General features: G+C 63.1%; 53 protein-coding genes and 5 tRNA genes (2 of these 58 running past the window's edge). 31 read left to right on the forward strand and 27 right to left on the reverse strand.

The genetic code is table 11. The features are described 5' to 3' along the window. From AAHE99_RS15195 to AAHE99_RS15220, 6 genes are all read right to left on the reverse strand, one after another. Positions 1-1,533 carry the 5' portion of an ATP-dependent DNA helicase gene (locus AAHE99_RS15195; protein WP_342118194.1) on the reverse strand. The gene continues 735 nt to the left of window position 1, outside the view, so only the first 1,533 of its 2,268 coding nucleotides appear in the window; the start codon lies at positions 1,531-1,533; its stop codon lies off the left edge, out of view. Next, complete coding sequence (locus tag AAHE99_RS15200) at positions 1,530-3,170, reverse strand: VRR-NUC domain-containing protein (RefSeq protein WP_342118195.1); 1,641 nt, start codon at positions 3,168-3,170, stop codon at positions 1,530-1,532. The genes AAHE99_RS15195 and AAHE99_RS15200 overlap by 4 nt, the downstream gene beginning before the upstream one ends. Before the next feature lie 73 nt (positions 3,171-3,243). Further along, positions 3,244-3,777, reverse strand: a complete 534-nt coding sequence (locus AAHE99_RS15205; RefSeq protein ID WP_342118196.1) for a phasin family protein — start codon at positions 3,775-3,777, stop codon at positions 3,244-3,246. Between the two features lie 51 nt (positions 3,778-3,828). Continuing rightward, on the reverse strand, positions 3,829-4,029 hold the full coding sequence (locus AAHE99_RS15210; RefSeq protein ID WP_342118197.1) for a hypothetical protein: 201 nt from the start codon (positions 4,027-4,029) through the stop codon (positions 3,829-3,831). Continuing rightward, a complete protein-coding gene (locus tag AAHE99_RS15215) occupies positions 4,026-6,161 on the reverse strand; it encodes an ATP-binding protein (protein WP_342118198.1) in 2,136 nt (711 codons plus the stop codon). Before AAHE99_RS15215 ends, AAHE99_RS15210 begins: the two co-directional genes overlap by 4 nt. A 12-nt stretch (positions 6,162-6,173) precedes the next feature. After that, the gene (locus AAHE99_RS15220; protein WP_342118199.1) at positions 6,174-6,563 is read right to left on the reverse strand and encodes a winged helix-turn-helix transcriptional regulator; all 390 of its coding nucleotides are present in this window, start codon (positions 6,561-6,563) and stop codon (positions 6,174-6,176) included. 82 nt (positions 6,564-6,645) lie between these two features. On the opposite strand from AAHE99_RS15220, the gene AAHE99_RS15225 reads away from it, so the two are divergent. Then, positions 6,646-7,494 carry an SDR family oxidoreductase gene (locus AAHE99_RS15225; RefSeq protein ID WP_342118200.1) on the forward strand — a complete coding sequence of 283 codons (849 nt, stop codon included), beginning with the start codon at positions 6,646-6,648 and terminating at the stop codon, positions 7,492-7,494. 36 nt (positions 7,495-7,530) lie between these two features. Here the strand turns inward: AAHE99_RS15225 and AAHE99_RS15230 are convergent. The 5 genes from AAHE99_RS15230 to AAHE99_RS15250 form a co-directional block, all read right to left on the reverse strand. Then, positions 7,531-7,615, reverse strand: a tRNA-Leu gene (locus AAHE99_RS15230). Between the two features lie 33 nt (positions 7,616-7,648). Then, positions 7,649-7,733: transfer RNA gene (locus AAHE99_RS15235), tRNA-Leu, on the reverse strand. A gap of 187 nt (positions 7,734-7,920) precedes the next feature. Next, positions 7,921-8,005 (reverse strand) — tRNA-Leu (locus tag AAHE99_RS15240). A gap of 66 nt (positions 8,006-8,071) precedes the next feature. Further along, positions 8,072-9,142: an NF038122 family metalloprotease gene (locus AAHE99_RS15245; RefSeq protein ID WP_342118201.1), complete on the reverse strand. Its 1,071-nt coding sequence runs from the start codon at positions 9,140-9,142 to the stop codon at positions 8,072-8,074. 170 nt (positions 9,143-9,312) lie between these two features. Then, a tRNA-Leu gene (locus AAHE99_RS15250) sits at positions 9,313-9,397 on the reverse strand. 210 nt (positions 9,398-9,607) lie between these two features. Between AAHE99_RS15250 and rnr the strand changes: the two genes are divergently transcribed. The 7 genes from rnr (at position 9,608) to AAHE99_RS15285 (ending at position 19,078) form a co-directional block, all read left to right on the forward strand. Continuing rightward, complete coding sequence (gene rnr / locus AAHE99_RS15255) at positions 9,608-12,151, forward strand: ribonuclease R (protein ID WP_342118202.1); 2,544 nt, start codon at positions 9,608-9,610, stop codon at positions 12,149-12,151. Positions 12,152-12,211: 60 nt separating this feature from the next. Further along, the gene (gene rlmB, locus AAHE99_RS15260) at positions 12,212-12,943 is read left to right on the forward strand and encodes a 23S rRNA (guanosine(2251)-2'-O)-methyltransferase RlmB (RefSeq protein ID WP_342118257.1); all 732 of its coding nucleotides are present in this window, start codon (positions 12,212-12,214) and stop codon (positions 12,941-12,943) included. 83 nt (positions 12,944-13,026) lie between these two features. Then, positions 13,027-13,767: a serine O-acetyltransferase gene (gene cysE, locus AAHE99_RS15265; RefSeq protein ID WP_342118203.1), complete on the forward strand. Its 741-nt coding sequence runs from the start codon at positions 13,027-13,029 to the stop codon at positions 13,765-13,767. 9 nt (positions 13,768-13,776) lie between these two features. After that, positions 13,777-14,451, forward strand: coding sequence for a YceH family protein (locus AAHE99_RS15270; RefSeq protein ID WP_342118204.1), 675 nt, complete (start codon positions 13,777-13,779; stop codon positions 14,449-14,451). A 102-nt stretch (positions 14,452-14,553) separates the two neighbouring features. Further along, entirely contained in the window at positions 14,554-16,440 is a 1,887-nt protein-coding gene (locus AAHE99_RS15275; protein WP_342118205.1) for a methyl-accepting chemotaxis protein, read from the forward strand. A gap of 17 nt (positions 16,441-16,457) precedes the next feature. Next, complete coding sequence (locus AAHE99_RS15280) at positions 16,458-17,267, forward strand: outer envelope protein (RefSeq protein ID WP_342118206.1); 810 nt, start codon at positions 16,458-16,460, stop codon at positions 17,265-17,267. A gap of 104 nt (positions 17,268-17,371) precedes the next feature. Beyond that, entirely contained in the window at positions 17,372-19,078 is a 1,707-nt protein-coding gene (locus AAHE99_RS15285) for a M1 family metallopeptidase (protein ID WP_342118207.1), read from the forward strand. Between the two features lie 46 nt (positions 19,079-19,124). Here AAHE99_RS15285 and AAHE99_RS15290 read toward each other — a convergent pair whose 3' ends face one another. The 3 genes from AAHE99_RS15290 to AAHE99_RS15300 are packed head-to-tail and all read right to left on the reverse strand — an operon-like array spanning position 19,125 to position 21,309. Then, positions 19,125-20,090 (reverse strand): hypothetical protein, encoded by a 966-nt coding sequence (locus AAHE99_RS15290; protein WP_342118208.1) that lies wholly within the window; start codon positions 20,088-20,090, stop codon positions 19,125-19,127. Beyond that, complete coding sequence (locus AAHE99_RS15295; protein WP_342118209.1) at positions 20,087-20,944, reverse strand: ABC transporter ATP-binding protein; 858 nt, start codon at positions 20,942-20,944, stop codon at positions 20,087-20,089. Before AAHE99_RS15295 ends, AAHE99_RS15290 begins: the two co-directional genes overlap by 4 nt. After that, the gene (locus AAHE99_RS15300) at positions 20,941-21,309 is read right to left on the reverse strand and encodes a GntR family transcriptional regulator (protein ID WP_342118210.1); all 369 of its coding nucleotides are present in this window, start codon (positions 21,307-21,309) and stop codon (positions 20,941-20,943) included. The genes AAHE99_RS15295 and AAHE99_RS15300 overlap by 4 nt, the downstream gene beginning before the upstream one ends. A 167-nt stretch (positions 21,310-21,476) precedes the next feature. Here AAHE99_RS15300 and AAHE99_RS15305 point away from each other — a divergent pair, with 167 nt between their 5' ends. Continuing rightward, positions 21,477-21,905 carry a cupin domain-containing protein gene (locus tag AAHE99_RS15305; protein ID WP_342118258.1) on the forward strand — a complete coding sequence of 143 codons (429 nt, stop codon included), beginning with the start codon at positions 21,477-21,479 and terminating at the stop codon, positions 21,903-21,905. On the opposite strand, the gene AAHE99_RS15310 is transcribed toward AAHE99_RS15305, so the two are convergent. Further along, entirely contained in the window at positions 21,862-22,647 is a 786-nt protein-coding gene (locus AAHE99_RS15310) for a DUF72 domain-containing protein (protein ID WP_342118211.1), read from the reverse strand. The two genes, AAHE99_RS15305 and AAHE99_RS15310, sit on opposite strands and share 44 nt — an antisense overlap. Positions 22,648-22,694: 47 nt before the next feature. Here AAHE99_RS15310 and AAHE99_RS15315 point away from each other — a divergent pair, with 47 nt between their 5' ends. The 9 genes from AAHE99_RS15315 (at position 22,695) to AAHE99_RS15355 (ending at position 31,207) form a co-directional block, all read left to right on the forward strand. Then, positions 22,695-23,261 (forward strand): DUF1439 domain-containing protein, encoded by a 567-nt coding sequence (locus tag AAHE99_RS15315; RefSeq protein ID WP_342118212.1) that lies wholly within the window; start codon positions 22,695-22,697, stop codon positions 23,259-23,261. A 30-nt stretch (positions 23,262-23,291) separates the two neighbouring features. Continuing rightward, positions 23,292-23,675 (forward strand): hypothetical protein, encoded by a 384-nt coding sequence (locus AAHE99_RS15320; protein WP_342118213.1) that lies wholly within the window; start codon positions 23,292-23,294, stop codon positions 23,673-23,675. Next, complete coding sequence (locus AAHE99_RS15325) at positions 23,672-24,115, forward strand: NUDIX hydrolase (RefSeq protein ID WP_342118214.1); 444 nt, start codon at positions 23,672-23,674, stop codon at positions 24,113-24,115. The genes AAHE99_RS15320 and AAHE99_RS15325 overlap by 4 nt, the downstream gene beginning before the upstream one ends. Positions 24,116-24,189: 74 nt before the next feature. Next, positions 24,190-26,625 carry an adenosylcobalamin-dependent ribonucleoside-diphosphate reductase gene (locus AAHE99_RS15330; RefSeq protein ID WP_342118215.1) on the forward strand — a complete coding sequence of 812 codons (2,436 nt, stop codon included), beginning with the start codon at positions 24,190-24,192 and terminating at the stop codon, positions 26,623-26,625. An 80-nt stretch (positions 26,626-26,705) separates the two neighbouring features. Continuing rightward, entirely contained in the window at positions 26,706-26,951 is a 246-nt protein-coding gene (locus AAHE99_RS15335; RefSeq protein WP_342118216.1) for a hypothetical protein, read from the forward strand. 91 nt (positions 26,952-27,042) lie between these two features. After that, positions 27,043-29,313, forward strand: coding sequence for a nitric-oxide reductase large subunit (locus AAHE99_RS15340; protein ID WP_342118217.1), 2,271 nt, complete (start codon positions 27,043-27,045; stop codon positions 29,311-29,313). Position 29,314: 1 nt separating this feature from the next. Beyond that, positions 29,315-29,710 carry an RrF2 family transcriptional regulator gene (locus tag AAHE99_RS15345; protein ID WP_342118218.1) on the forward strand — a complete coding sequence of 132 codons (396 nt, stop codon included), beginning with the start codon at positions 29,315-29,317 and terminating at the stop codon, positions 29,708-29,710. A gap of 10 nt (positions 29,711-29,720) precedes the next feature. Then, a complete protein-coding gene (locus AAHE99_RS15350; RefSeq protein ID WP_342118219.1) occupies positions 29,721-29,948 on the forward strand; it encodes a DUF2249 domain-containing protein in 228 nt (75 codons plus the stop codon). Beyond that, positions 29,948-31,207, forward strand: coding sequence for a permease (locus AAHE99_RS15355; protein ID WP_342118220.1), 1,260 nt, complete (start codon positions 29,948-29,950; stop codon positions 31,205-31,207). The genes AAHE99_RS15350 and AAHE99_RS15355 overlap by 1 nt, the downstream gene beginning before the upstream one ends. Here AAHE99_RS15355 and AAHE99_RS15360 read toward each other — a convergent pair. From AAHE99_RS15360 to AAHE99_RS15380, 5 genes are all read right to left on the reverse strand, one after another. Further along, positions 31,164-31,844 carry a Crp/Fnr family transcriptional regulator gene (locus AAHE99_RS15360; protein ID WP_342118221.1) on the reverse strand — a complete coding sequence of 227 codons (681 nt, stop codon included), beginning with the start codon at positions 31,842-31,844 and terminating at the stop codon, positions 31,164-31,166. The genes AAHE99_RS15355 and AAHE99_RS15360 overlap by 44 nt on opposite strands. Positions 31,845-31,912: 68 nt before the next feature. Continuing rightward, positions 31,913-33,319, reverse strand: coding sequence for a copper-containing nitrite reductase (gene nirK / locus AAHE99_RS15365; RefSeq protein ID WP_342118222.1), 1,407 nt, complete (start codon positions 33,317-33,319; stop codon positions 31,913-31,915). Between the two features lie 134 nt (positions 33,320-33,453). Further along, complete coding sequence (gene blaOXA / locus AAHE99_RS15370; protein ID WP_342118223.1) at positions 33,454-34,191, reverse strand: class D beta-lactamase; 738 nt, start codon at positions 34,189-34,191, stop codon at positions 33,454-33,456. Between the two features lie 13 nt (positions 34,192-34,204). Then, on the reverse strand, positions 34,205-35,965 hold the full coding sequence (blaOXA, locus tag AAHE99_RS15375) for a class D beta-lactamase (protein ID WP_342118224.1): 1,761 nt from the start codon (positions 35,963-35,965) through the stop codon (positions 34,205-34,207). Beyond that, a complete protein-coding gene (locus AAHE99_RS15380; RefSeq protein WP_342118259.1) occupies positions 35,962-36,342 on the reverse strand; it encodes a BlaI/MecI/CopY family transcriptional regulator in 381 nt (126 codons plus the stop codon). The genes blaOXA (AAHE99_RS15375) and AAHE99_RS15380 overlap by 4 nt, the downstream gene beginning before the upstream one ends. A 108-nt stretch (positions 36,343-36,450) precedes the next feature. On the opposite strand from AAHE99_RS15380, the gene AAHE99_RS15385 reads away from it, so the two are divergent. Further along, on the forward strand, positions 36,451-37,404 hold the full coding sequence (locus AAHE99_RS15385; protein ID WP_342118225.1) for a bifunctional helix-turn-helix transcriptional regulator/GNAT family N-acetyltransferase: 954 nt from the start codon (positions 36,451-36,453) through the stop codon (positions 37,402-37,404). A 110-nt stretch (positions 37,405-37,514) separates the two neighbouring features. Here the strand turns inward: AAHE99_RS15385 and AAHE99_RS15390 are convergent, their stop codons facing one another. Genes AAHE99_RS15390 through AAHE99_RS15400 form a run of 3 tightly spaced genes read right to left on the reverse strand, consistent with a single transcriptional unit; the run spans position 37,515 to position 39,486 of the window. After that, positions 37,515-38,237, reverse strand: coding sequence for a UDP-2,3-diacylglucosamine diphosphatase (locus AAHE99_RS15390; RefSeq protein ID WP_342118226.1), 723 nt, complete (start codon positions 38,235-38,237; stop codon positions 37,515-37,517). After that, entirely contained in the window at positions 38,238-38,729 is a 492-nt protein-coding gene (locus tag AAHE99_RS15395; RefSeq protein WP_342118227.1) for a peptidylprolyl isomerase, read from the reverse strand. A gap of 31 nt (positions 38,730-38,760) precedes the next feature. Further along, positions 38,761-39,486 (reverse strand): peptidylprolyl isomerase, encoded by a 726-nt coding sequence (locus AAHE99_RS15400; protein ID WP_342118229.1) that lies wholly within the window; start codon positions 39,484-39,486, stop codon positions 38,761-38,763. 169 nt (positions 39,487-39,655) lie between these two features. Here AAHE99_RS15400 and cysS point away from each other — a divergent pair, with 169 nt between their 5' ends. The 6 genes from cysS to AAHE99_RS15430 all read left to right on the forward strand — a co-directional run bounded on the left by cysS (position 39,656) and on the right by AAHE99_RS15430 (position 45,685). After that, positions 39,656-41,053 carry a cysteine--tRNA ligase gene (cysS, locus tag AAHE99_RS15405; protein ID WP_342118230.1) on the forward strand — a complete coding sequence of 466 codons (1,398 nt, stop codon included), beginning with the start codon at positions 39,656-39,658 and terminating at the stop codon, positions 41,051-41,053. 71 nt (positions 41,054-41,124) lie between these two features. After that, positions 41,125-41,700, forward strand: a complete 576-nt coding sequence (locus AAHE99_RS15410; RefSeq protein WP_446728932.1) for a DNA-3-methyladenine glycosylase family protein — start codon at positions 41,125-41,127, stop codon at positions 41,698-41,700. Between the two features lie 66 nt (positions 41,701-41,766). Continuing rightward, positions 41,767-42,741: an acetyl-CoA carboxylase carboxyltransferase subunit alpha gene (locus tag AAHE99_RS15415; RefSeq protein ID WP_342118232.1), complete on the forward strand. Its 975-nt coding sequence runs from the start codon at positions 41,767-41,769 to the stop codon at positions 42,739-42,741. Further along, positions 42,741-44,117: a tRNA lysidine(34) synthetase TilS gene (gene tilS, locus AAHE99_RS15420; protein ID WP_342118233.1), complete on the forward strand. Its 1,377-nt coding sequence runs from the start codon at positions 42,741-42,743 to the stop codon at positions 44,115-44,117. The genes AAHE99_RS15415 and tilS overlap by 1 nt, the downstream gene beginning before the upstream one ends. Positions 44,118-44,253: 136 nt before the next feature. Continuing rightward, positions 44,254-45,501, forward strand: a complete 1,248-nt coding sequence (locus AAHE99_RS15425) for an aspartate kinase (protein WP_342118234.1) — start codon at positions 44,254-44,256, stop codon at positions 45,499-45,501. 91 nt (positions 45,502-45,592) lie between these two features. Next, positions 45,593-45,685: transfer RNA gene (locus tag AAHE99_RS15430), tRNA-Ser, on the forward strand. Positions 45,686-45,736: 51 nt separating this feature from the next. Here the strand turns inward: AAHE99_RS15430 and AAHE99_RS15435 are convergent. Further along, complete coding sequence (locus tag AAHE99_RS15435) at positions 45,737-46,081, reverse strand: hypothetical protein (protein WP_342118235.1); 345 nt, start codon at positions 46,079-46,081, stop codon at positions 45,737-45,739. A gap of 254 nt (positions 46,082-46,335) precedes the next feature. Here AAHE99_RS15435 and AAHE99_RS15440 point away from each other — a divergent pair, with 254 nt between their 5' ends. The 4 genes from AAHE99_RS15440 to AAHE99_RS15455 all read left to right on the forward strand — a co-directional run bounded on the left by AAHE99_RS15440 (position 46,336) and on the right by AAHE99_RS15455 (position 48,834). After that, a complete protein-coding gene (locus AAHE99_RS15440) occupies positions 46,336-47,139 on the forward strand; it encodes a hypothetical protein (protein ID WP_342118236.1) in 804 nt (267 codons plus the stop codon). 125 nt (positions 47,140-47,264) lie between these two features. Then, positions 47,265-47,756, forward strand: coding sequence for a hypothetical protein (locus AAHE99_RS15445; RefSeq protein WP_342118237.1), 492 nt, complete (start codon positions 47,265-47,267; stop codon positions 47,754-47,756). After that, positions 47,753-48,388: a GNAT family N-acetyltransferase gene (locus AAHE99_RS15450; RefSeq protein WP_342118238.1), complete on the forward strand. Its 636-nt coding sequence runs from the start codon at positions 47,753-47,755 to the stop codon at positions 48,386-48,388. The genes AAHE99_RS15445 and AAHE99_RS15450 overlap by 4 nt, the downstream gene beginning before the upstream one ends. An 80-nt stretch (positions 48,389-48,468) precedes the next feature. After that, positions 48,469-48,834 carry a hypothetical protein gene (locus tag AAHE99_RS15455; protein ID WP_342118239.1) on the forward strand — a complete coding sequence of 122 codons (366 nt, stop codon included), beginning with the start codon at positions 48,469-48,471 and terminating at the stop codon, positions 48,832-48,834. On the opposite strand, the gene AAHE99_RS15460 is transcribed toward AAHE99_RS15455, so the two are convergent. Continuing rightward, on the reverse strand, positions 48,780-49,415 hold the full coding sequence (locus tag AAHE99_RS15460) for a cysteine hydrolase family protein (RefSeq protein ID WP_342118240.1): 636 nt from the start codon (positions 49,413-49,415) through the stop codon (positions 48,780-48,782). The two genes, AAHE99_RS15455 and AAHE99_RS15460, sit on opposite strands and share 55 nt — an antisense overlap. Before the next feature lie 96 nt (positions 49,416-49,511). Here AAHE99_RS15460 and AAHE99_RS15465 point away from each other — a divergent pair, with 96 nt between their 5' ends. Further along, complete coding sequence (locus AAHE99_RS15465; protein WP_342118241.1) at positions 49,512-50,462, forward strand: GlxA family transcriptional regulator; 951 nt, start codon at positions 49,512-49,514, stop codon at positions 50,460-50,462. Positions 50,463-50,485: 23 nt separating this feature from the next. After that, on the forward strand, positions 50,486-52,717 hold the full coding sequence (locus AAHE99_RS15470) for a carbohydrate binding family 9 domain-containing protein (protein ID WP_342118242.1): 2,232 nt from the start codon (positions 50,486-50,488) through the stop codon (positions 52,715-52,717). Here AAHE99_RS15470 and AAHE99_RS15475 read toward each other — a convergent pair. Both AAHE99_RS15475 and AAHE99_RS15480 read right to left on the reverse strand, forming a co-directional pair. Next, positions 52,714-53,913, reverse strand: a complete 1,200-nt coding sequence (locus tag AAHE99_RS15475; protein WP_342118243.1) for a GGDEF domain-containing protein — start codon at positions 53,911-53,913, stop codon at positions 52,714-52,716. The genes AAHE99_RS15470 and AAHE99_RS15475 overlap by 4 nt on opposite strands. Positions 53,914-54,027: 114 nt before the next feature. Continuing rightward, positions 54,028-55,685, reverse strand: partial view of a TonB-dependent receptor gene (locus AAHE99_RS15480; RefSeq protein WP_342118244.1) — the 3' portion only. 454 nt of this gene lie beyond the right edge of the window; only the last 1,658 of its 2,112 coding nucleotides appear in the window; its start codon lies off the right edge, out of view; the stop codon is at positions 54,028-54,030.

A 55,685-nucleotide genomic window follows, 5' to 3' on the forward strand; every position in this document is an offset into this window, starting at 1 on the left:
CTGCTTCAGGAACGGCGCGGGCAGGATGTTGCGGATGCAGAGTACGGAGTTGACGCGCGCGCCGCTGGTCTTTTCGATATCGAACAGGGAATGCTCGCCGAAGCTCTCGGCCAGGCGGCCGAACAGCAGGGCATTGAAGTAGAAGTCCAGCACGTCCGCATCGAACCAGGCCGGATGCTCGGCCATGTAGTCGCCGATCTCGGTGCAGGCATTCTGCAGCGCAGCCATGAATTTCTCGGGCAGCTCGGCGTGGCTGGCGTAGTCGCCTTCCTGCTCTTTCTCCAGCGCGCTCCATTGGCGGTGCACGCGGTCCAAAGGCTTGCGCAAGGCCTCAGGCGCGGTCTTGCGCAGCACGCGCAGGCGCACGTGGTCCATTTCGGCGGAGTACATCTTGCGGGCGCGCGACACCATATTGTGCGCCTCGTCCGCCAGCACGCCGACCTTCCAGCCATTCAGCTGCGTCAGCGAATACAGCATGGCGCTGATGTCGAAGTAGTAGTTGTAGTCGCCCACCACCACATCGGCCCAGCGTACCAGTTCCGATTGCAGGTAGTAGGGGCAGACCTGGTGCGCCAGTGCCACCTCGCGCACCGAGGCGCGGTCCAGCATGGTCTGTTGCAGCGCGGCGGCGCGGGCCGCGGGCAGGCGGTCGTAGAGGCCTTGCGCCAGCGGGCAGGATTCGCCGTGGCAGGCCTTGTCCGGGTTCTCGCAGGCGGTAGTCTTGGCCGCCAGCTCCAGCGCGCGCAGCGGCAGCAGTGGGGCGCTGCGCTTGATGGTTTCCACCGCGCCGAGCGCCATGCTGCGGCCGCTGGTTTTGGCGGCGAGGAAGAATATCTTGTCCAGCCCATGTTCGGCGCTGGCTTTCAGCATCGGGAAAATGCTGCCGATGCTTTTGCCGATGCCGGTCGGCGCCTGCGCCAGCAGCGAGCAGCCGCGTGCGCTGGCTTTGAACATGGCTTCCGCCAGCTGGCGCTGGCCGGGACGGAAGTCGGCATGTGGGAAGCGCAGGGCGCGCAATTGTTCGTCGCGCGCGGTGCGGTGCGCCAGTTCCTGTTCGGCCCAGGCGACAAAGCGTCCGCATTGCTCTTCGAAGAAGGCGCGCAGCATGGCGGCGTCGGCCTCCTCGGTCAGCATGGTTTCCTTTTGCGTGCCGATGTCGAAATAGACCAGCGCCAGGCGCAGCGCCGTCAGTCCGCGCGACTCGCACAGGAGGTGGCCATAGACCTTGAGCTGGGCCCAGTGCAGGATGCGGTGGTTGGCAGGCTGGCGCGCCAGGTCGCCACGGTAGGTCTTGATTTCTTCCAGCTGGTTCTGGCGCGGGTCGTAGCCGTCGGCCCGGCCGCGCACATGCAGCGGGCCGAAGTCGCCGGACAGGCTGACTTCGCGCTCGTAGTCATCGCCACGGCGGCCGGTGACGATGGCGTGGCCCTCAATGCCTTCCTGCGCGGTGGGCGTGGGCGTGAAGCGCAGGTCGAGGTCGCCTTGCTTGGCGGTGAACTCGCACAGTGCGCGGACGGCGATCGTATAGCTCATTCCTGCCACGCCAGGTAACAGACGGAGACCGGCATGCCATGCTCGGCGCAGTAATCGATCCAGCGCAACTGGTTGTCCTGCAGGCGGTCGCCCGGACCCTTGACCTCCACCATGCGGTAGCGGCCTTCGGCGGGCCAGAACTGGATCAGGTCGGGGAAGCCGCTGCGGTTGGATTTGATGTCCAGCAGGATGCGCTCAAACCAGCGGCGCAGGTGGGCGGCCGGAATGCAGGCCAGCGCCAGTTCCAGTAGCTCACCGTCGATGGCGTCCCAATACACGAAGGGCGATTGCAGGCCGGCCTTGGCGGCGAAGTTGGCGCGGATGGTGTCGCGGTAGCTGCCATCGTCCAGGCGCGCCATGCAGGCCTCGAACAGCGCGGCACGGCGGCGCTGGAAGTCGGCGCTGTGCAGGTCGGCCGGGCCGTGGTGGAAGGGGTGGAAGAAGGCGCCCGGGATGGCGGCAAACACCGCTTCCCAGCACAGCAGGCCAAACAGCGAATTGGCCAGCGCGTTCTCGACGTAGAAGCAGGGCGCCTCGTCCTGCCACAAGTGGTCGCGCACCACGCCCTCGACCCACCATTCCGCGGCAGGCATGGGCAGCAGCAGGTCGATGCGCTCGACCGGTGTCGGCGTGTGGGCCGGCTCGCGCATATGGCCCAGTTTGCGGCGCAGGCGCGGCGCCATGCGCAGCAGTTGCTGGCGTTCGGCCTCGCTTTCTGGCGCGGCTTGCGCGCGTTGCAGCCATTCATAGGCCAGGCCGAGGCGCTCGTCTTTCTCCAGCACGCGGATGGCGCGCGCACGGGCGCCGGGGTAGGCGCATTGTTCGTACAGCCCGAAGGCGCCGGCCCAGTTGCCCAGCTTTTCCAGCTGCTGGCCGAACTGGAACAGCATTTTCTGGCGGCGGCTGTGCAGCCACTCGTTATCGTCGGCCAGCGGCGGCAGCTCGCGCGCCAGCAGCAGCGGGTCTTCGCCTTCGGCGAAACGTTCGCGGCAGGCGTGCAGGGCCAGGTAGTCGTCGATGTCGCGGCGCGAACGGAAACCGCGCGCGGCGGGCGAAAACTCGACCTTTTCGAAACGGTAGATGCCCAGGTTGGACAGCACGAATTCGGACCAGTCCTGGTGGAAGTTACCGAAGAAGATCAGGCGCAGGCGGTCGCACAGCGGCTTGGTCAGGATGTGATAAACCTGGTCGCCGGCATTGGCATACCAGGCGGTAAAGCGGTGGCTGCCTTCGTGGCGCTCGCGCAGGGCTTCCAGCTGGTCGGCCTTGCGCGCGCTGCGTTCGGCGCCGCTCAGGGCGAAGACGCGCGTGATTTCCGGCTTTTGCAGCAGGTCGAACAGCTCGTCCAGCGTCAGTTCCGGGTCCTGCACGACCCAGCCTTGCTCGACCAGGGGCGCAGCGGCGCTGATGGTGCAGCCGATCTCGGGATAACTGAGCTTGGAGGCGCGGAACAATTCGCCCTTGCGCATCACCATGCGGACGAACAGGGCGCGGGAAGGCTGGGGCAGGGTGGGGAAGCGGGCGAGGAATTCGGCTTCCTCGCCGGTCAGCAGGTCGCTATAGCGCTCGCCAATCCAATGCAGGACCTGATGGAAGTTATCCAGGTAGTAGAACGGATTTTCAAGGACTTGGTTCATGCAGGAGCAGCGGCGCGAAAACTGTATTTATATACAGTATAGCGCGCCGGCAGCTCCGCTGTCAGCCCCTGTTTCAGCCCTTCTTGCTGGCGGCGCTGGCTTTTTCGACCTGGGTTTCGAAGGCTTTGACCGCATCGCGCGTGGCCTGGGTCACCTGTTCGTAGCCTTTGAAGGCGTTGTCGATGGCAGTTTTGACAATTTCTACCGCATTGTCCGAACCGGGGCGCACGTTCTTGGTCACGTCGTAAATCAGGGCGCTCAGGTTGGATTTGGCTTCGGCCAGGTGGGCGTCGGCGGCCTTATGGAAATCGTTGGACATTTCCGACAGCAGGGCGCCCAGCTGCTGGTTATAGGCGTTGGTGGCGGCCATGCCGGGCTGCAGGCGGGCGTTGATCACGTCCATGGCTTCCTGCGGGGTGGCGGCGGCGCTGGCTTTGCGGCCGGCGTCGATCTGGTCGTCCAGGGCCTTTTTGGCGGTGGCGATGTTCAGGGCCACCGCCTGCTCCACGCCCTGCATGGCGCGGCTGGTCAGGGTATTGAAGGTCTCCAGCTGGAATTCAAACAGCGTCTTGGTGGCGTTGGCGAACTGCTCGGGATTTTGAAACATACGGTCTCCTTCGTTGTCGTTGGGATGGCGCTGCTTCTTGCTCTGGCTTCATTATTTAGTACGCACCAACTTTTCGCAATGGGCATCTTTAAACGGGCCGGCGATTTGCGTCCAGCCGGGGCCCAGCGGGGTTTGCGAGCAGCTGCGCTGGCCGTCGATACGGCTCTGGTACAGGTACCAGTAGGCAGGGCGTGCCAGGGCGGCGCCGGCTGCCGTGGCGGCCAAGAGGAGGAAGAACAGGCGGCGTTTCATCGTGGGGCTGTCATGGGCAAATGAAGGGTGAACGTGCTGCCGAAGCCCGGCGTGCTGGCGACGTCGATATGGCCCGCCAGTACCCCGGTCACAATATTATGCGTGATGTAGAGCCCCAGGCCCGATTGGCCGGCGCCCAGACGGGTGGTGAAGAAAGGGTCGAAGATGCGGCGGATATGGTCGGGCGCGATCCCGGCGCCATTGTCGGCCACCGCCAGCAGCACTTCGCTGCCCTCGGCGTGCGCGCTAATGGTGACCGTCGGTTCGGCGCCCGGCTGCGTGCCGAAAGCGTGGGTCATGCAGTTGTCGACCAGGTGGCCGAGCGCCTGGCTGAGCGGGCCGGGATAGCTGTCCATCGCCAGGCCGGGCGCAATGTCCATCACCAGGCGCGGACGCGGTTGCGGCAAGCTGGCCCACAGGGGCGTCAGCAGCTCAAACAGCAGCGGCTCGAGGTCGAAGCTGCGGCGCTGGGCGTCGGTGGTGTCGACGGCGATCTGCTTGAAGCTGGCCACCAGGCTGGCGGCGCGCTGCAGGTTGCGCTGCAGGATATCGCCGGCTTCGCGTGCCTGGCCGACATAGGTTTCCAGTTCGGAGCGGCGGATGCCCGCTTCCAGCTGCCGCGCCAGCACGGCGGTATGGTCGGCCAGCGTGCTGGCGGTTACCAGGCTATTGCCGATCGGCGTATTCAGTTCATGCGCCACGCCGGCCACCAGCGCGCCGAGGGCGGCCAGCTTATCGCGGCGCACCAGCTCTTCCTGCGTCATGCTGAGGTTTTCCAGCGCCGCCTGCAATTCCTCGTTGCTCAATTCCGCCTGCTGCATGGCGCGCGACAGTTCGGCGGTGCGGGCGTCGACCAGGTCTTCCAGGTGGGTGCGGTGGCGCAGCAGCTCCGCCTCGCGCCGGGCGCGTTCGATGGCGATGCTGGCCAGGTGGCTGGCGACGCCGATCAGGCGCTGCTCCTCGGCGTCCGGACGGCGCACGGTGCGGTAGTACATGGCGAAGGAACCCAGCACGGTGTGCTCGTCCTGCATGATCGGCATGGACCAGCAGGCGCGCAGGTCGAAATCCTTGATCAGCTCAAGGTAGGGCGCCCACAGCGGGTCGCGCTGGATATCCGACACCAGCACGGCCTCGCGCCGGTGCATGGCGGTGCCGCAGGAGCCGACGCCGGGGCCGATGGCCATCCCTTCCAGCAGCGCCGAGTAGGCGGGCGGCAGGCTGGGACAGCAGGCGCAGTGCATATGCATGCCGTCTTCGTCGAGCAGAATGACGGAGCACAGCACGCCTTCCGATTGCGACTCCACCAGCTGCACCAGGGCCAGCAAGGTCTCCTGCAGCGGTGCACCGCGCGCCATCATTTCCAGCAGCTGTTCCTGGCCGATGCGCAGGGCTTGCGCGCGCTGGGTGCCGGTAACGTCCACCAGGCGGATGTGGAACAGGCGGCGATCCGGACGGTTGATGCGCACGCCGCGCACCTCGCATTCCACCACGCGCCCGCTGCTGTGGCGGAAACTGATCCGGTGCACCGCTAGCTCGCCCGCATGCACGCGCTCCATCATCGCCGCCAGCTCGGCCGGATCGCAGATGTCTGCCAGCGGCATCGCCAGCAGCTCCAGCGCGCTGCGGCCAAGCAGCTGTTCCGCGCGGTGGTTCAAGTCGACCGGACGGCCGGAATCCATATCGAGCAACACCACCGCATCCGGCGAGGCGGCGGCCATCATGTGGTAGTTCACTTCCAGCTCATAGCCGCCGATGCGGCGCCCCTGCACCGCCAGCAGCACATTGTCGACCACACTGGTGGTGGCGAGCGGCAGGCTGAAATAGCCATCGGCACCGGCGCGGCCGGCGCGTTGCTGTTCTTCCTGGGAGGGACGGGACGACATCAGCACCACGGGGATGCGGCGCCCGGGCTCGGCATGCGCCAGTTGCCCGGTGAGCTCCAGCTCCGCGCTGCCGGCTTGGGTAACGTCCAGCAGCACCAGCGCGACGCCACCTGCTGCGGCGACCTGCAGCGCGTGTGCGCCATTGGTGACCGATTCAACACGGTACTGGTGCTGCGCGAGCGCCAGCTCCAGACCCGCTACGTCAAGGCTGGCGCCAGTCGCGACAAGGATGGTGTTGTTCTTCTCCACGCCGCCAGTGTATTACACCTGCGGCGCGATGATACGCGGCAGGTTGTCCTCGATCCAATCCACCAGCACTTCCAGCCGCTCGGCGACTTCGCGGCCCAGCGGCGTCAGGCTGTATTCCACATGGGGCGGGATGACCGGCAGAGCGGTGCGCAAGACGAAGCCGTCGGCCTCCAGCGCCACCAGGGTTTGCGCCAGCATTTTCTCGCTGACGCCACCGACCTCCTTGCGCAATTGGCTGAAGCGGTGCATTCCGCCCAGTAGCACGACCAGGACCAGCACACCCCAGCGGCTGGTCACGTGGCTCAGCACCGCCCGGGACGGGCAATCCGGCGCCAGGACATTGCCTGGCCGCGCCGCGCCGCGGGCCACGGCGGCCCGCAGGGATTTAGAAGTTTTTTCCATACTTACCAAAAAGTGCGTACTTACGAAAAGTTAGCGTTGATCCTATTATAGGCCTACATCGTTTTAACTTAAGGAGAAAAAGATGATCGTCGTAACTGGCGCTTCGGGCGCATTGGGTCAAATGGTGGTGCAGGGTTTGCTCGACAAGGTGCCGGCACAACAAATTGTGGCAGCCGTGCGGGATCCGGCCAAGGCCGCACACCTGGCGGCGCGCGGCGTGCAAGTGCGCCAGGCGGATTATGACGATCCGGCCAGCCTGGATGCCGCGCTGGCGGGGGCGGAAAAGGTGCTGTTGGTGTCGTCCAACGCTGTTGGCCAGCGTTTGCCGCAGCACCTGAACGTGATCGCCGCCGCGCGCCGTGCCGGTGTGCGCCTGCTGGCCTACACCAGCATCCTGCACGCCGACCGCTCGCCGCTCGCGTTGGCCGACGAGCATGTCGCCACCGAGGCGGCCATCCGCGACAGCGGCCTGCCATACTCGCTGCTGCGCAATGGCTGGTATTTCGAAAACTTCAACACCCGCATTGCCGGTGCGGCCCAGCGCGGCGAAGTAGCCGGCTGTGCAGGCGAAGGACGTATCTCCGCCGCCGCCCGCGCCGACTATGCCGCCGCCGCGGTGGCGGTGCTGACGTCGGACGCTCCGCTGCCCGTGTACGAACTGGCCGGCAGCACTTCCTTCACGCTGGCCGAGCTGGCGGCGGAGACTGCGCGCCAGTCAGGCCGCCCGGCGATTTACCGCGACATCCCGCAAGCCGAGTATGCAAATGTGCTGGGCAGCGTGGGCGTGCCCGCACCATGGCCGCAACTGCTGGCCGATGCGGATGCCGGTACCGCGCGCGGCGGCTTGTTCGATGACGGGAAAGCGCTGGAGAAACTGATCGGCCGCCCGACCCGCAACCTGTCGCAGGCGGTGGAAGCGGCGCAGAAATGAAAAAAGCTCCCGAAGGGGAGCTTTTTGCGGAATTCTTGGTGCCCACGGAGGGACTCGAACCCCCACACCTCGCGGCACATGGACCTGAACCATGCGCGTCTACCAATTCCGCCACGTGGGCACTGGTACTGCATTTGTCTCAGAAGGTAGCGTTTGGTGCCCACGGAGGGACTCGAACCCCCACACCTCGCGGCACATGGACCTGAACCATGCGCGTCTACCAATTCCGCCACGTGGGCGCTAACTTCTTCAACTCTCTGTTGCGGTGTTGTGTGCAACAGAGGCACGCATATTAATGGCCGAGAGCGGATCGGTCAAGGGGAAATTAATAATTTCGTGCAACTTTACCTGAACTTGCCCGCGCGCCGCCGTTGCGGCAGCGGAAAACAAAAAAGCCGCTTTTCAGCGGCTTTTCTGCGGAATTTTTGGTGCCCACGGAGGGACTCGAACCCCCACACCTCGCGGCACATGGACCTGAACCATGCGCGTCTACCAATTCCGCCACGTGGGCATTTTGTTGCGTTGTTCTGCAACGAGGCACGCATATTAATGCCCAGCATGGCAGGCGTCAAGACAATTATGAAAGTTTGTTAGAACGGCCACGCTGGCGCACCGCGAACAGCAGCAGGCCGGCGCCGAGCATGGCCCCGCCCGACGGTTCGGGGATGGCGGCGACGTCCCAGCCGATGGCGTCCATCGCCAGCAGGTCATTGTCGGTGATGTTGAGGGTCTCGCCCATGCCGGCGGTGGGGTCCATCAGGCCGATGAAGAGGTTGTCTTTCCAGTGGCTGGCCTGGCGGCCGTCGCCAAAGTTGACGCCGGTGGAGAATTGCGGGCCGACGCTAGTGCCGTCGAGCGAGAAGTACTTGGCGCGGTTGTCGGCGGTCCAGTCGATCACGCCCTGGGCGGCACTGGCGGCGGAGTAGCGGAACAGGTCGAGCGTGGAGACGTAGGTGAATTCATCGGCATCGAAGGGGCCGTTGTGGGGTGGGGAATTGGCATCAAGGATGTCAACGCCGCTGAGGAAGCCCAGTACGTGGCCGATTTCGTGTGCAGCGACGCCCACAAAGTCGAAGGCGGTGGGGCTGGTGCCGTTGCTGGGGTCGAAATCGAAGTTGAAATTGCTGTTGAACTGGATGAAGCCGTCACAGGCGCCAATGCAGCCGGGCAGGGTTTGCGGTGTGACCGGCAGGCCGAGTGCTTTCGCTTCGGCGTTGGAAATATACAGGATCTGGTTGTTGGCGCCGCCGTTGTTGTCGGCATAGGGGATCGGGCTGCCGGCGCCATTCGGGTTGTCGGCGGTACGGTTGATCAGCAGGCCGAAGCTGGAGCCGCCGGGCAGGTGGGCGACGGCGGTGGCGTCCGCTGCGGAGCTGGCGTCGGCGGCGAGGGCATTGCGTACCGAGCTGTAGTAGTGGAAGTCCTCCGCCGTGGCGGCCTGGCCGAGAATGCCGCCGCCCAGCGGATTGAAGCCGACCGTCAAATTTATCGTCACATTGTCGTGGAGTAAATTCGACCAGCGGGCGGCGGCGGCCTGGAATCCTTGCTGGGCCTGCACCGAGGTGCCGGGGACGAAATTGAAGTTGAAGACCGGTCCGGCGGATGCCGTACTGGCAACCAGCAACAAGCCGGCAAGCAGTGATTTCATGGCAATCTCCTGGTAATGGATGGGTGAGGAGAGTGGCGCAAGAAACGTGCTCGGCTGGAGCGGCAGCGGGGAGGGCGCGGGGCGCGCGGCTCGCGTCGTCAAGGAATCCGACGCTAGGCGCGCCGCAAAAACAAAAAAGCTTCCCGAAGGAAGCTTTTTCGCGGAATTTTTGGTGCCCACGGAGGGACTCGAACCCCCACACCTCGCGGCACATGGACCTGAACCATGCGCGTCTACCAATTCCGCCACGTGGGCATTAGCAACATCTGCTATCATACTGCTTTGGTGAGTTTTGCGCCAGATGAACTTTCATTCCACGCTGCACATCAACTCGCCATTCCCGCATCGCTGCGAGAGCCAGAATTATAGAGGAAACTCTGCCGATGTCAAAGGGTCTGCGAAAGATTTTTGTGGGCGGCCCTTCCTGTTACACTACCAACCAATAATAAGATTACTGATCCCCTTTTGAACTCCACTCATATCATTCCTAGCCGCGAAGAGATTCTCGGCATCTTCCGCAGCGCCAAAGCGCCGCTCGACCTGCGCGCGCTGTCGCTGTCGCTCAAAGTTAAATCCGATTCCCACGCCGTGCTGATGCGCCGTCTGAACGCCATGGAGCGCGACGGCCAGATCCGCTCCGATACCGGCGGCTTCTACGTGCTGGCGGACCACTCCGAATTCATTGCTGGCCGCGTGTCCAGCCACCGCGACGGCTTTGGCTTCCTGATTCCGGATGAACCGGGCGAAGACCTGTTCCTTTCCGAGCGCGAAATGCAGAAGGTGCTGCACGGCGATAAGGTGCTGGGCCGCGTGATCGGCTACGACCGCCGTGGCCGCCCGGAAGGCACCATTGTCGAAGTGGTGCAGCGCGGGACCACCCACATCATCGGCCGCCTGCTGAAGGAAAACGGCGTTTGGGTGGTGGCGCCGGAAGACAAGCGTATCAGCCAGGACATCCTGGTGCAGGGCGCGGTGGGCAAGGCCAAGTCGGGCCAGATCGTCAGCGTGGAGCTGACCGAGCAACCGGGCCGCTTCAAGCAACCCTCGGGCAAGATCGTGGAAGTGCTGGGCGATATGGACGACCCGGGCATGGAGATCGAAATCGCCGTGCGCAAGTTCGGCGTGCCGCACATCTTCTCGGACGCCGCGCTGAAACAGGCTGCCAAGCTGCCGGATGTGGTGAAGGAATCCGACTGGGGCGAGCGCGTCGACCTGCGCGACGTGCCGCTGGTGACCATTGACGGCGAAGACGCGCGCGACTTCGACGATGCGGTCTATTGCGAGCCGGTGAAAATCGGCCGCACCAAAGGCTTCCGCCTGATCGTGGCGATCGCCGACGTGTCGCATTACGTGAAGCCGAACGATGGCCTGGATGGCGATGCGATCGAGCGCAGCACCTCGGTCTACTTCCCGCGCCGCGTGATCCCGATGCTGCCGGAGAAGCTGTCCAACGGCCTGTGCTCGCTGAACCCGCGCGTCGACCGTCTGACCCTGGTGTGCGATGCGGTGATCACTGCGCAGGGCGAGTTGAAGGCTTACCAGTTCTATCCGGCCGTGATCCACTCGGCGGCGCGCCTGACCTATACCGAAGTGGCGGCCATCCTGGGCAACACCAAGGGCCCGGAAGCGGCGCGCCGTGCAGAAATCGTGCCGCACCTGCAGAACCTGTACGACGTTTATCACGCGCTGCAGAAGTCGCGCCAGGAGCGCGGTGCGATCGATTTCGAAACCACCGAGACCTATATCGTCTGCAACCCGTCCGGCAAGATTGAAAAGATCATCCCGCGTACCCGCAACGATGCGCACAAGCTGATCGAGGAATGCATGCTGGCGGCAAACGTGTGCGCGGCGGACCTGTTGCTGCGCCACAAGCATCCGGGCACCTACCGCATCCACGCCAGCCCGACCAAGGAAAAGCTCACGCAGGTGCGCGATTTCCTCAAGCAGCTCGGCCTGTCGCTGGGCGGCGGCGATACCCCGGTAGCGCGCGATTACGCCGACTTGATGAAGAAGATCAAGGAGCGTCCGGATGCGCAACTGCTGCAAACCATGCTGCTGCGCTCCATGCAGCAGGCGGTGTACAGCCCTGACAATATCGGCCACTTCGGCCTGGCGTATGAGGCCTATGCCCACTTCACCAGCCCGATCCGCCGTTATCCGGATTTGCTCACGCACCGCGCCATCAAGGCGATTTTGGCCGGCAAGAAGTACGAGCCGAAGATCGCCGACAAGTCGGTGCTGAACACCACCATCTCCAACGCGCAGCGCCGCCAGGCCCTGAAGGACAAGCAGGAAGGCAAGGAGCCGAAAGCAAAGGGCGACCTGACCGTGTGGGACGCGCTGGGCGTGCACTGCTCGGCCAACGAGCGCCGTGCGGACGAAGCTTCGCGCGATGTGGAAGCCTGGCTGAAGTGCTACTTCATGCAGGATAAGCTGGGCGAAGAGTTCAGCGGCATCATTACCGGCGTGACTTCTTTCGGCATCTTCGTGCAGCTGGACCAGCTGTTCGTGGAAGGCCTGGTACACATCACCGACCTGGGCGCCGACTTCTTCGAGTACGACGAAGCGCGCCATGAACTGCGCGGCGAGCGCACCGGCAAACGTTACCAGCTGACCGGCCGTGTGAACGTGCAGGTGGTGCGCGTGGACCTGGAATCGCGCAAGATCGACCTGCGCCTGGCCGACAGCGAGATTTCCACGCTGCCGCCGCAGGGCAAGAAGGCTTCCCGCAAGGGCGGCGGCTTGCTCGGCTCCTTCGGCGATTTCGACAGCTTCGACGACGAAGATGGCAACCAGTCGGTAGCGCGCAAGCGCAAGGCGGCTCGCGCTGCGGCGCCGTCGATCAGTGCGCGCGAAGAAGCACCGACCAGGGCGCCTGCCAAACGCGGCGCTCCACCGGCGCCGGCTCCGGCATCGCGCAAGGCGGCCAAGCCGAAAGCAAAAGCAAAACCTAAGGCCGCAAGCGCCAAACGCGTGACCAAGGCTGCAAAGCCTAAGAAAAAACGATAAGCACCTATCCGGCGCTGCGGCGCCGGAACTTTTTTGAGAACTACGATGTCCAAGAACAAAATGATTTTCGGCTTCCACGCCGTTACCTCGCGCCTGCGCCACGAAGCTTCGTCGGTTGAAGAGATATTCTTCGACCAGGCGCGCGATGACCGCCGCATGAAAGACCTGATCGCCCACGCGAAAGCGGCCGGCGTGCGCGTGATGCCGGTGGAGTCCGAGCGCCTCGACAAGATCGTCGGCACCCGCCGCCACCAGGGCGTGATTGCGTTTGCATCCCAGCTGGCGCTGGCGCGCAACCTGGACGAGCTGCTGGATGCGGTGGAAGGCCCGCCGTTGCTGCTGGTGTTGGACGGCATTACCGATCCGCACAACCTGGGCGCTTGCCTGCGCGTGGCCGACGGCGCCGGCGCGCATGCGGTGATCGCACCGAAAGACCGTTCGGTGGGCCTGAACGCCACCGCCGCCAAAGTCGCTTCCGGCGCGGCGGAGACTGTGCCGTTCATCACCGTGACCAATCTGGCGCGCACCCTGCGCGAGCTGAAAGAGCGCGATATCTGGCTGATCGGCACTTCGGACGATGGCGAGAAGGGCCTGTACGAGGGCGACTACTCCGGCCCGACCGCGATCGTCATGGGCTCGGAAGGCGAGGGCATGCGCCGCCTGACCCGCGAGACCTGCGATGTGCTGGTCTCGATCCCGATGTTTGGCTCGGTCGAATCGCTGAACGTATCGGTGGCTTCCGGCGTGTGCCTGTACGAAGCGCGCCGCCAGCGTATCGCCAAGGAAGGCTGAGCAATGCCTCTAGCCGCTGGCCAGCATGGCAGCGGCGGATGCGCTATGATATTTGCCTGAACAACAGCCATCCCAGCACCAACATGTTTGACCGCCTCCGTGACGACATCCGCAGCATTATCGAGCGCGATCCCGCCGCTCGAAACGGCTGGGAGGTGCTGACCTGTTACCCCGGCCTGCAAGCCATCGTCATGCACCGCTGGGCGCACTGGTGCTGGACCCACGGCCTGAAGTGGCTGGGCCGCTTCATCTCCTACTTCGCCCGCATCATCACCGGCATCGAGATTCACCCCGGCGCAACGATCGGCCGCCGCGTGTTCATCGACCACGGTTTCGGCGTAGTGATCGGCGAAACCGCCGAAGTCGGCGACGACTGCACCATCTACCAGGGCGTCACCCTGGGCGGCACCTCGCTGCACGCCGGAGCGAAGCGCCACCCCACGCTCGAACGCGGCGTGATCATCGGCGCGGGCGCCAAGATCCTGGGCGGCTTCACGGTCGGCGAATACGCCAAGGTCGGCTCCAACGCCGTCGTACTGAAACCCGTACCGCCCGGCGCCACGGCCGTCGGCAACCCGGCTCACCTGGTCCAGAAAGACCAGGCCCCGTCGCCAGCTTCGCACCTGTTCTCCGCCTATGGCGTAACGGCGAACGGCGACGACCCGCTGTCGAAAGCCTTGCACAGCCTGATCGCCCACGCCGTGGCGCAGGAACAGCAGATCGAACGCCTGTCGGCAGCCATGAAGGCAGCGGGCCTGGCCTGTCCGGACCTCAAGCCATGCGACAAGCTTGATACCGCAGAACTCAACAAACTGGTCGAATAAGGAGAAACTATGGACGAAGTTCTGGACCCGTTTGAAATCCGCGTACTCGCGGTTCTGGCCGAAAAAGAAGGCCTGACCCCCGATAACTATCCGCTGTCGCTGAACGCCCTGACCAACGGCTGCAACCAGCTGTCCAGCCGCGAACCGGTGATGCAGATCAGCGAAGACACCGTGGCCGACGTGCTGGCCCGACTGGGCGAGCGCAAGCTGGTTTCCACCGTCAGCCAGTCCGGCGCGCGCGTGGTCAAGTACGAGCACCGCATGCGCATGAAGTGGACGCTGGAGCAGGACAAGCTGGCCGTGCTGACCATCCTGATGCTGCGCGGCCCGCAGACCGCAGGCGAAATCCGCACCCGTACCGGCCGCCTGCACGAGTTCAAATCCGTCGCCGAAGTCGAAACCGCACTGCAATTCCTGATCGACAAATACCCGTCGCTGGTATCCAAGCTGCCATTGGCGCCTGGTTCGCGCGAACCGCGCTACGGCCAACTGCTCGGCGGTGAAGATGCCCTGGCGCGCGATGCCACCGCCGGCGCCTTCGGCGGTGCAGCCGGCGGAGCGGGCGAGGGCGGTGCCACCCGCGCCGACCGCGTGGCGCAACTCGAGCAGGAGGTGGCCTCCCTACGGGAGGAAGTAGTGGCGCTGGCCGCGCAAGTCGCCGAACTGCGGTCTGTAATCGAGTAGCGGTAGCTGTTGTGAGAATCCGCCATATTCATATAGATTGATTGTGGCGGCCCGCAGGCGTTGTTATGCTTGACCCAGAACAACATTGCTCTGGGAGATTGCATGGAATTGCTTCGTCGTTTGTCGATTCGGCACAAGCTGCTGCTCAGCATGGGCTTATGCCTGCTGCTGTTCATCATCATTTCATCCACCCTCAGCATCATGAAGACCAGCCAGGCGGCGCGCGAACGCGTGCTGCGGCTGGAACTGCCGGCCCAGGTGGCAGCCATCCGCAATGACGTGCTGCGCCAGATCGACGGGCCGCTGGCGGTGTCGCTCACCCTGGCCAACAACACCTTCCTTCATGCCTGGGAAGACGCCGGTGTGCCGGACGAAGGCGCCGCCGCCTGGACAGCCGAGGCGCGCAGCCTGAAGACGAAGAACAAGGCCGCCACCGTATTCTGGGTATCGCGCAGCACCGGCAAGTACTTCGCCGACAAGGGCTACGACCGCACGCTCAACGAGAAAGCCGCCAGCGACCAGTGGTTCTATGGCTTCCTTTCCGGCAGCGCGCCCTACACCCTGGACATCGACAAGGATGTCAGCGCCGATTCCTATATGTTGTTCATTAACACCCGCGTCCAGACGCCGGGCGGCAAGCTGGCCGTGGCGGGGCTGGGGCTGTCCGTCAACGCGCTGGCGCAATCGGTGCGCAACTACAAGCTGGGTCAATCCGGCTATGTCTATCTGGTGCGCGCCAATGGCACTATCCTGATCCACCGCGATCCCAAGCTGGTGGACGGCAAGCACACGCTGGCCGACATGCCGGGCATGACGCCAGCGCTGGCCAAACGCCTGCTGGGCGGCGAAGCCTTTGTAGCAGACAGCTACAAGGACTCTGCTGGCGAGCAACTGGTGGCATCGTCCTTCATCCCCGAGCTGAACGCCTACCTGGTCGCACAAGTGCCGGAAGCTGAGGTGCTGGCCGGTATCGCACGCGGCGCAGCCATGACCTCCCTGATCGCCGCCGTGATTGGCGGCGGCATCGGCATGCTCGCGATCTTCGTTATCAGCCGCGCCATTGCTGCCCCGGTAGCGCATGCGGCCGAACTGCTGGAAGACATCGCACGCGGGGGCGGCGACCTGACGCGCCGCATGCCGGTCGAAACGCAGGACGAGATCGGCGCGCTGGCCGGCGCCTTCAATAGTTTCGTCGAATCGCTGAACGCCACTATCCTGCGCGTGCGCGACAGCAGCCGCGCCATTGGCGCCGCCACTGGCGATATCGCCAGCGGCAATATGGACCTCTCCTCGCGCACTGAGGCGCAGGCTTCCAACCTGGAGGAAACCGCCGCCGCGATGGAGCAGCTGACGTCCACCGTCCATAACAATACCGCCAACGCCGAACAAGCCAACAAGCTGGTCGCCAACACCGCCGATTCCGCGCGGCGCGGCGGCCAGGTGGTGGGGCAGGTGGTTGAGAAGATGGCCCTGATCACGGCCAGCTCCAGCAAGATCTCCGACATCATCGGCGTGATCGACGGCATCGCCTTCCAGACCAACATCCTGGCGCTGAACGCCGCAGTGGAAGCGGCACGCGCCGGCGAACAAGGACGCGGCTTCGCCGTCGTCGCCAGCGAAGTGCGCAACCTCGCGCAGCGCAGCGCCGCAGCGGCAAAGGAGATCAAAGAGCTGATCACCGAATCCGTACAACAGGTGGCCGACGGCGGCAAACTGGCCGATTCGGCCGGCGCCGCCATGCAGGACATCGTCAAATCCGTGCAGAACGTGGCAGGCCTGATGGGCGAAATCGCCAGCGCGAGCCAGGAGCAAAGCCTGGGCATCGACCAGGTCAACCAGGCCGTGACCCAGATGGACAACACCACGCAGCAGAATGCCGCGCTGGTCGAACAAGCCGCCGCCGCCGCGCAATCGCTCAGCGAACAGGCCGCGCGGCTGGAAGAGGTAGTGGGCCTGTTCAAGCTCGACGCCACGCTAAAACTACGATAAGAGAGGAGCCCACATACATGAAGCAATCCGCATTGACTGCCGCAGCGGCAGCCCTGGCACTGAGCGCGTCCCAGCCAGCGCTCGCACTGGACTGGATGGACAACACCATCGGCTACCGCTTCGGCACCAAGTTCGCCGAGCCGTATAACGGCCAGGACATCCGCAAGCACATCGTCAACCTGACGCACGCCAGCGGCCACTCCTACGGCAGCAACTTCATGAACCTGGACATCCTGAAGTCCGACAACAAAGACGACAGCGCCACCGAAGCCTACCTGCTGTACCGCCACACCTGGGACATGGGCAAGGTGACCGGCAAAGAATTAAAAGGCATGGGCATGCGCGGCCTCGGCGTGACCGCAGGCTTCGACTGGAACCACAAGAACGACAAAGGCTACGCCTCCCGCAAGCAGATGCTGGTGGCCGGCCCGACGCTGATGGTCGACGTACCCGGCTTCCTGAACATCAGCCTCCTCGCACTTTGGGAAAGCAACGACCCGATCGGCGTGGCCAAGCGCTACCACTACGACACCCACGCCATGCTGACCGCCGCCTGGGGCATCCCGCTGGGCAGCGGCTGGTCGTTCGAAGGCTACGCCAACTACATCGGAAATAAGGGACGGAACGAGTTCGGCGGCCCAACCGCCCCCGAAACGAACATCGACATGCAGGTGATGTACGACTTCAGCGCCGCCGCCGGCCTGAAGCCCGGCAAGCTGAAAGCCGGCTTCGAATACCAATACTGGCGCAACAAATTCGGCAACCCATCCAACGTCCCCGGCAGCCTCGCGCAAACCCCAATGATCCGTGCCGAATACCACTTCTAAAAGTCGGGGTCATGTCTGACATTTGGACATTAGTGTCCGAATGTCAGACATGACCCCGAATCTTAATGCTATATTCCACGGATATTTTATTCGTGGAATATTTTATGACTCGTTTGGCTTTCTACCTTGCCGCAGGCGCGGTGCTGACCGGCTGTGCCACCCGTCAACCGATGACGGAGTTTACCTCCAATTCCGGTTCGCCACGTGCGGACGAACAGCTGGCCATCAGTATCGAAAAAGTAGACCTGTCGCTGCGCGTCGAACCGGACACGCAAAGCATCGTAGGCGACGCTGCGCTGACCTTTGCCGCCACCGCGCCGCTGTCTCGCATTGCCGTGGAGCTGGATCGCAATCTGCCCGTTGATTCGGTTACCATCGACGGCGTCGCATTGGCGCCGTCTGCCATCAGCAATCCTGAAGGCCGCCTTTTCCTGACCCTGCCAACACCGCTGGCCGCTGGCGCCCAGACCGTGGTGCGCATCCGTTACCATGGCAAGCCGCACGTCGCCAAGCGGGCGCCATGGGATGGCGCTTTTGTCTGGAGCAAGACGGCTGAAGGGCAGCCTTGGATTTCCACCACTGTGGAAGGCGAGGGCTGCGACTTATTCTGGCCTTGCATCGACCATCCACAGGGTAAGCCGAAGCTGATCGACATGCATATCACCGTGCCAGCACCGCTGGTCGCGGCAGGCAATGGCGTCGCCATGGGCATGGATGAAAAAGATGGCTGGCGCACCTGGCACTGGCGCGCCAAGAATCCAAGCACCTACGGAATCGCCCTGAATATCGGACCGTATGAAATGCTATCCGCTGAATATGACAGTCAGTACGGCAACAAGATCCCACTGCGCTTCTGGCACCTCAAAGGCCGCGAGAAGAAAGCCAACGGCTTGTTCACCGAATTCAAACCCATGCTGACCTTCTTCGAAAGCCGCATCGGTCCGTATCCATTTGGCGACGAGAAGATGGGTGTCGTTGAAACGCCGCACCTGGGCATGGAGCACCAGACCATCAACGCCTACGGCAATGGCTACGCCAAGTCAGCGTCCGGTTACGACTGGCTGCTGCACCACGAGCTGTCGCACGAATGGTTCGGCAACCAGATGACCAACGCCGACTGGGACGATATGTGGCTGCACGAAGGCTTCGGCAGCTATATGCAGCCGCTGTACCTGGAATACCTGCGCGGCGACCAGGCTTACCAATCGGAGCTGTTCAACCAACGCAAGCGCATCCAGAACAAGGTTGCCGTTGTAAGCGGCAAGTCCAAACGCATCGAAGACGTGTATCAGGACGAGCGCGGCGGCCCAGGTGACGACATCTACGCCAAAGGCTCTCTGATCCTGCACACCCTGCGAGGCCTGATCGGCGACGATGCCTTCTTCCGCGCCACGCGCCGCCTGGTGTATGGCACAGAAACGCCGAAGCCAGGCAACTTCCAGCCACGCTACAGCAGCACCAAGGAATTCGTCGGCATCGTCAAAGAGGTGAGCGGCCGTGACCTGGGCTGGTTCTTCGACGCCTACCTATACCATGCAGCATTGCCGGAACTGGTGGAAGAGCGCAGTGGCGACAAACTGCATCTGCAATGGAAACTGAAAGATGGCGGCGCGTTCCCGATGCCGATTGAAGTGCGCGTTGGCGACCGCATCGAACGTGTGGCCATGACCGACGGAAAAGGCGAGTTGACCGTGCCAGCCGGCGTCCTCTACACCATTGACCCCCGTTCCACCGTACTGCGCCACGAAGCGCACATCGAAGAATGGCAGGCCGATGAGAAGGAGCGAAAAAAGAAAAAGAGTAAGGCCTAAAAAAAACAAAGCCCGCGATTGCGGGCTTTGTTTTATCGAACTGGGATCAGTTCTCTTCGCGCCAGCGGCGCAGGTAGATGGCGGCGGCGATCATCGCCACGCCGGCGGCGACGCCGATCCACAGGGTCGGGCTGGCCAGGGAGGCGTAGGCGTGGTTGAAGAACGTCGCCATCTGGTGCGCTGGTGGCAGGTCGCCGCGGTCGGCTTGTTCCATGGCCCGCATGGCGGTCTGGTCGAAGATCATCCAGTTGCCCGGCAGGACGCTGCCCAGCAGGCGCAGCACCACTTGCTGGAAGTACCATTCAATGTTCAGGCCCAGCTTGAAGCCGACATTGGCCCAGGCCAGCAGGGCGCCGCTCATCAGCGGTGCGCCAACCGCCCACAGGAACACCTTGCTGCGCGCCCAACTCGATACCATCAGCAGCCAGCCCACGGTCGGCAGCGCCCACAGCAGGTAGATCGGGATCAGCGACAGCATGCGGAATGGGCTGAGCCAGAACGAGGTGGACGACATCAGGTCGCTGAAGATGTTCAGGCCATGGAAGCTCAGGGCGATCGAGCTCATCAGCATGATGGTGAACGAGGCGATGTAGCCGACCACGGTAACGATCAGCGGCGCACCCAGGATCGCCATGGCGACCTTGGACAGCACGGTCTCGGTATCCGACACGGGCAGCGATTTCCAGAACAGGATGCTGCGGTCGCGGCGGTCGTCATGTAGGGCGCCGAGGCAGTAGAAGAAGATCAGGAACGCCATCAGGATGTATAGCGGCGTCGCCACCATCGGGAAGCCGGCGCCGAAGGCGTTGGCCAGGTCGTGGCGTTCAATGGTGGTCATCTCGTGGAAGCGTGCGATCTTCTCGCCATCGAGCTTGAAGTTCATGTTCATGCCGAAGGCCAGCATCACGCCGGAGAACAGCACCATCAGGCTGCCCACAATGGCGGGGGCCCAGAACAGCATGCCCTTGTTTTCCCAGTATTCGCGCTGGATCAGCCATTTCATCGTATTCATTCGTATTGTCCTTTCATGCTGGCCACGAACAGGTCGGCCACGCTTGGGGTGCGGGTTTCGCCAAACGTTTCGAGCTGTTTGCGCGAGACTCCGTCGAACAGCATCACTGCCTTGCCGAACACCGTGCGCTGGTGCAGTGGCTGCAGGGCGCTGGCGGCGGTCATATATTCTGGCTGAACCATCACTTCGGTGTAGCGGTCGCCGATTTCGTCCATCGAGGCGGCCAGGGTGATCTTGCCGTCGCGGATGAACATCAGGTCGGTCAGGATGTTTTCGACTTCCTCGATCTGGTGGGTGGTGATCAGGATGGTCTTGTTCTCGTCGAAGTAGTCTTCCAGCAGCTGGTGGTAGAACTGCTTGCGGTACAGGATGTCCAGGCCGAGGGTCGGTTCGTCCAGCACCAGCAGCTTGGCGTCGATGGCCATCACCAGTGCCAGGTGCAGCTGCACGATCATGCCCTTGGACATGGCTTTCACCTTCATGTTCGGCGAGAGCTTGGTGTTGGCGATGTATTTCTCGGCGCGTTCGCGGTTGAAGCGCGGGTGCACACCTTCGCAGAAGGCGATGGCGTCTTTCACCTTCAGCCAGCGCGGCAGGATGGCGACGTCGGCGATGAAGCACACATCTTTCATCAGCTCATCGCGCTGCTGGCGTGGGTCGAGGCCCAGCACATTCAGCTCGCCGTCGAAACGGGACAGGCCGAGGATGGCTTTGAGGGTGGTGGTCTTGCCCGAGCCGTTCGGGCCAATCAGGCCGACGATGCGGCCAGCTTTGATCTCAAAGCTGGCATCGTCGAGCGCCTTGGTGGTGCCGTAACGTTTGCTCAGGTGTTTAGCGGTAATGATCGCTGTCATGCCGAGGCTCCTTGTGGCGGCACATTCGTGGCGCGCAACAGTTGTTCAATATCCAGGCCCAGGCGGCGGATGCGCTCTACCATGGCGGGCCATTCTTCGCGCACAAATCGTTCGCGCTCGGATGATAGCAGTTTATCAACAGCGCCTTCGGTAACATACATGCCTAATCCCCTTCTTTTTTCAACCAAGGTTTCATCGACCAGCTCCTGGTAGGCGCGGGAGACGGTAATCGGATTCAATTGATAGTCGGCCGCGACCTGTCGCACCGAGGGCAGGGCATCGCCGGGCTTCAGCAAGCCGTCCAGCATCATGCCGACGACCCGCTCCTTCAACTGCAGGTAGATCGGACGGTTCTCATTCCACATACATCATTTCCTCCAGTGTTGGTGAGTTATGTAACTGGTGTTGTAGTGAACTATAACACTGATTTTGTCCGGTGCAAGTTGTTTTTTTGCACAGGAGTATGATTGAGCTCCACCTTGCTCAGGAGGTTTCCATGTCCAGATCCATTCCGCGCGGCTTGGCTGCCGCAATGGCTGCTGCTGCATTGGGCTGCCTTTTACCTGTTTCTGCAATGCATCTCGGCAACGAGATGAAGTGGGGCGATGCTCCGCCTACCTTGCCCAAAGGGGCCAAACTGGCGGTGTTGCAGGGCGATCCTGGGAAGCCGGGGCCGTTTGTCATGCGCTTATCTGCACCGGCGGGGTATAAGGTGCCGCCGCATATGCATTCACAGATCGAAAACGTCACTGTGATCAAGGGGGCGTTGCTGCTGGGGATGGGGGAGAAGCTGGATGAGAAGTCGGCCAAGTCGCACGCGGCGGGGGAGTTTGTGGCGATTCCGGCTAAGACCAATCACTATGCGATCTTCAAGGGGGCCACGATTGTGCAGCTGCATGGGGAGGGGCCGTTTGATATCACGTATGTGAATCCGGATGACGATCCTTCCAAGAAGAAGTAAGCAGGTCGCGCAGCTGGATTGCCTGGCGGGCCTGGGTCATGGACATGGTGTTGTCGAAGATGACCAGCGCCTGGCCTTGTTGCCTGGCTAGCCAGGCGGCGACCTTCGCCAGGCGTTCCGGCTCGTAGATGGAACGGTAGATGTGCGGGCTGCCGTGCAGGCGCACGTAGCTTGCGTCTGCCATGGCCGGCGCGAACGGTCCGGGCTCGCCGGCTGGCGGGTCGGCCACCACGCGGATCACATCCAACCGCCGCAGCAGCTCTGTCGCTTCCAGCGTGAACCAGCTGCCATGCCGCGCTTCGCACGCCAGACTGGGGCCGCCGCTATGTCCGTGCGGGATGTTGGCGAGCCGCGCGCCAAGGCCGGCGAAGAGCGCTTCGGCAGCCGGCGCGTCGAAGCGTAGGCTGGGCGGTGTCTGCACCAGCACCCAGCCCAGTTTCTCGCCAAGCGTGCCCGCTTCAGAGATGAAGCGGTCAAGCTCCGCATCGACATCTTGCAAGCGCTTTTCGTGCGTCACGGTGCGCGGCAGTTTGACGGCAAAGCGGAAGCCGGCAGGCACGCTGTTTGCCCATCGCTCATACGTTTCCGGTCGATGCGGGCGGTAGAACGAGGAATTGATTTCGACGGCATCGAACACGGCGGCATAGCGCGCGAGCGCACTGCCGCTGCCGGCCGGCGGGAACAACTCAACATCAGGCCGCGCCAGCGACCATCCCGCGATACCAATGGTTACACTCGCCATAAGCAATCCCCGCTATAGTCCAAAGGACTATGACACAGGAGCGAATAATGAACCAACACCGTCGCGCAACCATGTGCGCGTTGGCCGCAGCCGCGTTGATGCTGGGCGGTTGCGCCAGCCTCACCGGCCCGCGTGATTACGACGTGCCGCTGGCTAAGCTACAGCGCAACCTGGACCAGCGCTTCCCGCTCGAGCATCGTGCGCTGGCGGTGTTCGAGCTGCGCCTGGAGCAGCCGCGCCTTTGGACGCAGCCCAACGACCGCATCGCCCTGAGCGCTACGCTGACCGTCAGCTCGCCCTTGATGCGCCAGCAGTACACTGGCAGCCTGTCGCTCTCCGGCCGCCTGAACCTGGACCACCAGCGCAATGCCGTTATGCTGGCCGATGCGCGCCTCGACAGCTTCACCCTCGAGGGCCTGGACGAACGCACGCAGCGCCAGGTCAGCAGCGCCGCACGCCTGCTGGCCGACTCGCTGGCGCGCGATACGCCGATCTATACCTGGCGTCCGGATGAGCTGCGCTATGCCGGCGTGCAGTTCGTGCCGACCGCCATCCGCACCTCGGCAGCAGGCCTCAGCATCCACCTCGAACCCTTGCGCGACGGTCGTCTATAATCGAAAGATGACTGCGTAAGGAGCATCAGCATGCATAGCCCGATCCTGATGTTCCAGTCGACCCGCTTCGAGATCGTCCAGGACGAGGACAAGCTGACCAACCCCGGCATTTTCGGCCGCCGTCTGGCCGAGTGGATGGCGAACGAACTGTCCACCCGGGGCTACCACGCGTTGGGCGAGGTGATTCCTGAGGACTTTGCCTGGTGTGTGCCGGTCGCGGCGGAGGACTGCGAACTGTACGTCGCCTGCGCCAATGCCGAAGAAGGCTGGCAAACCTATGTCTTTGCCGATTGCGGGCTGATGGCGCGCCTGGCTGGCCGCGACCCGCGTATCGAGGCGGTGGCTGGGCTGTATTCAGCAGTACGCGCCATCCTGGAAGATGCTCCCGGCATCAGTTACCTACATACCCAATGACATATCCAGTATCTGTGAAAGGCGTGTTCTGCGCGCCGGACGGGCGCGTTGTGCTCCTGAAGAACGAGCGCGAGGAATGGGAATTGCCTGGCGGGCGCATTGAGGAAGGCGAGTCATCGCCGGAATGCCTGGCGCGCGAAGTTGAGGAGGAGCTTGGCGTGAGCGTCCGTGTTGGCGCGCCGCTGGACAGCTATTTGTTTGAGGTGGTGCCAGGCAAGCGCGTTTTCATCGTCACCTATGCCTGTGTGCTGCAAGGCGGCTTCGTGCCGGTGCTGAGCCACGAGCACAAGGAGATCGGCCTGTTCGCGCACAATGCGCTGCCGGACCGGCTGCCGCAGGGCTACCGGGCCTCCATCGCTGCGTGGGCCGCTGCTACGGCGGAGCTCGTGTCCCACTTGGGGTGTGACCCCAAGGTGGGACACGGGCTGGGCGGTACTTGATCTAGGTTAAGGAGTTTGGGGCGGCATTCGGGGATAGTCAGGTTCAGTGTTTAACCTGAGCAGGACTATCTCTAATGAATGCAAACGACAAAATGTTCGGCAACCCGATGCCGCCGCAGGAAATCTCGCTGGATGTGCTGCGCGAGAAGTACGCGAAGGGGGATGAGCAGGACATCATCGATGTGCGCCGCCGGGTGGCGCGGGCGCTGGCTGCGCTGGAGGCGCCGGAGCTGCGCTTGGATATGGAGGAGCAGTTCCTGTGGGCGCAGGAACATGGCTTTGTGCCGGCGGGGCGCATCAATTCCGCTGTCGGCCTGGCGTTGAAGGCGACCTTGATGAATTGCTTCGTGCAGCCGGTCGGCGATTCGGTCACCGGGGAGGCGGACGGTCTGCCGGGCATCTATACCGCAGTGGCGGAGGCGGCGGAAACCATGCGCCGCGGTGGTGGCGTGGGCTATGACTTCAGCGCTATTCGTCCGGCGGGGGCCAAGGTGAAGGGGACGCAGTCGCGCGCTTCCGGGCCGGTGTCGTATATGGAGGTGTTCGACGCTTCCTGTAAAACAGTGGAATCGGCGGGGGCGCGGCGTGGGGCGCAAATGGGTGTGCTGCGCATTGACCATCCGGATATCGAGCGCTTTATCGCGGCCAAGGATGACGGCGGCTTCCGCAACTTCAACCTGTCGATCGGCGTGACGGATGGATTCATGCAGGCGCTGGCTGCGGATGGGCAGTTTGAGCTGGTGCACAAGGTGGAGCCGGGGGAGCAGGGCGCCACCCAGCGTGAGGATGGCATGTGGGTCTACCGGCGCGTGGCTGCGCGCGAGCTGTGGGATAAGGTCATGGCGTCCACCTACGATCATGCCGAACCGGGCGTGCTGTTTGTGGATCGCATCAATGCGGAAAACAACCTCTATTACTGCGAGACGCTGCGGGCGACCAATCCTTGCGGCGAGCAGCCTTTGCCGGGTTATGGCTGCTGCGACCTGGGCTCGCTCAACCTGACTTGCTTCGTGCGGAATCCGTTCAGCGAGCGGGCGGAGTTTGATTACGAGGCGATGCGGCGCGTGGCGGCTATCGCTGTGCGTATGCTGGATCTGGCGCTGGATGCGACGCAGTGGCCTTTGCCGCAGCAGGCGCAGGAGGGGGCGAATAAGCGTCGTATCGGCCTTGGCTTCCTTGGCCTGGGCAGCGCGCTGGTGATGCTGGGGTTGCGCTACGATTCGCCGGCGGGGCGTGCCATGGCGGCCAGCATTGCGGAGGCCTTGCGTGATGCGGCTTATACCGCTTCTGTGGCGCTGGCGCAGGAGAAGGGGGCCTTTCCGCTGTTCGACAAGAAGCGGTATTTGCAGGGGGCGTTTGTGCGCCGCTTGCCGAAGTCCTTGCGGGAGGCGATTGCGAAGCATGGTGTCCGCAACTCGCACCTGCTGTCGATTGCGCCGACCGGCACCATTACGCTGGCGTTTGCGGACAATGCTTCGAATGGCATCGAGCCGGCGTTTTCCTGGGTCTACCAGCGCCGCAAGCGCATGCCGGATGGTTCGTTGCGTTCCTATGAGGTGGCGGACCATGCCTGGCGGCTGTATCGCCATATGGGCTTTGATATGGAGCAGTTGCCGCCGCAGTTCGTCACGGCGCTCGATATGGCGGCGCTGGACCATGTCTGCATGATGGAGGCGGTGCAGCCTTTCGTCGATACGGCGATCTCCAAGACCGTCAATGTGCCGGAGGATTATCCGTTTGAGGAGTTCAAGGATCTCTATACGGAGGCTTGGCAGGCGGGCTTGAAGGGGCTGGCGACCTTCCGGCCGAACGCCGTGACGGGCAGCGTGCTGAGTGTGGCGCCGGCGCTGCGCGACGAGGACCCGCTGCGCAAGCGTTTCGATGGGCGTCCGCTGGGCGAGCTGGAGTCGGTGACCTCCAAGGTGGAGTACTGGACGCAGGAGGGCAAGAAGGCGGCCTACCTGACCGTGAGCTTCATTACTGTTGATGGTGTGCTGGACGGGGCGCCGGTGCGCATCGAGCGTCCGTTCGAATTCTTCATGCCGGCCAACCAGCGCAGTGACGGGCAGCAGTGGATCACATCATCCATGCGCTTGTTGTCGATGGCGGCGCGGGCGGGCAGCTCGATCGCCAAGGCGCTGGCCGATATGCGCGAGGTGACCTGGGAGAAGGGGCCGGTGCGCTGCGGCCTGCTGACGCGCGAGGATGGCGTGCAAGTGCCGGTCTACCACGATTCCGAGGTGGCGGCGATTGCGTTCACCTTGCAGCGCATCCTGATCCGGCGCGGTTTCCTGGATGCTTATGGCAACCAGGTGCCAGTGCCGCAGCTGGCGGTGCAATTTGCCGCGCGTGGCGAGGCGGGCCATGCGGCGCCGGAAGCGATGACGGCGGCCGGCGCGGCCCCGGTGCAGTCGGCCGGCAAGTGCCCGGAGTGCGGCGCGCGGGCGCTGCATAAGGTCGACGGCTGCACGCGCTGCGTGGAATGTCATTATGTCGGCGGCTGCGGCTGATTTCTCTTAACGTGCATCAAGGACGGGGGCGTGTCCCCCGCCTACACTTCCTCCCACTACAACCCGAGGAGGACTTACAAATGCACCACTCTTTCCAACTGGCGTCCGCACTGGATGCCGCCAATGTCACCCGCGTACTTGAACTGCTGCGCACCGTTCCCGGCATCCGCGGCGTACACGCCCCGGCGGGCGGCGCCAACGTGGAAATCGCCTTCGACGATTCCCTGACCAGCATCCACCACCTGGGCAAGGTGCTGGAAGAACACGGTTATGCGCCTGCAAAACAACGCAGCCAGACCTGCTGCGGCGGTTGCGGCGGCCATTGATCAACACTTGACCTGGATCATGTGGGCTGCCCCGGTGGCGGCTGTATTCTGGCTAAAAACATACATTTGAAACACCACAAAAGGAGCTATCATGCACGCCACTAAGAAGTTATGGACGTGGCTCGCCATTATCTGCCTGCTATCGTTTACGGTATTGGGCTGGGTGGGCCGCGAAATCTACCTGAAAGCGCCCCCGATCGCGCAAGTCGTCGACGATACCGGCGCGGTCCTGTACACCCCGGACCAGGTGAAGCACGGCCAGCAAGCCTGGCTGTCGGCCGGCGGCCAGCAGCTGGGTACCGTCTGGGGCCACGGCTCCTATCTGGCGCCTGACTGGTCGGCCGACTGGCTGCACCGTGAGGCGGTTGCGCTGCAAGACATCTTCGCCCGCAAGAACTTCAACAAGGAATACGCCCAGCTGGAAGCCGGCGCCAAAGCCCACGTTGACGCGCTGGTGAAGACTGAATTGCGCACCAACACCTATAACGCTGAAAGCAATGAAGTGAAGCTGTCCGCCGTCCGCGCCGAAGCCGTGCGCATGGTGGCTGCCCACTACACCGGCCTGTTCGGCGATGAGGCGCAATACGCCAAGCTGCGCGAGCAGTACGCAATGACCCAGAACGCGCTGCCGGAAGCAAGCGACCGCTCGGCGCTGACCGGCTTCTTCTTCTGGTCTTCGTGGGCTGCCTCTGCCGACCGTCCGGGCGAAACTGGCCTGAGCTACACCAGCAACTGGCCGCACGAACCGCTGATCGACAATACGCCTAGCGCCGGCGCCGGCATCTGGTCGATTGCCTCGGTCATCCTGATGATCGGCGCCATCGCCGGCATGCTGTTCTTCCATTCCATGCACAAGGAGGAAGAAGATCCGGTCCCACCGAAGAACGACCCTCTGTTCAGCCTTAAAGCCACACCTTCCATGAAGGCCACCAAGAAGTACTTCCTGGTCGTGGTGGGCCTGATCCTGGCGCAAGTCGGCATGGGCATAATCACCGCCCACTATGCGGTGGAAGGCCAGAGCTTCTTCGGCATTCCGCTGGCGGAAATCCTGCCGTTCACCGTCAGCCGCACCATCCATACCCAGTTCGCGGTGCTGTGGATCGCCACTGCCTGGCTGGCTACCGGCCTGTATATCGCTCCTGCGATCTCGGGCAAGGAGCCGAAGTTCCAGGCGCTGGGCGTCAATGTGCTGTTCTACGCGCTGCTGTTCATCGTGGTCGGTTCGACCGTGACCGGCTGGCTGGGCGTGCTGCAGCATAAGGGCACCGACTTCGCTTTCTGGCTGGGGAACCAGGGCCTGGAATTCACTTCCATGGGCCGTATCTGGCAGATCCTGTTGTTCGTCGGCCTGCTGTTCTGGGCCTTCCTGCTGGGCCGCGGCCTGTGGCCAGCGCTGAAGACCCCCTCGGAAAGCCGCGGCATCGTCGCCATGGTGTTCCTGGCTGCGCTGTGCATCGGCGGCTTCTACGCGACTTCCCTGACCTGGGGCCGCGGCACCCATTATTCGATGATCGAGTACTGGCGCTGGTGGCTGGTGCACCTGTGGGTGGAAGGCTTCTTCGAAGTGTTCGCAACCGCTGTCATTGCGCTGCTGTTCACCCGCCTGGGCCTGATCCGCGCTGCGTCGGCCAATAGCGCCATCATCCTGGAAACCATCGTGTTCCTGTTCGGCGGCATCCTGGGCACTTTGCACCACCTGTATTTCACCGGCACCCCGACCTCGGTGATCGCTATCGGCGCCATGTTCTCGGCACTGGAAGTGGTTCCGCTGTCGCTGATCGGCCTGGAAGCCTACCGCAACTACAAGCGTTCCAAGGCCGCTCCATGGGTCGGCGCTTACAAGTGGGCCATCCTGTGCTTCATCGCCGTGGGCTTCTGGAATACCGTGGGCGCTGGCCTGCTGGGCTTCTCGATCAACACCCCGATCGCGCTGTACTACATGCAGGGCCTGAACATGACCGCGGCCCACGGCCACGCTGCGCTGTTCGGCGTGTACGGCATGCTCGGCATCGGCCTGATGCTGTTCTGCCTGCGCGGCCTGGTGGAGCGCTTCGCCTGGTCGGACAAGCTGCTGGCCGGTATGTTCTGGACTATGAACATCGGCCTCGCCATGATGGTGTTCATGTCGCTGGTTCCGGCCGGTATCTACCAGGCCGTGGCGTCGATCACCAAGGGCATGTGGTTCGCCCGTTCGCCTGAAGTGGTGCACTCCGCCTTCATGGAAACCGCGGTCTGGCTGCGCGTTCCGGGCGACGTGGTGTTCGCGGTTGGCTGCCTGTTCCTGGCCCTGTTCGCGCTGCGCCTGATCGGCAAGGGCAAGCAGGAAGAAACCGTGGCAGAAGGCGCTGTGCTGGAGAACTGATATGCGCCTGACCGGTCACACTGACTATGCCTTGCGCCTGCTGATGTACCTGGGCCGGCAAATGGACAGGATGGTGACCGTGCAGGAGGTCGCGAAAGCACATGCGATCTCCGAGCATCACCTGCGCAAGGTGGCCCACCGTCTCGGCCAGGCCGGGCTGGTGGACACCTGGCGCGGACGGGCCGGTGGCTTGCGCCTTGCGCTGCCGCCGGCTGCGATTTCGGTGGGCGCCGTGGTGCGCCTGGCCGAAGCCGATTTCACGATTGTTGAATGTTTCAATGCCACGCGCAATACCTGCCATTTAAGCGGCGCCTGCCGCCTGCAGGATGGCTTGCGCAGGGCGACCGAGGCTTACCTTGGCCATCTCGACCGCCAGACCCTGGCGGATTTACTTTGAAGGAACCGTCATGAGTGCGCCTGAAATTTTACTGGAACTGTGCGGCCTGGTGCCGCCGGAACCGATGGAGCGCGTCCTGGAAGCGCTCGACCTGATGCAACCCGGCCAGCATATCCGCATGGTCATCGACCGCGAGCCGGTCCCGCTTTACCGCATCCTTGAACGCAATGGCTACCGCTACGCCACGTCGATGCGCGGCGACTACACCTACGAAATCCTGATCACACAAGTCAACTGATGCAACGCAAGCTGGCGTTCGAGCATACGCCCGGGCTGGCGCTGCCGCTGCGTTTCCTGCTGGCGGCGCCCTGGTTCGGCGCCCTGGCCGGCCTGCTGCTGGTGTGGCAGGGCGCGGAGGCGATGACCACGCGCTGGGCGCCGGCCACGCTGGCCGTCACCCATCTGATCACGCTCGGCTACCTGGGCATGGCCATGGCTGGTTCGCTGCTGCAGATGGTGCCGGTAGTGGCCGGCGTCGAACTGCACTGGGGACGCAAGCTGGCGCCGGGCATCTGGGGCGCTTTGGGCGGCGGCACTTTGCTGCTGGCCTGCGGCTTCCTGTGCGGGCTGCCGTGGTGCCTGCGCGCAGGGGGCGTGCTGCTGGCTGGCGCTTTCGCGCTGCTGGTGGCGGTGCTGGCGCGCGCTTTGGCGCAGCGCTCCTCGCCTGCCGCCTTGCCGGTGGTGGCAGGCATACGCCAGGCGGTGCTGGCGCTTGGCGGCGCAGCCGGTGCCGGTGTGACGCTGGTGGCCGTGCTGGTTGGCGCGGTGCGCCTGCAGCCGGCCGTCTGGACCAATGTGCATGCCGCGTGGGCGCTGGTGGGCTGGGTCGGCGTGCTGGTGGTGTCGGTGGTGTTCCAGGTCGTGCCGATGTTCCAATCCACCCAATTGTTCCCGCGCCCGCTGGCGTTTGCCTTGCCGCCATTGACCATGGCCGGGCTGGCGCTGTGGACGGCCGGCTATCTGGCTGACCGTCCGTGGCAGTGGATGGGCGCGGGCCTGGCAGGCGTGTGCCTGGCGGTGTTTGCGGTGTATACGCTCCTTTTGCTGAAGCGCCGCAAGCGGGCGGCGGATGTGTCGACCTGGTACTGGTGGCTGGCACTCGGAGCGTTGCTGGCAAGTGTGGTGCTCCAGCTATGCCCGCGAGGGGGCGACAAGTCGCTGGTGCTGGGCGTGCTGTTTATTGGCGGCTTTGCCGTGTCGGCGGTGAACGGCATGCTGTACAAGATCGTGCCGTTCCTGCTTTGGTACCACGGCCAGCATGCCGGCTGCGATGTGCCGGGCGTGCGGCAGATGATGCCGGACAGCGAGCCGCGCGTGCAGCTGGCTTGGCATGCGGCCAGCGTCGTGCTGCTGTTGGGCGCCGCCCTGGCCCCCGGCTGGTTGGCCCAGCTGGCGGGGGCCGTGCTGGCGGCGGCTTGCATGCGCCTGGGGTTTGACCTGGCGCTGGCTGCGGTCAGCCTTCGTAGGCCCGCAAGCGCGCAGAATCCAGAATCCTGATCTGGCGGCCGTTCACGGCAATCATGCCCTGGTCGGCCAGTTCGTGCAGTACGCGCGAGAAGTATTCCGGCGTCAGGTTCAAACGCGAGGCGAGCAGCTTTTTGCTGACCGCCAGCGTGATCTCCGAACCGTCCGCCGCATCATCATCCTTCAATAGATAGCCGATTATGCGCTGGCTGCCGGAGCGCAGCGAGTAGGCTTCCACATCCGAAATCAGGCCGTGCAGGCGGCGGCTCATGCCGGCCAGCATGCGGCGTGCGAACTGCGGGTTGCGTGCCAGCTCGGCGAATACGGTGTGCTTGGAGATATGCAGCAGCATGCAATCGCTGACTGCGTGGGCGGTGACGATGTAGGGCTTTTCCATGAACATCAGCGCCTCGCCGAAGCTGTGGCCGGGACCGATGATCTCGACGATCTTCTCGTTGCCCTGGGATGAGAGGAAACTGAGTTTGACCTGGCCGAAGATGACCATGTGGAATCCAACGCATGGATCGCCGCGCTGGAACACTGCGCTACCACGCGGAACGTGATGCTCGGTGGTGCCGGCAGCCACGAGCGACAGCTCCTCCGGCGCCAGGTCTGCGAACAGGGGCAGTCGCTTGAGGAACTCGCGCGGGTCGATTTTTGGGCTTGGCATTTGCTTCTCCTGAAATGACAAAAGGACCCGCATGCGGCGGGTCCTGTTTTGGTGTGGCTAATGTCGGTTTAGTGGCCCGAATCGCCGTCAGGCTTGCTGTTGGTCTTGAAGACTTCGGGGTTGTCCTTGCCAACCACGTGCATCAGACCGACCAGGCCTTTTTCCATGCGCGACAGCGCGTGGTCGACCAGGATCAGGCGCCCCGGCACTTCCACCTTGAACTCGACCATCGTGGCGCCGCCCGGAGCCACGGTGGTGGTCTGGATGTTGTGCAGCGGTGGCGAGGTCAGGTCGCCCTGGTTGTAGACGCGGTCGAACACTTCGCCGATCACGTGGAAGCTGGAGGTGGCGTTAGGGCCGCCGACGCCGAAGAAGATGCGGACCGTTTCGCCAACCTTGGCTTCCATGCGGTGGGTCTTGGTCAGCGCGTCATGGGTGCCGTTGAACATCAGGTGCTCCGGCTGTTCGGCCAGCAGCTTGTCCAGCGAGAATTCGGCTTCGCCTGGGGTGCCGTGCTTCTGGGCGGTGTACAGCTCGCCTTGCATCACGTAGAACTCGCGGTCCACTGGGGGCAGGCCGCCTTCAGGTTCGACCAGGATCATGCCGTACATGCCGTTGGAGATGTGCTGGGCCACCATCGGGGTCGCGCAGTGGTACACGTACAGGCCAGGATTGAGGGCCTTGAAGGTGAAGCTCTTGGTGCTGCCGGGAGCCGCCTGGGTCACCGCAGCGCCGCCGCCAGGGCCGGTCACGGCATGGAAGTCGACCGAGTGGATCATGTGGCTGTCTTTGGCGTTCGACATGTCCACGTTCACGGTGTCGCCGACGCGGACGCGGATGAACGGGCCCGGCACCTTGCTGTTGAAGGTCCAGTATTTGTAGGTGGTGCCGTCAGCCAGCTGGCCCAGGATTTCGGTGGTGTCCAGCTTGACGTTCACGGTCTGCGGACCGCGCTTGCCGATCGGGGTGCCGACCGACATCGGGTTCTGGGAAATATCCGCCGCCAGCACCGCAGGCTTGGCTTCGCCGTCGCCCACGATGATCTTGCCGATCATGCCCGCCGCCACGTGGCCGGGCAGGGTGCAGATGTAGGTGAATTCGCCCTTCTTGTCGGCCTTGAACACGATTGCGGTCGATGCGCCCTTGTCTTTCAGCTGGTTCGACTTTGCCTTGAAGTCGGGGACCGAAATGTCGTGGGTGGCGCCGTCGCCGTTCACCAGGTTGATCTGCACCACGGCGCCTACCGGTACGCGCAGGGTAGGGTTGGCCTTGCCCTTGGTATCGCCGGAATCGCTGATAAAGACCAGTTTACCGTCTGCGATATCGGTGCGCAGGGTGTAAGTCACATCGGGGCGGTACTTCACGGCGGTGCTGCCGTTGCCACCGTGCTGGCCGTGTTGTGCGTAGGCTGGCGCGAGGGTTGCGGCGCCGATCACCAGCGCTGCGATGGCTTTTGACATCAAGGTCGGTTTCATTTTCTTCTCACAGGTTTGTCCGGCACGGAATTGCGCCGTTCGACAGACAAATCTTAGTTTTGAAATGTATGTTTAAGAATTGATGCAGGTCAAATTATTGAGAAGAACTGGAAAGAAACTCCCGCGCGACGCTCCTACAACGCCAGGCGCGGCAAGCGTGCCAGGAAGGCGTCGCGGATTTCCTGCCCGCTGCTGCTGCCTGCCTGGGCGAAGACGATGCGTTTGCCATCGCGCTCCAGCCAGCCGACGTACCAGCCGACATTGCGGCCGCTGCCGGTCTTGCCGAAGACTTGCCAGCCGCCGACCGGCTCGGGGCGGCGCACCAGTGCCGCTGCCGTGTCATAGGCTAGCGCTTGCAGGCCGAGTTCGCGCTGCACCACGCGGCGCAGGAAGCCGATCTGTTCGTCCGGTGAGATGCGCAGCGAGGAGTTCAGCCAGGACATGGTGAGACCGTTGTCCTTGCCCTTGTCGCCGCTGACGTCCCGGTTGCCGTAGCCGAAGCGCTGCACGTAGGCGCTGAAACGCTGCGCGCCCATTTGCTCGGTCAGGCGCTGCGAATACCAGACCACGGATTCGGCCATCCACGAGCTGGGGTCATGCGGCTGGCGCCAGACGGGGCGCCAGTCGGCGTAGCCTTCCTTGAAGGGCAGCACCGGCGCGTGCTCGTCGCGCAAGATGCCGGCATCGTAGCCCATGAGGGCGATGGGCAGCTTGAAGGTGGACATGGGCGGCAGGCGTTGATCGCATACGCCTTCATGCACCAGCCACTTGCCGGTGGCGGCATCGGCCACGGCCAGGCAGTGTTCAGTGGAAAACGCGGGCAAAGGGAGGCCCAGCCCTGCTGCAAGCAGGGCGACGAATTTGCGGTCCATGTTATGTCTCCGGTTAGAGTTTGCTGAGTTGCGCCGGGAGCTGGCGCAGGAAGGCTTCCTTCAGGCGCGGGCCGGCAGCGCCTTCAATTTCCTTGTCGTCCTGGTGCATGCGGGCGAACACGATGGTGCGCTCGCCGTTGGTGGCCCAGCCTACGAACCAGCCGTAGGAGCGCGAGTAGTCGTCCTTGCCGTCCGGGCCAAGAGGCGCGCCGGTGCCGGTCTTGCCAAAGACTTGCCAGCCGCCGGGCAGCTCGGCCACTTTCAGCAGGCCGGCTGTTTGCTCGTAAGCGTGCGGCGCAAGTCCCAGCTCGCGGCGCACCAGGCGGCGCAGGAAGGCCGTTTGTTCGTCGGCCGAAATCTGCAGCGAAGATCCCATCCACGACCACTTCAGGCCATTGTTCTTGCCTGCGTCGCCGCGCGTGTCGCCATTGCCGTAGCCGAAACGCTGCACGTAGTTGCTGAAGCGTTGCTCGCCAAGCTGGCCTGTGACTTGCTGCGCATACCAGGAGGCGGACAGGCGGATCCACTCTTTGGGATCGAGGTCGCGCCGCCATTCCTTGCGGCCGGCCTTGTAGCTGTCACGGTAGGGCAGCATCGGCGCGTGCTGGTCGCGCAGGAAGCCGCTGTCGTAACCCATCAGGCTGACCACGATATTGAAGGTAGAAACCGGCGTGATGCGGGTCGCGCAATCGCCATCGCGCAGCAGGGACTTGCCGCTGGCGGCGTCGACGAAAGTGGTGCAGTCCAGCGCCGCCATCGATTGCGCGGAGGGCGAAACGCTCCATGCCAAGGCCGGCTGCAAGGCGAAATTGCCGCCTGCAATGGCCAGCAGCAGCGCCACGGTAGCTGCGCGCGCCCACATGGCGCGGCGTGCATTGCCAGGCGTGCGGATCAGCGATACGCGCTCGCTCAAGGTGTTGGCGTCGATGCTGCCGAAGGCCAGGGCGCCTTGCGGCGCAAGGTGCTGCAGCTTGAGTTGCGCCACCAGTGCAGCCGCATATGCCTTGCGCTGTGCCGGCGGGCGGCCGCGCAGCACGTCGCGGTCGCAGCCAAGTTCCTGCGCCCAGGTCAGGTTGGCCCGCAGCAGGCGCATGAAAGGGTTGAACCACAACAGGGTTTGCAGCAGGACGCCCGCAGCCATCCACTGCAGGTCGTGGCGGCGCAGGTGGGTCATTTCGTGTTCGACGATCAGCTCACGCTGCAGCGGATCAAAGCCGCCGAGGTGGCGCGGCAGCAGCAGGCGAGGGCGGAACAGGCCAAGCAGCATCGGCGAGATCGGCGCATCGACTTCGACGATGTCGGCGCCGGCGGCGGCGCGCCGGGTGCCGCTTTCGGCCAGGCGGTCCAGCATGCGCTGGGCGCGGCTCAGGCTCACAAGCGACCAAACCAGTCCGGCCAGGTAGACGGCAAACCACAACTGCGCGCCAAGCAGCAGCCAGGATCGCGCGTCTGCCGCGTTGTCCTCGTCCCGCGGCGCGGCAGCCAGTGCATGGCGCAGGCTGGCGGGCTTGGGCGGCGCGATGTAGTGCGTCACCGTTTCGGTCGCCACCTCGAGCGGCGGAATCAGGCGCACGCGCTGGCTGTGCGGCAGCAGGAGCAATGCGAAAGTCGCCAGCACGGTGAGTTGGCCGAACAGCCAAAGCGAACGTTGTGCCGCCAAAGCGGGTAACCAGCGCCGCAGCGCCGCGCTCAACACCCACACGCTGAAGCCCGCCGCGAAGCAGCCCAGGCTCGCGAGCAGGAAGCGCATGATGAGAAGGTCGAAGTCGTTCATGCCGGGGCATCCTCGTCAGGCCAGTCGGACAGCATTTGCTCGAGTTGCGCCAGTTCGCTGGCATCCACCAGCTTACTGCCAGCGAACATATTCACGGGCAGCGGCGTGTCGAGTTCCATGATGCGGCTGCCGAAATCGCGGGCGTAGGCGGCCAGCGTCTCGACCTTATCGAGCAAGGCCTCGTAGACCTGTACGCCGTGGCGCACGTGCTGGGCCACCATCTCCTTCTCCATCATCCGCTCCACCGTCTTGCGGGTGGACGAGAACGACCAGCCCAGCTCACCCTCCACGGCGGTGTGGATTTCGCGTGCACTCAAAGGCGCCTGCCGCCAGAGCGCTTTCAGGACGCAGAGTTCAGGTGTCGAAGGAATGGACATGGTGAGCAGGGTTTGTGACAATTGGCTCCAGTATGCGACAAATGTCACAATCGTGTCAATGATTTCAATTTGTTGACGCAGTCAACAAATTTGCTCTACACTTTTTGCATGACTGATACCGACCTGAATAACCGCGTCGCCGCGGTCCGCTCCTTCAACCGCTTCTTCACCCGCCAGATCGGCGTGCTGCGTGAAGGCCTGCTGCATAGCGACTTTACCCTGACCGAAACGCGCGTGCTGTATGAGTTGGCGCACCACGGCGAGCAGCCATCCAGCGCCTTATGCCGCGACCTTGGGCTGGACCGTGGCTACCTTAGCCGCATCGTCGCCAAGTTCGAAGGCGCTGGCCTGGTCAGGAAGGTGCCATCGGCAACTGACGCCCGTTCCAAGACGCTGCAGATGACCGAACACGGTCGCGAAGTCTATGAGCCCTTGGACCGTAGTTCGCGCGAAGAGGTAGGGGAAATGCTGTCCCAGTTGGGGGAGGACGACCAGCTGCGCTTGCTGGAAGCCATGGGCACCATCCGCGAACTGCTCGGCAAGCAGGCCGGCATGAAATACGCCCAACCCTTCGTGTTGCGCACGCATGTCCCGGGCGACCTGGAGTGGATCACACGCCGCCATGGCGAGTTCTACGGCAAGCAACTGGGATGGGATGCCAGTTTCGAAGCGCTGGTCGGTCAAATCTGCGCCGACTTTGAACGCAATTTCAACCCCGCGCTGGAGCGCTGCTGGATCGCGGAAATGGACGGCCAGCGGGTCGGCTCGATCGCGGTAGCGCAAAGCGGTGAAGAAGGCGTCGCCAAACTGCGCCTGCTGCTGGTGGAAGAGCAAGCGCGCGGCTACGGCCTCGGCTCCACGCTGGTGGACGAGTGCCACCGCTTCGCCCGCGCCGCCGGCTACCGCGCCATGCAGCTTTGGACCACCGACCAGCAGCAAGAGGCACGCAAAATCTATATGAGCAAAGGCTACCAACTGGTCGCCAGCGAGCCAGTCCACGCCTTTGGCAAAGACATGGCCAATGAAACGTGGCGGCTGGATCTTTCCCAGGCGAGTTGTTAACTGTTTCTGTGGAAAACTCTGTTAACAAGGGGCATGCGATCGAGCTAAGCCTATGATTTTGCGCGACAAAATTTTCGTGCGCAAAATAGTGGCAAACGTGAATGTTTGCCTTAAATGTAATGCTGGGTGATGGCGCCGTCTTCGGCGATGGCGATCCAGCCGCCGCGTGGAGGCGTGGATTCAGGTTCCCAGTCCGGCAGGACGTAGCGGCGGGTGCCGGCGACTTCATGCAGGGCAGGGCGGTGGGTGTGGCCGTGGATCATGATGGCGGTGCCGGTTTGCGCAAACACGTCGGCAATCGCTTCCGGCGTCACATCCATGATTTCGTAGGACTTTTCGGCGTGGCCTTGCTTACTCTGCTCGCGCAGGCCGGCAATGATCTGCTTGCGCTGCTCTAGCGGCATGGACAGGAATTGCTGCTGCCACGCTGGCTGGCGCACTTGCGCGCGGAAGGCCATGTATTTGACGTCTTGTGTGCACTGGGCGTCGCCGTGCAGCAGCACGATGCGCTGGCCGTAGGCGTCGATGACCCAGGTTTCGGGCAGCAGGGTCAGGCCCGCCGCGGTGGCGAACTGTTCGCCGACCAGGAAATCGCGGTTGCCCGCGATCCAGAATAGCTGCACGCCCGCGTCGCTCACGCGGCGCAGGGCGGTCACAATCTGCTGGTGGAAGGGCTCCGGCAGGTCATCATCACCCGCCCAATATTCAAAAATGTCGCCCAGCAGGTAGAGCTGCCTTGCACCCAGCGCATGTTCGTCGAGGAAGCGCAGGAAGGCTTCCGTCAGCACCGGCCGCGCCGGCTGCAAATGCAGGTCTGATACGAAGAGAATCAATTACGCTGCTTCGATCTTTTCGATGATGATGTCTTCCGCTGGCACGTCAGCGAACATGCCGGAACGGGTGGTCTTCACGCCTTTGATGGCGTCAACCACTTCGGTGCCTTCGGTAACTTTACCGAACACGGCGTAGCCCCAGCCGTCCTGGCCTGGGTAGTCCAGGAAGGAGTTGTTCTTCACGTTGATGAAGAACTGGGCCGATGCGGAGTGAGGAGCCGAGGTGCGGGCCATGGCCAGGGTGTATGGCTCGTTCTTCAGGCCGTTCTTGGCTTCGTTTTCCACGGTCTTGTCAGCGGGCTTCTGCTTCATGCCTGGCTCGAAACCGCCGCCCTGGATCATGAAACCATCGATCACGCGGTGGAAGATGGTGTTGTTGTAGTGGCCAGCATTCACGTAGTGCAGGAAGTTCTCAACAGTCTTAGGCGCTTTTTCGGCGTCCAGTTGGGCAACGATGGTGCCTTTGTTGGTGGTGATGGTGATGGTGGTCATCTTGTTGTCCTTTTGTGTTTCTAAAAAAGCGTTATTTTACAGGCTCCTGCACCGGAGCAGGAGTGGGCTCCTGAATCGGGGCCGGTTGCGCCGGCGGCGCGGGTTCGACAGCCGGGGCCGGGGCGACTGGCTCAGGAGGCGCTGGCGGCACGATCCGGTTCTTCAGGATGGTGGTCGATTTAATCACGACCGGGTGGACCGGGATGTTCTGGAAGCCCGGCTTGTCGTCCACCAGCAGGACCTTGATCTTGTCGACCGTTTCCTTACCCTGGATGACCTTGCCGAACACGGCGTAGCCGTGGCCCTTGGCGTTCGGGTAGTCCAGGCCGATATTGTCCACCACGTTGATGAACCATTGCGACTGGCCGGAGTCCGGCGAGTCGTGGCGCGCCATGGAGAGGGTGTAGGCCAGGTTGGACAGGCCGTTCTTTTCTTCGCTCTTGATGGTCGGACGCAGCGGCTGCTTGGTTTTCAGGTCGGCGGTATAGCCGCCGCCTTGCACCATGAAGCCGTTGATCACGCGGTGGAAAATGGTGTCCTTATAGAAGCCGCTCTTCACGTAGGCCAGGAAATTGGCGGTCGAGATCGGCGCTTTTTCCTGGTCCAGCTCGACAATGATTTCGCCCAGGTTGGTCTTGATCGACACTTGCGGGTTGTCGGCTGCCAGGGCGATGCCGGTGGCGGCCAGCAGGCTGCCGGTGACGATGCCGGCGGCGAAAGCAAACCAGGTTAACTTCTGCTTTATTGTTTTCTTCATAAGTTTTGATACTCGCGTGGTCGAAATTTTCAGTGCTATACTTCGGCAGACGTTCCATTCTAACAAAGTAGAACTATAACAAAGGGTGGGCTTATCCCCCTGTAACTCACCGAGCACCGGTGCGGCGCCCCAGGCGTTTCGCGCCCTTTGCCCGTTTACTTCTAGTCCGATGAGCAATTTAAAGATTTACAACACGCTGGCACGCGAAAAGCAGTCGTTCAAACCCATTGAGGCGGGCAAAGTCCGGATGTACGTCTGTGGCATGACCGTTTACGACTACTGCCACGTGGGCCACGGCCGCATGTTGATGGCGTTCGACGTCATCTACCGCTGGCTGAAGGCATCGGGCTACGAGGTGCGCTATGCGCGCAATATCACCGACATCGACGACAAGATCATCAAGCGCGCGGTCGAGAACAAGGAAACCATCGGCCAGCTGACCGGCCGCTTCATCCAATACATGGACGAAGATTGCCAGGCCCTGGGCATCCTGGAACCGACCGACGTGCCTAAAGCGACCCAATACGTGCCGCAAATGCTGGGCATTATTGAGAAGCTGGAAGCGAAAGACCTGGCCTACAAGGCGGCTGACGGCGACGTCAATTACGCCGTGCGCCAGTTCGAAGGCTACGGCAAGCTGTCCGGCAAGTCGCTGGACGACCTGCGCGCCGGCGAGCGCGTGGACGTCAACACCGGTAAGCGCGACCCGCTCGACTTCGTGCTGTGGAAGGCTGCCAAGGAATCCGAACCGGAAGAGGTGAAGTGGGATTCCAAGTGGGGCAAGGGCCGTCCGGGCTGGCACATCGAGTGCTCGGCGATGTCCTGCTCCCTGCTGGGCGAGACCTTCGACATCCACGGCGGCGGCGCCGACCTGCAGTTCCCGCACCACGAGAACGAAATCGCCCAGTCGGAAGGCGCGTCCGGCAAGACCCTGGCCAATTACTGGATCCACAACGGCTTCGTGCGCGTGGATGGCGAGAAGATGTCCAAATCCCTGGGCAATTTCTTTACCATCCGTGAAGTACTGAAGATGTTCGACGCCGAAGTGGTGCGCTTCTTCATCCTGCGCGCCCATTACCGCAGCCCGCTGAACTACTCCGACGTGCATCTGGAAGACGCGCGCGGTGCGCTGACCCGCCTGTACACCGCGCTGGACGGCGTGGAAGGCGACGGCCAGCCGCTGGACTGGAACGAAGAGAATGCCAAGCGCTTCGCCGAAGCGATGGACGACGACTTCAACACCCCGATCGCGGTGTCGGTGCTGTTCGACCTGGCGTCGGAAGTGAACAAGACCAAATCCCCAGTCGCCGTGCGCCAGCTGAAAGGCCTGGCCGCCGTCCTGGGCCTGCTGGAGCGCAGCCCGGAGGAATTCCGCAAGGCCGCCCCGAAAGGCGCAGCAGGCGAGGGCATGGACGAAGCAGCCATCGAGGCCGCCATTGCCAGCCGCGCCGCGGCCAAGAAGTCGCGCGACTTCGCCACTGCCGACAAGGTGCGTGCCGACCTGCTGGCAGCCGGCATCGTCCTCGAAGACAAGCCTGACGGCACCACCAACTGGCGCCGCGCGTAATGGTTCTAACCAGGGAAAACGGGGAACAGGCCCCGGTGCCACCGTATTGGGAGGAAGCCAAGGCGGAACTCATGAAGCGCGACCGCATCATGAACCGCCTGATCCCCCAATTCGGCGATCTGCACCTGGTTGGCCATGACGACCCGTTCATTACCCTGGCGCGCGCCATCGTCAACCAGCAGGTGACGACCCAGGTGGCCAATGCGGCCTGGGCCAAGCTGCTGGAAACTTGTCCAAAATTTACTCCGGCGGCGGTGCAAAAAGCCGGCGCCGCGACGCTGGCGGGCTGTGGCCTGTCCAAGCGCAAGGCCGAATACATCCTGGATTTGGCCGACCATTTCAAGAATAAGAAGGTCCACGCCGCCCAATGGGCGCAGATGGATGACGAGGCGGTGATCGCCGAACTGGTTCAGATCCGCGGCATTACGCGCTGGACAGCAGAGATGTTTTTGATATTTAATCTGCTCCGTCCCAATGTGCTGCCGCTGGACGACAGCCGTCTGATCGCTGGTATCAGCCACAACTATTTCTCGGGCGAGCCGGTGTCGCGCAGTGATGCGCGCGAGGTTTCCGCCAACTGGGAACCGTTCCGGACGGTCGCCACCTGGTATTTATGGCGTAGCCTGGACCCGGTTCCGGTAAAATAGCGCAAATTCTCACCGCACCCCGGCCAGAAGCAGGGTTGCAGTGGTAGCAAAACACTCGGAGGTACAATGATTAAAACGACTTTCCTCAATTTTGAGCAACCGATTGCGGAACTGGATTCCAAGATCGAAGAGCTGCGTTTCGTACAAGACGATTCGGCTGTCGACATTTCGGAGGAGATCGACCGCCTGGCCAAGAAGAGCCAACAGCTGACCAAAGACATCTACGCCAAGTTGACTCCTTGGCAAGTTTCCCAGATCGCCCGCCACCCACAGCGTCCATACACCATGGACTACGTGAACGAGATCTTCACCGACTTCCACGAGCTGCACGGCGACCGCACCTATGCGGACGACCAGTCCATCGTGGGCGGTTTCGCCCGTTTCAACGGCCAGCCATGCATGGTGATCGGCCACCAGAAGGGCCGCGATACCAAAGAGCGCGCGATGCGCAACTTCGGTATGCCGAAGCCGGAAGGCTACCGCAAGGCCATGCGCCTGATGAAGCTGGCCGAAAAGTTCAACCTGCCTATCTTCACCTTCGTTGACACCCCTGGCGCATTCCCAGGCATCGACGCGGAAGAGCGCGGCCAGTCGGAAGCGATCGGCCACAACCTGTACGTGATGGCGGAACTGAAAGTGCCGCTGATCGCCACCATCATCGGCGAAGGCGGCTCCGGCGGCGCGCTGGCGATTGCGGTGGGCGACTCCGTGCTGATGCTGCAATACGCGACCTACTCGGTGATTTCGCCGGAAGGCTGCGCATCGATCCTGTGGAAGACCTCCGAGCGCGCATCCGACGCGGCGGAAGCACTGGGCCTGACCGCGCACCGCCTGAAGGCCATCGGCCTGGTCGACAAGATCGTCAACGAGCCGCTGGGCGGCGCGCATCGCGATCCGAAGGAAATGGCCAAGCTGCTGAAGCGCGCACTGGCTGATTCCCTGCGCCAGTTCCAGGGTGTGAAGACCAAGGACCTGCTGGCAGCCCGCCACGAAAAGCTGATGGGCTACGGCAAGTTCAAAGAAACCACCTCCCAAGAGTAATGCGCCACCCCAGCGCCTCCCAGATTTTCGAGCAGGCGCTGTCCCAGGTTCCGCATGCTGCGGAACAATCCCTCGCCATCGCTTACAGCGGTGGCCTGGACAGCAGCGCCTTGTTGCACCTGGCTGCCGCCTATGCGGCTGCCAGCGGCCGCAGGGTGTTCGCCTTCCACATCCACCACGGTTTGAGCCCCAACGCAGACGCGTGGGAAGCGCATTGCCGCGCCGAATGCGCACGCCTTGGCGTGGACTTTGCCGTGCGCCGCGTCACGCTCGACGACCGCAGCGAAAACTCGGCCCGTAAAGCGCGCTACGCAGCACTGGGCGCGCTATGCGTCGAACACGGTGCCGCCCAGCTGCTTACCGCCCACCACCTGGACGACCAGGCGGAAACGATACTGCTGCAGCTGCTGCGCGGTTCCGGCCCCGCCGGCCTGTCCGGCATGGACACCTCCAACCGCGCCGCCGGCCTGCTCGGCACGGAAGATGTGCTGCTGGTGCGCCCGCTGCTCTCGGCCAGCCGCGCCCAGCTCGAAGACTATGTGCGCGAGCATGGCATCGCCCATATCGAGGACGAATCCAACGCCGACACCCGCTACGCCCGCAACGCCTTGCGGCACGAGGTGATGCCGCGCCTGGCCGCCGCCTTCCCCGGCTTCCAGGAACGCTTCGCCCGCAGCGCGCGCCACGCCCAGTCGGCGCAGCGCCTGCTGACCGAGCAGGCGGCGGAAGACCTGCATGCCTGCCTGGCGGGCGGCGAGGGCGGTCCACGCGATGCGCGCGCCAGCCTGGACATGGTGCGTGTGCGCGCGCTGAGCGCCGACCGCGTTTCCAACCTGCTGCGCCACTGGTTCACCGAGCGCGGCATCCGCCTGCCATCGTCAAACTGGCTGGCCGAGATGCAGGAACAGGCCCTGACCGCGCGCGACGACGCCAACCTGAAGGTGGTCCATCCCGACTGCGAAGTGCGACGCCACCGCGAGCGCCTGTACCTGGTGCCGCGCCGCGCCGAGGCGGACGCCGAGCTGCAGGAAAGCTTCCGCTGGAACGGCGAGACCCACATCGACTTCCCGCAATTCGGCGGCACCCTGCATTTCGAACTGGCCCCTCTCGGCCTCGACCCCGACTGGCTGCGCCAGCAAATGCTGACCATCGCCTTCCGCACCGGCGGCGCCAAGCTCAAGCCAGCCCGCAACCGCCCCACGCGCACCCTCAAGCAGCACTACCAAACGCTTGGCATCCCCGCCTGGGAGCGCGAACGCATGCCGATGATATCGATCCCCGGCCATACACTCTATGCGGGCGGGATCGGCATGGATTGCCATAAACTGACCCAAGGTCCAGATCATCGTTTGGTATTCCGCTGGGAAACCAAATAATTTTTGCCAACAAATGTCTATACATATGAACTTATGCCAAATAGGTATGAGTGTATGACCTTTTTGACTTGAGATTTTGCAGCGCAGCATGTAGAGTAAAGGGCTCCCTTTATCACATCAATGCGGAAAAATCAGCATGGCTTTAATCGTTCACAAGTACGGCGGCACGTCGATGGGCTCGACGGAACGCATCAAGAACGTCGCGCGTCGCGTCGCCAAGTGGCACGACGCAGGACACCAGGTGGTGGTAGTACCGTCGGCAATGTCCGGCGAAACCAACCGTCTGATTGCCCTGGCAAAGGAAATCCAGAACCCGCCAGACCCACGCGAATTGGACATGATCGCCTCCACCGGCGAGCAGGTGTCCGTGGGCCTGCTGTCGATGGCGCTGCAAGCCATTGGCAAGGACGCGATTTCCTACACCGGCTGGCAAGTAGCGATTAAAACCGATTCCGCCTTCACCAAAGCCCGCATCCAGTCGATCGAAGACGGCCGCGTGCGCGAAGACCTGGACAAGGGCCGCATCGTGATCATCACCGGCTTCCAGGGCGTGGACGAGAACGACAATATCGCCACCCTGGGCCGCGGCGGTTCCGATACTTCCGCTGTGGCGATTGCCGCCGCGCTGAAGGCCGACGAATGCCTGATCTACACCGATGTCGACGGCGTCTACACCACCGACCCGCGCGTGGTATCCGAAGCGCGCCGCCTGAAGGCGATTACGTTTGAAGAGATGCTGGAACTGGCTTCGCTGGGCTCCAAAGTCCTGCAAACCCGCTCGGTGGAATTCGCCGGCAACTACCGCGTACCGACCCGCGTGCTGTCCTCGCTGACCGATCCGCTGATGGATCTGGAAGAAGAAGCCAACTCGGGCACCCTGATTTCGTTTGAGGAAGATAAACACATGGAACAAGCAGTCATCTCCGGCATCGCCTTCAACCGCGACGAAGCCAAAATCACCGTGCTGGGCGTGCCAGACCGTCCAGGCATCGCTTACCACATCCTGGGCCCGGTCGCCGACGCCAACGTCGAAGTCGACATGATCATCCAGAACCAGGCGGTCGACGGCAAGACTGACTTCACCTTCACCGTGTCGCGCAACGACTACCAGAAGGCGATGGATGTGCTGCACAACGAAAAGGGCGAGATCGGCCACCACACCCTGGTTGGCGACGCCAAAGTGTCCAAGATCTCCGTGGTCGGCGTGGGCATGCGCTCGCACGTGGGCGTGGCATCGAAGATGTTCCAGACCCTGGCGGAAGAGGGCATCAACATCATGATGATCTCCACCTCCGAGATCAAGATTTCCGTGCTGATCGACGAGAAATACATGGAGCTGGCTGTGCGTGCACTGCACAAAGCCTTCGAACTGGAAAAAGCATAAATATTTCCAAAAAAGCCGCTGTATTACCCTTGACCAAAGCAGGGTCGGTCTTTAATATAGCGGTCGCGTTGACGCAGTAATGCACCAACGAGGAGGCGTGGCCGAGTGGCCGAAGGCACTTCCCTGCTAAGGAAGCATACGGGCAAAACCTGTATCGTGGGTTCGAATCCCACCGCCTCCGCCAGATTCAAGCAAAAAGCCCCGAGGGAACTCGGGGCTTTTTGTTTCTCAACGTTCAAAAGAAATATCTGGCAATCATGCCGGCCACACCAATGGCGATCGATACGGCGATCGTGGTTAACCATTGCCGGGTGCGCTTTGCTTCGGCACTGCGAGCTGCGGCTTCGGCGCGGCCCTCTGCAACGACACGCTCAATGCTCGCGCGGAGCTCTTTGAAATTCCGCTCATTTGCGGCGCGCTCGTCAGCCAATTTCTTGTCGAATTGCTCGCTCTGCCGATCTATTCGCTCTCTCAGCTTTTCGAAACCGTCTTCGACGTAAGTGCGAAGTCGCACCACCTCGTCATGAAGTAAATCAACGGATCGCTGCAAGCGCATTGTGCTTTCGCGCAGTGTTTCCACTTCGGCTTCCAGTTTGGTGATTCGTGTTTGGTCGTCCGTACGGCCTCCCCGTTGTCCTTTTGACTTTGGCCCATCGGGAAGGCTGCGGTTTTGATGTTAGGCAGGCGGCGGCCATAAAAGTTCAAATTTTTTATCGGAGAACCGGGCCTTCTGTTGTATAAACTCGTCCATACATTGCATTGGGGAGTGGGTGACGAGTGCGACGGTCGAGCTATTTTGCGTTGATGATCTTGGCTGCTATCGCCGGAGTTACGATGGGCTACCATTTGTATGCACATCCTGACGCGAGAGCTGAGAGTGGACAGCGCCCAGTTCCTTCCCGTGTTTTCAAACCGGACATTGAGGTACGCCAAAATGTGAGCGCGATCGATGCCGCGCCGACGGTGCAACGAATGCAGCTACAGTTTGAGACTGCCCCAAACTATGCAGCCTTCATTCAAGAGGCAATGCAAAGACCGGAGGAGGGCGGGCGCTTCTACGCGACACTGGCCTACATTAAGTGCCAGGAAATCGCTCCATTCAAATTCCCAGCGACCGATCACGATCCCCAGCGCGAGCACGCCCGTAAAGAAGTCCTGGAACTGAAGCAGCGATGCGCAGGCGTGGCAGCGCAGTTTCCGAGCGAAGTGACCTTTATGGCGGGAATCAAGCGTGCTAACAGCCGAGGGGCAGTGGACCCGCTGCTGCCGCCAGGAGGCCTGGCGCCGGCCAGCAGTCCTGATGCGGCGACCCAACATATTCAGCAAGCGGTGCGCAGCGGCTCTCCATACCTGCTTGCTGCGGCGTTGGAAATAAATGTGGAACATTATGCGGAATCGTTGTCGCCAGCATTCGCCGATGGCGCCAATCGCGAATTGCTGTTCCGCGCCGCTGCTGCCGCGAGTTGTGAGATAACTGGTACCTGTGCGAGTAATATCCGCGTGTTAGTGCCCTGTGCGACCGAGGGCGACTGCGATCATAGTGACTTGCGCGCTTTGCTGCGTGAGGATTTAGAGCCTGCGGCGCAAGAGCTCTTTGATCAGACGCGCAAGAAAATAATGAAAATTGGCTCGAACTAGGCGGCCGCAAGCCAGAAATTGCCCCTACCTGTCGCTCGCCTCGGTCCTCGACAAGTTCCCCGCTTGCTGGAAATAAATAACTGTATATAATCACAGTATTTTCAACAAGCCAACTTTGGGGCGGGATGATGGAAGATTTGGTGGAAGACGTGCTGGTGCAGGAAGATCGCCTGTGGCAGGGCAATGGTTGGACTGCGCGCGTGATCAAGAACGAAGACGATGACGGCTGGGCGGTGGCGATGGTGAAGGATGGCGAGGCGGAGCCCGCGCTGGTTGGGCCCTGGACCATGGGGCGCGACAAGAAGAACCCGAAGCCGCTCGACGTTGGCGCCTTCAACACCCTGGTCAAGACGGCTAACGAAGTAATCCGCCGCCATGAGCAGCAACTGCACGCGCAGCTGCACAAGAGCGTGCGTGTACACACCATCGGCGCGGCCTACATCACTGTCAACCTCGACATCACGCCGGATGAAGATGACCCCTACGCCACCCTGACGGCCTTCGATCCTTTCGGTGAGGAGCAGGCGCAAGTCCGCGTGGCGCCAAACTTCAAACTGAGCGTCGCCAGCGCGACGGCCTGGATGGAGTCGGGTTACCGCAAGCCTTCCGCAGCATGAGCGGCTTTGATGTCGCCCGTACTGCAACTGCATGGGCGAAGGGATGGAGCCTGACACGGGGCAAAGCCTCCCCCGTCAGCCAGCCATACGGCTGCAAGATCGCCCTTGGTCAGCCTGACCATTGCGAGCGCCACGTGGTGACGGGCGACGACGAGGATGTGCTTCGCGAGTTGGCGGGCACCATGCACATTCCCGGCACCTGGCTCAAAGTCTGCGCCCAACCGGAGAAAGTCGCGCCGCTCCTGCATCAGGGCTGGCAGCTCCAGGCGCCGGAATATTTGATGGCAGCGCCCCTGAAAATCGCGACTGCTGCGCCGCCGGAGGGCTATTGCCTGACTGTCTCCACCAATGGCGCAGTCACCGAAGTGGAGCTCAAGGATCAGTATGGGCAGCCGGCCGCCAAAGGCCGCGCTGCGCACCACGACGGCTTTGCGACTTTCGACCAGATCGTGACCGAGCCCGCGCATCAACGTAAAGGTCTTGGCCGCGTGGTGATGGCCGCGCTGTCCAACTACTCCATCGCCCAGGGCGCCGAAGTGGGCGTGCTGGTCGCGACAGAGCAGGGCCGCGCCCTCTACCAGGCAATCGGCTGGACCTTGGTGTCGCCGATGACAGCGGCCGTTGTCGTGTAAGGGGACTTTGTCCTACAACGAACGCGGGATCGCGCCGATAGCGGTGGGAGCAGGGCAGGCGCACCATGGCGGCATCCGAGTTGGAGGAGGATGCAATCATGGTCAGCAAGGAAAAGATCAATCCCGTTGCGCCCGACAGTTTGCAGGGCCGGGCGCCCGGTGTGGCGCCGGCCAATGCGCAGCGCGGCAGCGGATCGATGCAGCGCGATACGGCTGGCGTAGGTGAGCGGGGAGGCGTCGGCAGCCAGCAGACTGGCTGGGCGGCGCGGCAGTCGGCCGAGCGGGCGCGTGAGCGTGGCGCGGCGGCCGAGGCGGGCCGGACTGTTGACAGCATGCAGCAGGACCAGCACGCCGGCTCGCAGGAGTCGGCGACTGGCCCGGCCGGCAAGCGTCAGACCGACGAGGCGCGGCCCAAGCTTTCGCGGGCGCGTAAGTTGGACAAGTAGATATTGTCCTTCTCCAGCGCGCGGCCGGCGCTGACGGCATCGGCCCATACGCGGGTGGTCGCGACGGCTGCGAAGTTGGAGTGGAATACGACGCTGAAGGCGCGGTGGATTTCTTCCGCCGTGGCGCGGCCTGCTGCGTTTTCATACGGCAGCGACCCGGTGGCGTCGGACAGGTACTCCACGGTCAAGCCCATGTGCCAGGCCTCCAGGATGGTAGAGGCGTTGCAGTTGTGCGTCATGTAGCCGGCAATGGTGAGGGTGTCGATCGCATTGTCCTTCAGCCATTGCGCCAGACCGGTGCCGGTGAAGCTGCTGGCCACCTTCTTGTTGATGTGCAGGTCGGCGCCTTGCGCTGCGACTTCCGGATGCAATTGCCAGCCGTCGGAGCCGACCGCGAAGACCGGGGCTTCGGCGGGCGTGTCGTGCTGGACGACCACCACGGGAACGCCGCTTTCGCGCGCGGCCTTCATCGCCTGCACGATATTGGGCAGCGACTGCGCGGTCGGCGGGTATTCGATCGGCAGCTTGCCGGTGAAGTATTCGTTCTGGACGTCGATGACGATCAGTGCACGGCGTGGCATCTTGAGCTCCTTTGTGGTGGTTGATGGACGCCATTGTGCGTCCGCGCCGGTCCATGCGACAGTGGCCCGTAGGACGTCATTCGATATAATCGGGCCATGCGTAAAAAAGTGGCCATCATTGCCTTCGACGGCATTACTCCCTTCCACCTCTCGGTGCCATGCCTGGTATTTGGCGGCCCGCATGGGGAAACCATGTTCGATGTCACCGTCTGCTCGGCCGAGCGTGGGCCGATGCGGACCACGGCGGGTTTCGATATCGCCGCCCATAAGAGCCTGCGCGCGCTGGCGGGCGCCGACATCGTCATCATGCCGACCTGGCACGATGACTGCCGCCCGTCGCCGCCGGAGCTGCTCCAGGCGCTGCGGCGTGCGCACGCGCGGGGCGCCACCATTGTGGGGCTGTGCCTGGGTGCGTTCCCTGTGGCGGAGGCGGGGCTGCTTGATGGCCGCACGGTGACCACGCACTGGGCCTTCGCCGATCAGCTGGCGGCGCGGCGCCCGCAAGTGCGGGTCGACGAGGAGGTGCTGTATGTGGACGAGGGCGACGTGCTGACCTCCGCTGGTGCTGCGGCCAGCCTCGATTGCTCGCTTTACCTGCTGCGCAAGCTGGCGGGTGCGGACTACGCCAATCGGGTGGCGCGCCGCCTGCTGGTGGCGCCGCACCGTGAGGGCGGGCAGGCGCAGTTCATCGAGCGTCCGGTACCGGCCAGTGCCACCGAAGGACGGCTGGCGCAAGTGATGGAATGGGTACAGCATCGCCTGGCCGAGGAGCACAACCTCGATGCGTTGGCAGCGCGCGCCGCCATGAGCCGCCGCAATTTCACGCGCCACTTCCGACAAGCGACCGGCACCTCGTTCACCCAATGGCTGCTGAACCAGCGCCTCACCCATGCCCAGCGCATGCTGGAGACTACCGATGCGTCAATCGAGGCGGTGGCGCAGGCGGCTGGATTTGGCAGCGCCATTTCGCTGCGCCAGCACTTCCGCGCCAACGTCCACAGCTCGCCATCGGCGTACCGTGATAAATTCCAGTGCCCTAATTCTTAGGTCGCTTTATAATCGCCGCCACGATGAAAGCACGTGGCGCAATTTCCTTACTGACTTTGGCGCTGTCGCTACCGGTGGAAGCGGTGGAGCGGCAGAGCCTGGCCGCACGCATCTCTACGCAGCCGGTGGAAGTCCAGCTTGACGGAAAACTCGATGAGGCGGTGTGGGCGGATGCGCCGGTGAACGGGCGGTTCTATCAATACCAGCCGGAAGACGGGCGCAATGCCCCGGAGCACCTGCGCACCACCGTGCGGGTGCTGGTTGACCGCGACGCGCTGGTATTCGGCGTGCGTGCCTGGAACGGCGATCCCAAGACCCTGAACGGCACACTGGCCCGGCGCGACAAGGTTGACCGCGACCAGGACTTCATCGGCATCTGGATCGACCCCAGCGGCCATGGGCGTTCGGCGCAATTCGTGCGTGTGAACGTGGCCGGTGTCATGAGCGACGGCATCTACCGTGCCGATGAAGACGAGGACGATCTGGGCCCGGACTATCCAGTGGAAAGCGCGGTGCACCTGCTGCCCGACGGCTATTCGATGGAAGTGCGCTGGCCGCTTTCCAGCCTGCGTTTCCCCTACGGCGAAGGCAAGCCGTGGCGTGTGATGGTGGAGCGCAGCGTCCCGCATGCGGACGGGATGCTGTTGCTTAGTGCCCCGCTGAAGAAGGAGTCGCTGCACTTCATCGCCGAGATGGAGGAGCTGGAAGGTATCGCCAAAGTCTTGCCGGAAGTGCGGGACAAGCCCTATTGGGAACTGCGTCCCGAAATCACGCACCGCATTCGCGACGACTACAGCAAGGGCAGCAGCCAGACCAGCGTAGGCCTGGATATCAGCGCCCGCCCGCGCGCGGACTGGGTCTTCAACGCCACCTTGAACCCGGACTTTTCGCAAGTCGAGATCGACGCTCCAACCAGCAGCACCAGCCAGGTTGCCCTCAGCCTGCCGGAAAAACGGCCGTTCTTCCTGGAGAGTGCGGACGTATTGGGCATGCGCCTGCCGGCCTTCTACTCGCGTACCATCGCCGAACCGCGCTGGGGCATGCGCGCGACCTGGCGCGGCGCCGATGCGGATGCCACGGCCCTCAGCCTCAGCGACCGTGCGGGTGGGGTGGTGATGCGCGGTACGCCTTACGGAACGCAGGAGCATGTCAGCGCAAGCGACAGCAAAGTGACGCTGCTGCGCGCCCGCAGCCATGGGGAGCAGGTAGTGGCGGGGGCTTTCCTGTCCGACCGCGATTATGGGCAGGGCGGACGCAACACCGTGCTGGGCGTGGACGGGCAATGGCGTTTGCCTGCCAATGGCGATAGCCACACCCAGCTGGCATGGACGGCCATGGCGTCGCGCACCAGCGCGCAGTTCGGCGAGGATGGCGTGGCCCGGTCCGGCGCCGTGCGCGGCAGCGGCTATGGCTATAGCAGGTTGAATTACAGTTCGGACGATTGGTTCAATATCGCCCAGCTGGAAGTCGTCGGCAGCAACTTCGCCAACGATAACGGCTTCGTGCCGCAGGCGGGCATCGTCAAGGGCGATCTGGAGCTGAACCGCCGCATGGGCGCGCGCGACCTGGCGCTGTTCGATGCATACGAGACGGAGCTGCACCTTGGCCTGCGCGAGACGCGCACCTTGTCGAACGAAGTGGTGGAGCGCTGGGTGCGACCCGGCATCTGGCTGTTCGCCGGACGCCAGACCCGCTTCTGGGCCAAAGCCGGTTTCGACCAGCTGCGCGCGCATAGCGGCGGCAAGCTGCATCGCGTTCCGGCGGCGCATTTCGGCATCGAGAGCTCGCCATCAGCGCGCTTCGTCAAGCTGGAGGGCGAGCTGACACTGGGACGCCAGCTCGATACCGAGGCTGATGCGGTGGGGCAGGGCGGCAACCTGCAACTGGAAGCCAATTTGCGTTTCCCGCTCCCCGGCGGATGGAGCCTGGAGTCCGACCATCGCTGGAACCGCGCCTGGGTCAAGCATGACAAGCTGCAGGACTACAGCGATAGCGGCTGGCGCTGGGTCGGTACGCTGCACGCAACCCCGCGCGATGCCTTGCGGCTGATCGTGCAGAACACCGCCGCACAGCGCCAGGACCGCTTGCCGTATCTGCTGGAGCCGTGGGGCGAGCGCTACCAACACCGTTCCTTGCTGTACAAACGCACCACGCGCCACGACCGTATCGTTTCGGTCGGCGCCACCACCGACACCAACGGCGCCTTGCCCGGCGCCAGCAAGGGCCTGACACTCAAGGTCCAGTGGGGGATCTAGCCGGCGCGCTGGTTTGCGCGTTGCTTGTCCAGGTACATGGAGCGGTCGGCTACCGAGAGCACTTCCGCAACTGATTTGCCATCGGCCGGGAAGCAGGCATTGCCGATGCTGGCGTTCACGCGCAGCTGCTTGCCTTCCCACTTCAAGGCCTGGCCGATGCGCATGGACAGCGCCAGGCGCAGGCTGTGCAGGCGTTCGGTGCTGTCGTGCGCCAGCGGGATGGCGATCACAAATTCATCGCCGCCCAGCCTGGCCACCAGGTCCTCGCTGCGGATCAGGCCCATCATCTTGCGCGCCACTTCCACCAGCACCGCGTCGCCAGCCGCATGGCCGTGGAGATCGTTGATCGGCTTGAATCCATCCAGGTCGATGAACAGCAGGCCGACACTATTGCCGCCCAGTGTGGCGTTGGAAAACAGTTCATGGATGCGGCGTTCGAAACGCAGTCGGTTCGGCAGGCCGGTCAGGTGGTCATGTTCGGAGACGTGCTGCGAATGGCGCTGTTCGTTGCCGATTTCCTCCAGGTCCTTGCGCATCATGTGTTTCAGCAGGAACGCCTGGCGCGAGAATTTTTCGCGCGCCAGCATCGACAGCATGCCAATCAGGTTGGTGCTGATCAGGAAGAACATGATCGCCACCAGGGCGCTGCTTTCGGCGCGCAGGTGCAATTGCTGCCAGCCGATGGCAATCGCCGCATAAGCGGCGGTCAGCGATGTGCCGAGCAAGGCAGCAGCCAGCGGGGTGACATAGGTCCAGGTGTACAGGGCCGTGGTCACCAGGGTCAGGCCGGCGTAGTAGTGGGTCCAGGAGGCCTCGCCCGGCATCGAAGAAGCGATGATCACCTCGATGCCAATGCCCCACAATGCGTAAAGGCCAACCGTCAGCGCGTTGTAGTGGCGGGTAAACCAGCTGCGGTTGCGCCAGGCGCGCAGCAGGCATGCCAACGTTGCCAGGACCACCACCGTGCGCACGCTCCAGGCAAAACCTAGTGCGGTGGGCAGCGCCCATATATCCAGCACGCCGAACGAGATATACAACAACATGCAAAGCATGCAAGCCTGGCTGAACGAGCGGTACTTGGCCGGCACGATGTCCTGCTGGTAGCTCGCTTCCAGCGCTGGCGAAATGCCTGTCGCCGCAGCCGGCGCGGCGCCGGGCGAAGCGGCGAATTGGGAATTGAAAGATAAAGTGCGCACAGCCGATTCCTTGTCCGGAATGGTTGGCGAAGTCTTGGCCGGGATGAAAAAAGGCGCAGGTGTGGGGCGCGGGGAAGCGTCAGTATAACGCAGTCCCGCGCGGCTTGTGGTTGTTTAGAAGGAACGTGTCATGCTGACGGACAGGCTGCGGCCGCGGCCTGCGAAGTGCGATACCGGGTCCTTGTAGCTGACCGATTGTGGGTAGTAGCCGACGTACTGACGGTCGGTCAGGTTCTCGATGCCCACGCCGATTTTGCCCCACGGGCTGTCGTAGCTGCCCGCCAGGTCGACCAGGGTGTAGCCGTTGAAATGCTCTTCCAGGTTGGAGGTGCCAACGGTGCGGCCGATGTTGATGTCGCGGTCGAACAGCTTGGTCGCCTGCAGGCGCAGGTTCGCCTTCTGCATCCATTGCCAGTTGGCGCCGGCCACCAGCTTGTCCGGGCCTTGCGAACGGGCGCCCAGCTCCACATCCATTGGGGCGCCGGCGGTAGTGGCGGTCTTGCCCATGGTGCGGGCGAAGGAGCCGAAGGCCGACAGCTCGCGGCTGGCGCGCAGCTCGCCGGAGACTTCCCAGCCGCGCACCGTGGTCGGCACGCGATCGAGCTGGCCGATGCCGGCGGAATTGATGCGCAGCGCGGTGCCCAGCTTGGAGCGCGAGTCGTAGACGGACGCGCCAATATTGCCCATCGCACCACGCCAGTTCACGCCGATCTCGTTATTGCGCGTGATGACCGGTTCCATGTCGAACAGCGTTGCGACCGACTGGCCCGGGCGGTTCACGGCGCGCAGCACCAGGCCCACGTCGGGCAGGCCAAAGCCTTCGGCGCTGGAGATGAAGGCCGACCAGTTCCGGTTGAAGCGCCACACCGCGCCGAGGTTCTTCACGTTCTTGGTGAAGGAGCGTTCGCCGCCTTGCACCAAGCGGCTGCCGTAGGCGGCCAGGGTAGTGTAGGTGTCGACGTCCAGTTTGGCGTCTTCATGGCGCAGGCCGCCGCGCACGGTCAGCGGGCCGATTTCGTATTCGAACTGGCTGAATGGGGCGAGCGAGGTGAAGTCCAGGGTCGGCACCCAGGTGCGGCCGGTGCCGGCCAGCCATTGCTTGGTGCGGTCGCGCAGGACATCCAGGCCGGCGGTGAATTCCAGCCCGTTGATCACGAGGTTGGGGCGCACGTAGGTCAGCTTGGCGCCATATTTGTCGGCCACCACTTCGGACTGGTCGTACAGGGTGCCGGTGGGAGCGATCTTCACGTCCTGGAAGGTGGAGGTGTTGGTGGCGCCGTACAGCGAGGCGAAATCCTGCTTGAACAGCTGGGCGCTGAAGGAGCCGCCCGCCAGGTCGTTGTGGCGGTATTCCAGGCTGGTGGTTTCAACCTTGTTGCGCGGCGGGGCGCCGGGCGGCGTGCCAGGCGTGGCGCTGGTCGGGGTGCCGGTCGCGAAGTTGGCGTTGACCGGTTTGTAGTTCCCGTCGCCTTCCATGCGGAAGCGGTTGACGGTCAGCTGCAGGCGCTGGTCGCCGAAGTTCTTGCCGACTTTGAAGAACAGGTCCGTGCCTTCGGAATCCATGGTATCGCCTTGCACCGCTTCGATGCCGAGCGGGCGGCCCTTGCCGTCGTAGCCCAGGCCGCGCTGCTGGATGCTGCCGAAGGCCAGCAGGTCGAAGTCGCCGGACTTGTGCTGCAAGGTGTAGCCGGTCTTCCAATCCAGGCTGTCGTGGCGCAGCTGGGACGACAGGCGCACGTTCACGCTCTGGCTGGTGCCTTCGGCCTTGGGCG

It is taken from the genome of Pseudoduganella sp. OTU4001 (genome assembly GCF_038440195.1).
GTDB lineage: Bacteria > Pseudomonadota > Gammaproteobacteria > Burkholderiales > Burkholderiaceae_D > Rugamonas.

Bases quoted from the DNA above. Each gene is read 5' to 3' on its own strand.
- AAHE99_RS15200 (WP_342118195.1), bottom strand. From the start codon at position 3,170: ATGAACCAAGTCCTTGAAAATCCGTTCTACTACCTGGATAACTTCCAT.
- AAHE99_RS15205 (WP_342118196.1), bottom strand. From the start codon at position 3,777: ATGTTTCAAAATCCCGAGCAGTTCGCCAACGCCACCAAGACGCTGTTT.
- AAHE99_RS15210 (WP_342118197.1), bottom strand. From the start codon at position 4,029: ATGAAACGCCGCCTGTTCTTCCTCCTCTTGGCCGCCACGGCAGCCGGC.
- AAHE99_RS15220 (WP_342118199.1), bottom strand. From the start codon at position 6,563: ATGGAAAAAACTTCTAAATCCCTGCGGGCCGCCGTGGCCCGCGGCGCG.
- AAHE99_RS15225 (WP_342118200.1), top strand. From the start codon at position 6,646: ATGATCGTCGTAACTGGCGCTTCGGGCGCATTGGGTCAAATGGTGGTG.
- AAHE99_RS15245 (WP_342118201.1), bottom strand. From the start codon at position 9,142: ATGAAATCACTGCTTGCCGGCTTGTTGCTGGTTGCCAGTACGGCATCC.
- rlmB (WP_342118257.1), top strand. From the start codon at position 12,212: ATGATTTTCGGCTTCCACGCCGTTACCTCGCGCCTGCGCCACGAAGCT.
- cysE (WP_342118203.1), top strand. From the start codon at position 13,027: ATGTTTGACCGCCTCCGTGACGACATCCGCAGCATTATCGAGCGCGAT.
- AAHE99_RS15270 (WP_342118204.1), top strand. From the start codon at position 13,777: ATGGACGAAGTTCTGGACCCGTTTGAAATCCGCGTACTCGCGGTTCTG.
- AAHE99_RS15275 (WP_342118205.1), top strand. From the start codon at position 14,554: ATGGAATTGCTTCGTCGTTTGTCGATTCGGCACAAGCTGCTGCTCAGC.
- AAHE99_RS15280 (WP_342118206.1), top strand. From the start codon at position 16,458: ATGAAGCAATCCGCATTGACTGCCGCAGCGGCAGCCCTGGCACTGAGC.
- AAHE99_RS15285 (WP_342118207.1), top strand. From the start codon at position 17,372: ATGACTCGTTTGGCTTTCTACCTTGCCGCAGGCGCGGTGCTGACCGGC.
- AAHE99_RS15290 (WP_342118208.1), bottom strand. From the start codon at position 20,090: ATGAATACGATGAAATGGCTGATCCAGCGCGAATACTGGGAAAACAAG.
- AAHE99_RS15295 (WP_342118209.1), bottom strand. From the start codon at position 20,944: ATGACAGCGATCATTACCGCTAAACACCTGAGCAAACGTTACGGCACC.
- AAHE99_RS15300 (WP_342118210.1), bottom strand. From the start codon at position 21,309: ATGTGGAATGAGAACCGTCCGATCTACCTGCAGTTGAAGGAGCGGGTC.
- AAHE99_RS15305 (WP_342118258.1), top strand. From the start codon at position 21,477: ATGGCTGCTGCTGCATTGGGCTGCCTTTTACCTGTTTCTGCAATGCAT.
- AAHE99_RS15310 (WP_342118211.1), bottom strand. From the start codon at position 22,647: ATGGCGAGTGTAACCATTGGTATCGCGGGATGGTCGCTGGCGCGGCCT.
- AAHE99_RS15315 (WP_342118212.1), top strand. From the start codon at position 22,695: ATGAACCAACACCGTCGCGCAACCATGTGCGCGTTGGCCGCAGCCGCG.
- AAHE99_RS15320 (WP_342118213.1), top strand. From the start codon at position 23,292: ATGCATAGCCCGATCCTGATGTTCCAGTCGACCCGCTTCGAGATCGTC.
- AAHE99_RS15325 (WP_342118214.1), top strand. From the start codon at position 23,672: ATGACATATCCAGTATCTGTGAAAGGCGTGTTCTGCGCGCCGGACGGG.
- AAHE99_RS15330 (WP_342118215.1), top strand. From the start codon at position 24,190: ATGAATGCAAACGACAAAATGTTCGGCAACCCGATGCCGCCGCAGGAA.
- AAHE99_RS15335 (WP_342118216.1), top strand. From the start codon at position 26,706: ATGCACCACTCTTTCCAACTGGCGTCCGCACTGGATGCCGCCAATGTC.
- AAHE99_RS15340 (WP_342118217.1), top strand. From the start codon at position 27,043: ATGCACGCCACTAAGAAGTTATGGACGTGGCTCGCCATTATCTGCCTG.
- AAHE99_RS15345 (WP_342118218.1), top strand. From the start codon at position 29,315: ATGCGCCTGACCGGTCACACTGACTATGCCTTGCGCCTGCTGATGTAC.
- AAHE99_RS15350 (WP_342118219.1), top strand. From the start codon at position 29,721: ATGAGTGCGCCTGAAATTTTACTGGAACTGTGCGGCCTGGTGCCGCCG.
- AAHE99_RS15355 (WP_342118220.1), top strand. From the start codon at position 29,948: ATGCAACGCAAGCTGGCGTTCGAGCATACGCCCGGGCTGGCGCTGCCG.
- AAHE99_RS15360 (WP_342118221.1), bottom strand. From the start codon at position 31,844: ATGCCAAGCCCAAAAATCGACCCGCGCGAGTTCCTCAAGCGACTGCCC.
- nirK (WP_342118222.1), bottom strand. From the start codon at position 33,319: ATGAAACCGACCTTGATGTCAAAAGCCATCGCAGCGCTGGTGATCGGC.
- blaOXA (WP_342118223.1), bottom strand. From the start codon at position 34,191: ATGGACCGCAAATTCGTCGCCCTGCTTGCAGCAGGGCTGGGCCTCCCT.
- blaOXA (WP_342118224.1), bottom strand. From the start codon at position 35,965: ATGAACGACTTCGACCTTCTCATCATGCGCTTCCTGCTCGCGAGCCTG.
- AAHE99_RS15380 (WP_342118259.1), bottom strand. From the start codon at position 36,342: ATGTCCATTCCTTCGACACCTGAACTCTGCGTCCTGAAAGCGCTCTGG.
- AAHE99_RS15385 (WP_342118225.1), top strand. From the start codon at position 36,451: ATGACTGATACCGACCTGAATAACCGCGTCGCCGCGGTCCGCTCCTTC.
- AAHE99_RS15395 (WP_342118227.1), bottom strand. From the start codon at position 38,729: ATGACCACCATCACCATCACCACCAACAAAGGCACCATCGTTGCCCAA.
- AAHE99_RS15400 (WP_342118229.1), bottom strand. From the start codon at position 39,486: ATGAAGAAAACAATAAAGCAGAAGTTAACCTGGTTTGCTTTCGCCGCC.
- cysS (WP_342118230.1), top strand. From the start codon at position 39,656: ATGAGCAATTTAAAGATTTACAACACGCTGGCACGCGAAAAGCAGTCG.
- AAHE99_RS15410 (WP_446728932.1), top strand. From the start codon at position 41,125: ATGAAGCGCGACCGCATCATGAACCGCCTGATCCCCCAATTCGGCGAT.
- AAHE99_RS15415 (WP_342118232.1), top strand. From the start codon at position 41,767: ATGATTAAAACGACTTTCCTCAATTTTGAGCAACCGATTGCGGAACTG.
- tilS (WP_342118233.1), top strand. From the start codon at position 42,741: ATGCGCCACCCCAGCGCCTCCCAGATTTTCGAGCAGGCGCTGTCCCAG.
- AAHE99_RS15425 (WP_342118234.1), top strand. From the start codon at position 44,254: ATGGCTTTAATCGTTCACAAGTACGGCGGCACGTCGATGGGCTCGACG.
- AAHE99_RS15440 (WP_342118236.1), top strand. From the start codon at position 46,336: ATGGGCTACCATTTGTATGCACATCCTGACGCGAGAGCTGAGAGTGGA.
- AAHE99_RS15445 (WP_342118237.1), top strand. From the start codon at position 47,265: ATGATGGAAGATTTGGTGGAAGACGTGCTGGTGCAGGAAGATCGCCTG.
- AAHE99_RS15450 (WP_342118238.1), top strand. From the start codon at position 47,753: ATGAGCGGCTTTGATGTCGCCCGTACTGCAACTGCATGGGCGAAGGGA.
- AAHE99_RS15460 (WP_342118240.1), bottom strand. From the start codon at position 49,415: ATGCCACGCCGTGCACTGATCGTCATCGACGTCCAGAACGAATACTTC.
- AAHE99_RS15465 (WP_342118241.1), top strand. From the start codon at position 49,512: ATGCGTAAAAAAGTGGCCATCATTGCCTTCGACGGCATTACTCCCTTC.
- AAHE99_RS15470 (WP_342118242.1), top strand. From the start codon at position 50,486: ATGAAAGCACGTGGCGCAATTTCCTTACTGACTTTGGCGCTGTCGCTA.